The sequence below is a fragment of the Pseudarthrobacter sp. TRD_SC_9 genome, assembly GCF_055361265.1.
In genome coordinates this window covers 1421254-1476569 of the sequence record NZ_CM143956.1, presented here as the reverse complement: position 1 = coordinate 1476569, position 55316 = coordinate 1421254, and the positions used below count along the sequence as shown (strand labels likewise).

Annotated in this window: 54 protein-coding genes, 3 tRNA genes and 2 riboswitches (2 of these 59 only partly in view); of the genes, 15 read left to right on the top strand and 42 right to left on the bottom strand. The window is 64.3% G+C overall.

Going from position 1 to position 55316, the window contains the following annotated elements; genetic code table 11:
• The 3 genes in view from ACWA13_RS06930 to ACWA13_RS06920 are tightly spaced (at most 4 nt apart) and all read right to left on the bottom strand, a layout consistent with a single transcriptional unit that may run on beyond the window.
• Positions 1–1067 carry the 5' portion of an acyl-CoA dehydrogenase family protein gene (locus ACWA13_RS06930; protein WP_463937411.1) on the bottom strand. It extends 97 nt beyond the left edge of the window, so the window shows 1067 of its 1164 coding nt (coding positions 1–1067); its start codon is at positions 1065–1067; the stop codon falls past the left edge of the window.
• Positions 1064–3334 (bottom strand): acetyl/propionyl/methylcrotonyl-CoA carboxylase subunit alpha, encoded by a 2271-nt coding sequence (locus ACWA13_RS06925; protein WP_463937410.1) that lies wholly within the window; start codon positions 3332–3334, stop codon positions 1064–1066. Before ACWA13_RS06925 ends, ACWA13_RS06930 begins: the two co-directional genes overlap by 4 nt.
• A 4-nt stretch (positions 3335–3338) precedes the next feature.
• Entirely contained in the window at positions 3339–4946 is a 1608-nt protein-coding gene (locus tag ACWA13_RS06920) for a carboxyl transferase domain-containing protein (RefSeq protein ID WP_463937409.1), read from the bottom strand.
• A gap of 151 nt (positions 4947–5097) precedes the next feature.
• On the opposite strand from ACWA13_RS06920, the gene ACWA13_RS06915 reads away from it, so the two are divergent.
• Entirely contained in the window at positions 5098–5724 is a 627-nt protein-coding gene (locus tag ACWA13_RS06915; RefSeq protein ID WP_463937408.1) for an SACE_7040 family transcriptional regulator, read from the top strand.
• Positions 5725–5744: 20 nt separating this feature from the next.
• Here ACWA13_RS06915 and ACWA13_RS06910 read toward each other — a convergent pair whose 3' ends face one another.
• Genes ACWA13_RS06910 through pdhA form a run of 3 tightly spaced genes read right to left on the bottom strand, consistent with a single transcriptional unit; the run spans position 5745 to position 9210 of the window.
• Positions 5745–7121: a dihydrolipoamide acetyltransferase family protein gene (locus ACWA13_RS06910; RefSeq protein ID WP_463937407.1), complete on the bottom strand. Its 1377-nt coding sequence runs from the start codon at positions 7119–7121 to the stop codon at positions 5745–5747.
• Positions 7118–8128 (bottom strand): alpha-ketoacid dehydrogenase subunit beta, encoded by a 1011-nt coding sequence (locus tag ACWA13_RS06905; protein ID WP_463937406.1) that lies wholly within the window; start codon positions 8126–8128, stop codon positions 7118–7120. Before ACWA13_RS06905 ends, ACWA13_RS06910 begins: the two co-directional genes overlap by 4 nt.
• A complete protein-coding gene (gene pdhA / locus ACWA13_RS06900) occupies positions 8125–9210 on the bottom strand; it encodes a pyruvate dehydrogenase (acetyl-transferring) E1 component subunit alpha (protein ID WP_463937858.1) in 1086 nt (361 codons plus the stop codon). The genes ACWA13_RS06905 and pdhA overlap by 4 nt, the downstream gene beginning before the upstream one ends.
• Before the next feature lie 237 nt (positions 9211–9447).
• On the opposite strand from pdhA, the gene ACWA13_RS06895 reads away from it, so the two are divergent.
• Both ACWA13_RS06895 and ACWA13_RS06890 read left to right on the top strand, forming a co-directional pair.
• Complete coding sequence (locus ACWA13_RS06895) at positions 9448–9915, top strand: Lrp/AsnC family transcriptional regulator (protein WP_463937405.1); 468 nt, start codon at positions 9448–9450, stop codon at positions 9913–9915.
• A 113-nt stretch (positions 9916–10028) separates the two neighbouring features.
• Complete coding sequence (locus ACWA13_RS06890; protein WP_463937404.1) at positions 10029–10634, top strand: hypothetical protein; 606 nt, start codon at positions 10029–10031, stop codon at positions 10632–10634.
• A gap of 115 nt (positions 10635–10749) precedes the next feature.
• Here the strand turns inward: ACWA13_RS06890 and ACWA13_RS06885 are convergent, their stop codons facing one another.
• Both ACWA13_RS06885 and ACWA13_RS06880 read right to left on the bottom strand, forming a co-directional pair.
• Entirely contained in the window at positions 10750–12366 is a 1617-nt protein-coding gene (locus tag ACWA13_RS06885; RefSeq protein WP_463937403.1) for a solute symporter family protein, read from the bottom strand.
• The gene (locus tag ACWA13_RS06880; protein WP_463937402.1) at positions 12363–12743 is read right to left on the bottom strand and encodes a DUF485 domain-containing protein; all 381 of its coding nucleotides are present in this window, start codon (positions 12741–12743) and stop codon (positions 12363–12365) included. Before ACWA13_RS06880 ends, ACWA13_RS06885 begins: the two co-directional genes overlap by 4 nt.
• Positions 12744–12975: 232 nt before the next feature.
• Between ACWA13_RS06880 and ACWA13_RS06875 the strand changes: the two genes are divergently transcribed.
• From ACWA13_RS06875 to ACWA13_RS06855, 5 genes are all read left to right on the top strand, one after another.
• Positions 12976–14166 carry a sensor histidine kinase gene (locus ACWA13_RS06875; RefSeq protein ID WP_463937401.1) on the top strand — a complete coding sequence of 397 codons (1191 nt, stop codon included), beginning with the start codon at positions 12976–12978 and terminating at the stop codon, positions 14164–14166.
• Between the two features lie 31 nt (positions 14167–14197).
• Positions 14198–14920: a LytR/AlgR family response regulator transcription factor gene (locus ACWA13_RS06870; protein WP_463937400.1), complete on the top strand. Its 723-nt coding sequence runs from the start codon at positions 14198–14200 to the stop codon at positions 14918–14920.
• Positions 14917–15267, top strand: coding sequence for a DUF485 domain-containing protein (locus ACWA13_RS06865; protein WP_463937399.1), 351 nt, complete (start codon positions 14917–14919; stop codon positions 15265–15267). Before ACWA13_RS06870 ends, ACWA13_RS06865 begins: the two co-directional genes overlap by 4 nt.
• 10 nt (positions 15268–15277) lie before the next feature.
• Entirely contained in the window at positions 15278–16744 is a 1467-nt protein-coding gene (locus ACWA13_RS06860; protein WP_463937857.1) for a sodium/solute symporter, read from the top strand.
• A 65-nt stretch (positions 16745–16809) separates the two neighbouring features.
• A complete protein-coding gene (locus tag ACWA13_RS06855) occupies positions 16810–17490 on the top strand; it encodes a hypothetical protein (RefSeq protein WP_463937398.1) in 681 nt (226 codons plus the stop codon).
• A gap of 9 nt (positions 17491–17499) precedes the next feature.
• Here ACWA13_RS06855 and ACWA13_RS06850 read toward each other — a convergent pair whose 3' ends face one another.
• The 6 genes from ACWA13_RS06850 to rpsB form a co-directional block, all read right to left on the bottom strand.
• Entirely contained in the window at positions 17500–18090 is a 591-nt protein-coding gene (locus ACWA13_RS06850) for a DivIVA domain-containing protein (protein ID WP_463937397.1), read from the bottom strand.
• 61 nt (positions 18091–18151) lie between these two features.
• A complete protein-coding gene (locus ACWA13_RS06845; RefSeq protein WP_463937396.1) occupies positions 18152–19072 on the bottom strand; it encodes a phosphatidate cytidylyltransferase in 921 nt (306 codons plus the stop codon).
• Positions 19072–19629, bottom strand: a complete 558-nt coding sequence (gene frr / locus ACWA13_RS06840; protein WP_463937395.1) for a ribosome recycling factor — start codon at positions 19627–19629, stop codon at positions 19072–19074. Before frr ends, ACWA13_RS06845 begins: the two co-directional genes overlap by 1 nt.
• A 51-nt stretch (positions 19630–19680) precedes the next feature.
• The gene (gene pyrH, locus ACWA13_RS06835) at positions 19681–20418 is read right to left on the bottom strand and encodes a UMP kinase (protein ID WP_463937394.1); all 738 of its coding nucleotides are present in this window, start codon (positions 20416–20418) and stop codon (positions 19681–19683) included.
• Between the two features lie 135 nt (positions 20419–20553).
• Positions 20554–21390: a translation elongation factor Ts gene (tsf, locus tag ACWA13_RS06830; protein WP_463937393.1), complete on the bottom strand. Its 837-nt coding sequence runs from the start codon at positions 21388–21390 to the stop codon at positions 20554–20556.
• 126 nt (positions 21391–21516) lie between these two features.
• A complete protein-coding gene (gene rpsB, locus ACWA13_RS06825; RefSeq protein WP_463937392.1) occupies positions 21517–22386 on the bottom strand; it encodes a 30S ribosomal protein S2 in 870 nt (289 codons plus the stop codon).
• Positions 22387–22865: 479 nt separating this feature from the next.
• Here rpsB and ACWA13_RS06820 point away from each other — a divergent pair, with 479 nt between their 5' ends.
• On the top strand, positions 22866–23402 hold the full coding sequence (locus ACWA13_RS06820) for a M23 family metallopeptidase (protein ID WP_463937391.1): 537 nt from the start codon (positions 22866–22868) through the stop codon (positions 23400–23402).
• A gap of 27 nt (positions 23403–23429) precedes the next feature.
• On the opposite strand, the gene ACWA13_RS06815 is transcribed toward ACWA13_RS06820, so the two are convergent.
• From ACWA13_RS06815 to ACWA13_RS06790, 6 genes are all read right to left on the bottom strand, one after another.
• A complete protein-coding gene (locus ACWA13_RS06815) occupies positions 23430–24620 on the bottom strand; it encodes an acyl-CoA dehydrogenase family protein (protein ID WP_463937390.1) in 1191 nt (396 codons plus the stop codon).
• Positions 24621–24788: 168 nt separating this feature from the next.
• Positions 24789–24862 (bottom strand) — tRNA-Ile (locus tag ACWA13_RS06810).
• Between the two features lie 76 nt (positions 24863–24938).
• Complete coding sequence (locus ACWA13_RS06805; RefSeq protein ID WP_463937389.1) at positions 24939–26135, bottom strand: glycosyltransferase; 1197 nt, start codon at positions 26133–26135, stop codon at positions 24939–24941.
• 94 nt (positions 26136–26229) lie between these two features.
• On the bottom strand, positions 26230–27138 hold the full coding sequence (locus ACWA13_RS06800; protein WP_463937388.1) for a DMT family transporter: 909 nt from the start codon (positions 27136–27138) through the stop codon (positions 26230–26232).
• On the bottom strand, positions 27138–27779 hold the full coding sequence (locus tag ACWA13_RS06795; RefSeq protein WP_463937856.1) for a CDP-alcohol phosphatidyltransferase family protein: 642 nt from the start codon (positions 27777–27779) through the stop codon (positions 27138–27140). The genes ACWA13_RS06800 and ACWA13_RS06795 overlap by 1 nt, the downstream gene beginning before the upstream one ends.
• 73 nt (positions 27780–27852) lie before the next feature.
• Positions 27853–28704, bottom strand: a complete 852-nt coding sequence (locus ACWA13_RS06790) for a phage holin family protein (protein ID WP_463937387.1) — start codon at positions 28702–28704, stop codon at positions 27853–27855.
• Positions 28705–28928: 224 nt separating this feature from the next.
• On the opposite strand from ACWA13_RS06790, the gene ACWA13_RS06785 reads away from it, so the two are divergent.
• Both ACWA13_RS06785 and ACWA13_RS06780 read left to right on the top strand, forming a co-directional pair.
• Entirely contained in the window at positions 28929–29156 is a 228-nt protein-coding gene (locus ACWA13_RS06785; RefSeq protein ID WP_463937386.1) for a hypothetical protein, read from the top strand.
• A 75-nt stretch (positions 29157–29231) separates the two neighbouring features.
• Positions 29232–29639 carry a hypothetical protein gene (locus ACWA13_RS06780; RefSeq protein WP_463937385.1) on the top strand — a complete coding sequence of 136 codons (408 nt, stop codon included), beginning with the start codon at positions 29232–29234 and terminating at the stop codon, positions 29637–29639.
• 85 nt (positions 29640–29724) lie between these two features.
• On the opposite strand, the gene ACWA13_RS06775 is transcribed toward ACWA13_RS06780, so the two are convergent.
• The 9 genes from ACWA13_RS06775 to ACWA13_RS06735 form a co-directional block, all read right to left on the bottom strand.
• Positions 29725–29800, bottom strand: a tRNA-Asn gene (locus tag ACWA13_RS06775).
• Positions 29801–29923: 123 nt separating this feature from the next.
• Positions 29924–29996: transfer RNA gene (locus tag ACWA13_RS06770), tRNA-Asn, on the bottom strand.
• Between the two features lie 97 nt (positions 29997–30093).
• Positions 30094–32037 (bottom strand): DNA primase, encoded by a 1944-nt coding sequence (gene dnaG / locus ACWA13_RS06765; RefSeq protein ID WP_463937384.1) that lies wholly within the window; start codon positions 32035–32037, stop codon positions 30094–30096.
• A 37-nt stretch (positions 32038–32074) separates the two neighbouring features.
• A complete protein-coding gene (locus tag ACWA13_RS06760) occupies positions 32075–33376 on the bottom strand; it encodes a deoxyguanosinetriphosphate triphosphohydrolase (RefSeq protein ID WP_463937383.1) in 1302 nt (433 codons plus the stop codon).
• On the bottom strand, positions 33369–34547 hold the full coding sequence (gene dusB / locus ACWA13_RS06755; RefSeq protein WP_463937382.1) for a tRNA dihydrouridine synthase DusB: 1179 nt from the start codon (positions 34545–34547) through the stop codon (positions 33369–33371). The genes ACWA13_RS06760 and dusB overlap by 8 nt, the downstream gene beginning before the upstream one ends.
• Before the next feature lie 39 nt (positions 34548–34586).
• Entirely contained in the window at positions 34587–36029 is a 1443-nt protein-coding gene (locus ACWA13_RS06750; protein ID WP_463937381.1) for a YibE/F family protein, read from the bottom strand.
• 43 nt (positions 36030–36072) lie between these two features.
• A complete protein-coding gene (locus ACWA13_RS06745) occupies positions 36073–37095 on the bottom strand; it encodes a GNAT family N-acetyltransferase (protein WP_463937380.1) in 1023 nt (340 codons plus the stop codon).
• Between the two features lie 3 nt (positions 37096–37098).
• Positions 37099–38484, bottom strand: a complete 1386-nt coding sequence (locus tag ACWA13_RS06740; protein WP_463937379.1) for a glycine--tRNA ligase — start codon at positions 38482–38484, stop codon at positions 37099–37101.
• A gap of 114 nt (positions 38485–38598) precedes the next feature.
• Positions 38599–39621 (bottom strand): DMT family transporter, encoded by a 1023-nt coding sequence (locus ACWA13_RS06735; protein ID WP_463937378.1) that lies wholly within the window; start codon positions 39619–39621, stop codon positions 38599–38601.
• 33 nt (positions 39622–39654) lie between these two features.
• Between ACWA13_RS06735 and ACWA13_RS06730 the strand changes: the two genes are divergently transcribed.
• Positions 39655–39912 carry an RNA-binding S4 domain-containing protein gene (locus tag ACWA13_RS06730; RefSeq protein WP_463937377.1) on the top strand — a complete coding sequence of 86 codons (258 nt, stop codon included), beginning with the start codon at positions 39655–39657 and terminating at the stop codon, positions 39910–39912.
• A gap of 50 nt (positions 39913–39962) precedes the next feature.
• Here ACWA13_RS06730 and ACWA13_RS06725 read toward each other — a convergent pair whose 3' ends face one another.
• Complete coding sequence (locus tag ACWA13_RS06725) at positions 39963–40613, bottom strand: alpha/beta hydrolase (RefSeq protein WP_463937376.1); 651 nt, start codon at positions 40611–40613, stop codon at positions 39963–39965.
• Positions 40614–40690: 77 nt separating this feature from the next.
• Between ACWA13_RS06725 and ACWA13_RS06720 the strand changes: the two genes are divergently transcribed.
• Both ACWA13_RS06720 and ACWA13_RS06715 read left to right on the top strand, forming a co-directional pair.
• Entirely contained in the window at positions 40691–41539 is an 849-nt protein-coding gene (locus ACWA13_RS06720; protein WP_463937375.1) for an SGNH/GDSL hydrolase family protein, read from the top strand.
• Positions 41540–41600: 61 nt separating this feature from the next.
• On the top strand, positions 41601–42080 hold the full coding sequence (locus ACWA13_RS06715; protein ID WP_463937374.1) for a hypothetical protein: 480 nt from the start codon (positions 41601–41603) through the stop codon (positions 42078–42080).
• A gap of 34 nt (positions 42081–42114) precedes the next feature.
• Here ACWA13_RS06715 and metX read toward each other — a convergent pair whose 3' ends face one another.
• Both metX and ACWA13_RS06705 read right to left on the bottom strand, forming a co-directional pair.
• Positions 42115–43254 (bottom strand): homoserine O-acetyltransferase MetX, encoded by a 1140-nt coding sequence (gene metX / locus ACWA13_RS06710; protein WP_463937373.1) that lies wholly within the window; start codon positions 43252–43254, stop codon positions 42115–42117.
• Positions 43255–43267: 13 nt separating this feature from the next.
• Positions 43268–43381, bottom strand: a riboswitch (SAM riboswitch).
• Between the two features lie 84 nt (positions 43382–43465).
• The gene (locus ACWA13_RS06705; protein WP_463937372.1) at positions 43466–44782 is read right to left on the bottom strand and encodes a bifunctional o-acetylhomoserine/o-acetylserine sulfhydrylase; all 1317 of its coding nucleotides are present in this window, start codon (positions 44780–44782) and stop codon (positions 43466–43468) included.
• Between the two features lie 37 nt (positions 44783–44819).
• A riboswitch (SAM riboswitch) is annotated at positions 44820–44935 on the bottom strand.
• A 136-nt stretch (positions 44936–45071) separates the two neighbouring features.
• Between ACWA13_RS06705 and ACWA13_RS06700 the strand changes: the two genes are divergently transcribed.
• Complete coding sequence (locus tag ACWA13_RS06700; protein ID WP_463937371.1) at positions 45072–45710, top strand: VOC family protein; 639 nt, start codon at positions 45072–45074, stop codon at positions 45708–45710.
• A gap of 90 nt (positions 45711–45800) precedes the next feature.
• Here the strand turns inward: ACWA13_RS06700 and ACWA13_RS06695 are convergent, their stop codons facing one another.
• From ACWA13_RS06695 to tdh, 10 genes are all read right to left on the bottom strand, one after another.
• Positions 45801–46646, bottom strand: coding sequence for a CPBP family intramembrane glutamic endopeptidase (locus ACWA13_RS06695; protein WP_463937370.1), 846 nt, complete (start codon positions 46644–46646; stop codon positions 45801–45803).
• Positions 46647–46726: 80 nt separating this feature from the next.
• Positions 46727–47530, bottom strand: coding sequence for a DeoR/GlpR family DNA-binding transcription regulator (locus ACWA13_RS06690; protein WP_463937369.1), 804 nt, complete (start codon positions 47528–47530; stop codon positions 46727–46729).
• A gap of 19 nt (positions 47531–47549) precedes the next feature.
• Positions 47550–48389, bottom strand: a complete 840-nt coding sequence (locus ACWA13_RS06685; protein WP_463937368.1) for a class II fructose-bisphosphate aldolase — start codon at positions 48387–48389, stop codon at positions 47550–47552.
• On the bottom strand, positions 48386–49339 hold the full coding sequence (locus ACWA13_RS06680; protein WP_463937367.1) for a 1-phosphofructokinase family hexose kinase: 954 nt from the start codon (positions 49337–49339) through the stop codon (positions 48386–48388). The genes ACWA13_RS06685 and ACWA13_RS06680 overlap by 4 nt, the downstream gene beginning before the upstream one ends.
• Positions 49336–50286, bottom strand: coding sequence for an ROK family protein (locus ACWA13_RS06675; protein ID WP_463937366.1), 951 nt, complete (start codon positions 50284–50286; stop codon positions 49336–49338). The genes ACWA13_RS06680 and ACWA13_RS06675 overlap by 4 nt, the downstream gene beginning before the upstream one ends.
• A gap of 8 nt (positions 50287–50294) precedes the next feature.
• Positions 50295–51212: an SIS domain-containing protein gene (locus ACWA13_RS06670; RefSeq protein ID WP_463937365.1), complete on the bottom strand. Its 918-nt coding sequence runs from the start codon at positions 51210–51212 to the stop codon at positions 50295–50297.
• 202 nt (positions 51213–51414) lie between these two features.
• Complete coding sequence (gene hutI / locus ACWA13_RS06665) at positions 51415–52629, bottom strand: imidazolonepropionase (RefSeq protein ID WP_463937364.1); 1215 nt, start codon at positions 52627–52629, stop codon at positions 51415–51417.
• Between the two features lie 11 nt (positions 52630–52640).
• The gene (locus tag ACWA13_RS06660; protein ID WP_463937363.1) at positions 52641–53747 is read right to left on the bottom strand and encodes an NAD(P)/FAD-dependent oxidoreductase; all 1107 of its coding nucleotides are present in this window, start codon (positions 53745–53747) and stop codon (positions 52641–52643) included.
• Between the two features lie 45 nt (positions 53748–53792).
• Positions 53793–55010 carry a glycine C-acetyltransferase gene (locus tag ACWA13_RS06655; protein WP_463937362.1) on the bottom strand — a complete coding sequence of 406 codons (1218 nt, stop codon included), beginning with the start codon at positions 55008–55010 and terminating at the stop codon, positions 53793–53795.
• Positions 55011–55018: 8 nt separating this feature from the next.
• Positions 55019–55316, bottom strand: partial view of an L-threonine 3-dehydrogenase gene (gene tdh, locus ACWA13_RS06650; protein WP_463937361.1) — the end only. Its footprint extends 749 nt past the window's final position; the window shows 298 of its 1047 coding nt (coding positions 750–1047); its start codon lies beyond the right edge, outside the window — the gene reads right to left on this strand; the stop codon is at positions 55019–55021.

Here is a 55316-nt window from a genome sequence, read left to right as displayed (position 1 = left end):
GTGAACTCGTTGATGAAGCCATAGCCGCCAAACACCTGGGTGGCGTCCCGCGCGTTGTCCATGGCTGCCTCACCTGCGACCATCTTAGCGATGGCGGCTTCGGTCTTGAACGGCTTGCCCGCCAGCATCCGGGCGGCCGCGTCGTAGTAGGCAAGCCGGGCGGTGTGAGCCCTGGCCTGCATCCTGGCGATCTTGAAGGCCACAGCCTGGTGCTTTCCGATGTTCTGGCCGAAAGCAGTGCGTTCCTTGGCATACTTCACCGACAAATCGACGCAGCCCTGGGCGGCCCCGGTAGCCAGGGCTGCGATGGCGATCCGTCCCTCATCAAGGATGGACAGGAAATTGGCGTACCCCCGTCCGCGTTCGCCCAGCAGGTTGGCTTCAGGGACCTTGACGTCCTTGAGGGTCAGTGGGTGGGTGTCTGAGGCGTTCCAGCCCACCTTGTTGTAGGCCTTTTCCGCTGTGAAGCCCGGAGTGCCGGTGGGGACCAGGATGGTGGAGATTTCCTTCTTCACCGTCCCGTCCGGGCGTTCTTCCCGTCCGGTGACAGCTGTCACCGTGACCAGCCGGGTGATGTCCGTTCCCGAGTTGGTGATGAACTCTTTAGTGCCGTCGATGGTCCAGGTGCCGTCGTCCAGCCTGGCGGCTGTCTTGGTACCGCCTGCATCGGAACCGGCCTCGGATTCGGTGAGCCCGAAGCCTGCGAGCGCCTTTCCGGAGGCCAGCAGCGGAAGCCATTCCTGCTTCTGCACTTCAGTGCCGAAGCGGTGGATGGGCATGGCGCCCAGGGACACCCCCGCTTCCAGGGTGATGGCGACTGATTGATCCACCCGGCCCAGTTGTTCCAGCGCCAGCGATAGCGCGAAATAGTCTCCGCCCATGCCGCCGTACTCCTCCGGGAACGGCAGGCCGAACAGTCCCATGTCCGCCATCTGCGAGATCACTTCGTAGGGGAAGGTGTGCGTTTCGTCGTGGTGGGCTGACACGGGGGCAACTACTTCGTCCGCAAAGGCCCGCACAGTGTCGCTGAGGTCCTGGTATTCCTCACTGAGCTGAAAATCTGTCATGGCTGGTCTCCCTTGGCATTGGTGGCTTCTGGAATGAGCGGACGCCCGTTTGCTTTCTGCGTGTCACTGGGTTCCGTTGCTGTATCCGGATGGATCCTGGCCAGCACCTCGCCGGCCCTGACCAAATCTCCGGGTTTGACGTTGAGGTGGACCATTCCTGTCAGCTCCGCAGCGAGTTGGTGTTCCATCTTCATGGCCTCGACGGACAACAGCGTCTGGCCAGCGGTCACATGTTGGCCATCCTGGGCCGCAAGCGACACCACCGTCCCCGTCATGGGCGAGCGGACTTCCGGATCAGCGGCACCGGCCCCACGCTCAATGGCGGCCAGCAGCCGCGTGAGCCGGGCCTCCCTGTCCAGGATCTCAAGGCGGCAGGACCAGCCGCCGCTGCCCAGGAACAATTCGCGCGTTCCCGTTCCACGGGTTCCTGCACCGGTTGCGGAAGTTGCGGCGACTGCATAACCGAGAGGTTCGCCGTCGACAGTCAGTACTGCATGTCCCGGCCGGGTGAGCCGCAGGGACGCGCGGCGTTCGTTGCCCGAACCCACCCGGACGGTACCGGAACCCGGTTCAGCGGGATCCGCGATGACGGTGACCGTCACAACCTCCCCTTCTGAAGCGTCGAGGCTGACCCGCCAGGGCGCCCGTCCGCCGATCCGCCAGCCATCGGCGTGATGCCAGGGACCCGCTGCGGCAGGGCGCATCTGTGCCCGTGCCGCTTGTTCCTCGCCGTGAAGATACAGCGCGGCTGCGATGAATTCGGATTCGGAGACTTCGCGGAATGCGAGTTCCGGCAGTCTGCGTTCGATCAGCCCGGTATCCAGCCTGCCGGCGCGGACGTCGGCATCATTAATCAGGAGCCGCAGGTATTCACCGTTGGTTTCAATGCCCAGTGCCGTGTAGCCGGCGAGCGCCGTGTCCAGGGCGTCCAGCGCCGCCTGCCTGTTCCCGGACCAGGCGATCACTTTGGCCAGCATGGGGTCATAGCTGGATGACACCTCCAGTCCTGGCAGGAGGGACGAGTCCACCCGGACCACGGGCGCTCCCGACCTCCCGTGCGCTACCGCAAATGCGGCGCCCTCCCGTGCAGCGCCTTCCCCTGCAGGACCGTCTGGTTCCTCCAGCAGAAGCACCGTACCGGCTGAGGGGAGGAAGTTGCGGTCCGGCCGTTCGGCGTAGATCCGTGCCTCGACGGCATGGCCGTGGAGTTCGACGTCCGCCTGCCGCACCGTCAGTTCCTCCCCGGCGGCAATCCGCACCTGCCATTCCACGAGGTCGTGGCCGGTGACCATTTCCGTGACCGGATGTTCCACCTGGAGCCTGGTGTTCATCTCCATAAAGAAAAACTCCTCGGGCGCCTGGTCCGACACCAGGAATTCGACGGTTCCGGCCCCTGTGTAGTGGACGCTGCGCGCCGCCTGGCACGCCGCGTCCCCGATCCTGGCGCGAATGGCTTCGCCGTGGGGCAGCGACTCCAGCAGCGGCGAGGGGGCTTCCTCGATCACCTTCTGGTGCCGGCGCTGCAGCGAGCATTCCCGCTCGCCCAGGTGGATGACATTTCCGTGGGCGTCCGCCAGGACCTGGACCTCAATGTGGCGCGGCGTTGCCACCAGCCGTTCCAGGAACAGCGTGTCGTCCCCGAAAGCTGCCGCGGCGACCCTGCGCGCCGTCAGCAACGCAGCACCAAGGTCCTCCGGCTGCAGCACCACATGCATGCCCTTGCCGCCACCGCCGGCGGAGGGCTTAATCAGCAACGGATAGCCCACTTCGTCAGCCGCCGCAGCCAGTTCCGCATCACTGAGCGCCGGCTTGGCGATTCCGGGAACCACCGGCACGCCGTAGCCGGCCACATGGTTCTTGGAACGGATCTTGTCCCCCATCACGGTGAGGGCATGCACCGGCGGACCAATGAAGGTCACTCCGGCAGCCTGGAGAGCTTCGGCGAAAAGGGCATTCTCACTCAGAAAGCCATAGCCGGGGTGGACGGCCTCGGCGCCGGCCGCCTTGCAGGCCCGCACCAGGGCGTCAATGTTGAGGTAGCTCTCTGCGGCCGCGGCAGGGCCGATCCTGACGGCGGTGTCGGCCTCGAGAACGTGGCGCGCACCGGCGTCGGCATCGCTGTAGACGGCGACGGACCGGATACCCATCCTGCGCAGTGTCCTGATGATCCGGCAGGCGATCTCGCCGCGGTTCGCCACCAGAACGGCGTGGAACGGAGGGTCCGAAAGGGCATCGGTCTGGCTGGTTGCACGTGATGTGTGGCTCATCCGGTCACATCCTGAACAGGCCGAAGGAAGTCTCCGGCAGCGGGCTGCGGGATACGACGTCCAGCGCGAGTCCCAGGACGGTCCGCGTGTCTGCTGGGTCGATCACGGCGTCATCCCAGAGCCGGGCCGTTGAGTAATAAGGGCTGCCCTGGTCCTCGTACTGCTGCCTGATGGGGGCCTTGAAGGCTTCCTCCTCATCGGCGGACCACTCCTTACCGTTGGCGTCGTATTGATCCCTCTTGACGGTGGCCAGAACACTGGAAGCCTGGTTGCCACCCATGACGGAGATCCGCGCTGCCGGCCACATCCATAGGAACCGAGGCGAGTACGCGCGGCCACACATGGAGTAGTTTCCTGCGCCGAACGAGCCGCCGATCACCACTGTGAGCTTGGGGACCCTGGCGGTGGCCACCGCGGTGACCATCTTGGCGCCGTTGCGGGCGATGCCACCCTGCTCGGCGTCCTTGCCCACCATAAATCCGGAGATGTTCTGCAGGAACAGCAACGGGATACCGCGCTGGTCACAGAGTTCGATGAAATGCGCCCCCTTGAGCGAAGACTCGCTGAACAGCACGCCGTTGTTGGCCACAATGCCCACCGGGTGCCCGTGCAGCCGGCCGAAGCCCGTCACCAAAGTGGTGCCGTACTCTTTTTTGAACTCGTGGAACCTGCTGCCGTCCATCAGCCGGGCAATCACCTCGTGGACGTCGTACTGCGCGTTCACGTCCACGGGCACCGCGCCGTAGAGCTCAGCCGGGTCCGCGGCAGGTTCGACGGCGGGCACCACGTCCCAGGCCGGAGCTGCCGGTCTGGGCAGGGTGGCCACGATGTCCCTGATGATCTGCAGGGCGTGCTCGTCATTTTCCGCAAGGTGGTCGGTGACGCCGGAGATTTTCGAATGCACTTCGCCGCCGCCCAGTTCCTCTGCAGTGACGATTTCTCCGATCGCGGCCTTCACCAGCGGCGGCCCACCGAGGAAAATGGTGCCCTGGTTTCGGACAATAACAGTTTCATCGCTCATGGCGGGCACGTAGGCTCCCCCTGCGGTACAGGAGCCCAGCACCGCTGCCAGCTGCGGGATTTTGGCGGCGGACATCCGGGCCTGGTTGTAGAAGATCCTGCCGAAGTGGTCGCGGTCCGGAAAAACCTCGTCCTGTTTAGGCAGGAAGGCGCCTCCCGAGTCCACAAGGTAGATGCAGGGCAGCCGGTTCTCGAAGGCTATTTCCTGGGCACGGAGGTGCTTCTTGACGGTCAGCGGGTAGTAGGTTCCGCCTTTGACGGTGGCGTCATTGGAAATGACCAGGACATGTCGGCCATGCACCATGCCAATCCCGGCGATGACGCCGGCTCCAGGAGATTCGTCGTTGTACATGCCGTTGGCCGCCAGCGGGGCAATTTCGAGGAAAGGGCTGCCGGTGTCCAGCAACTGCTCGATCCGTTCCCTGGGCAGCAGCTTTCCCCTTGCCAGGTGCCGCTCCCGGGACGCCGCCGGACCGCCCTGTGCGGTTACCTGCAGCCGGCCGCGCAACTCTTCGGCCAGCGCCGCCTGAGCCTTGGAGTTTGCTGCGAAGTCCGGGCTGCCGGTGTCCACCCGGCTGGCGATTGTCTCCATTGACGAACGTCCTCCCTGCCTGGCCGCCCCGGCGGGCCGCCCCTGCAGCAATTTCGGTTAATGACGAGTAACTGTAATTCAGGTTAGTCTCTATTAACTGTGAAGTCCACCACAATAGGAAACGTGGGCTGTGCAGCTCCCAGGAGGAAAGATGCCCGCACCACTTCCCCACTCCGAGCCCGGCGCTCCTTTGACCCAGCGCGGGCAAGCGAAGGAGAACCGGAGGCAGGCGTTGCTCTCCGCGGCCGCCGCGCTCTTTGCCCGGGAAGGCTTCAACCGCGTCTCCATCGAGGACCTGGGCGCTGCCGCAGGCGTCAGCGGTCCGGCTGTCTACAGGCATTTCCCTGGCAAGCAGGCAGTCCTGGGTGCGCTGCTCCTGACCGTCAGCCAGGACCTGTTGGCCGGCGGGCAGGCCGTGGTGTCCGCCGCCCGTGACGGCGCCAGCGCCATCGAAGGTCTCGTTGCCTTCCAGGTGGATTTCGCGCTCAACCAGCCGGAGGTGATCCGGGTACAGGACCGGGACTTAAGCAACCTTTCAACCGAAGACCAGGCCCGGGTCCGCCAGCTGCAGCGCCAGTATGTGGAGCTGTGGGTGCAGGTCCTCGCCGTCATCCACCCGGCCCTGGACGCTGCGGAGCTGCGGATGCGCGCCCACGCTGCCTTCGGCCTGATCAACTCCACGCCGCATTCAGTCCGGGCCCATGGGCGGCGGATTGGTGCGAAGTCCGCCGCCCCGGTGCTGGCACGGATGGCACTGGCTGCGTTGACTGTGTCCTGAACGCCAGGGCCGTCCCGCTGCTACGCCATGGTCAGGGCGAGCGCGGGATCGGCCAGGAGATTCCCGACGTCGGCGAGGAAGCGTGAGCCCTGCTCGCCGTCCACCAGGCGGTGGTCAAACGAGAGGCTCAGCGTTAGGACCTGCCGCAACCTGATCTTGCCCCGGTATTCCCAGGGCATCCGGCGTACCGCGCCGACAGCAAGGATGGCCGCCTCACCAGGGTTCAGGATGGGCGTACCGGCGTCGATTCCAAAGACTCCGATATTGGTGATGGAGATGGTGCCGCCAGTGAGTTGCGCAGGACTGGTCTTGCCCGCCCTGGCAGTCTCTGCCAGTTCGCCAAGGGCGGCGGCCAGGTCCTGGAAGGACAACGCATCCGCATCCTTGATGTTCGGCACCAGCAGGCCCCGCGGAGTCGCGGCGGCGATGCCGAGATTAACGTAATTGAACTGGACAATCTCCTGGCTGGCTTCGTCCCAGGCAGAGTGCAGCGCCGGGTTCCGTTTGAGTGCAATCAGCACGGCCCTGGCCACCAGGGTGAGGGGGGTCAGTTTCACACCGGCGAATTCCCTGCCGGACTTCAGCCTGTCCAGAAGTTCCATCGCCGGGCTGACGTCCAGCGTAAGGAATTCGGTGACGTGCGGGGCGGTGAAGGCACTTGCCACCATGGCGGACGCCGTGGCTTTACGGACCCCCTTGATGGGTGTGCGCGTCTCGCGCTGCCCGCCTGCCGCGGCAGCCTGACCCTCGTTGGCCGCCACCCCGGAGGCCTTCAGCACGTCTTCCCGGATGATTAACCCGCGTTCACCGGTGCCGGTGACCGCGGTAAGGTCCACACCGAGGTCCCGGGCCAGCTTCCTGACGGGCGGTGTGGACCGTGGCCTTTCGGGGGACTCGACTGCCTGGGGAGCTGTGACTGGTCCTGCCGGAGCCGCAGCCGCAGCCGCAACCGGAGCAATACCGGCACGACGGCGGCGTACCGGCCGACCGGATTGCTCCAGGACGGCGCCGTACCCCACCAGGTTCGGCTCCCGTTTGGCCACACCTTCCGAGCCGTTGCTTCCTGTTTTGCCTTCCCTATCGTCTTCTCGGGCATTTCCGGTGCCGTTGGCGCCTCCTGCGGCTTGGCCGGTTGTCCCGCCGTCGTCCGCTACCTCAAACGAGACAATAGGCTTTCCAACTTCCACCACTGTTCCGGGGGCCTCGTGCAGCGCGGTGACGACGCCTGCGAAAGGCGATGGCAGTTCGACCACGGCTTTTGCGGTCTCCACCTCGGCGATCACCTGATTCAGCGTTACGGTGTCGCCCACGTTCACACGCCAGTTGAGGATTTCGGATTCGGTGAGGCCCTCGCCCAGGTCCGGGAGCCGGAATTCCTTGATCATGGTGGCACTCATCCTTCCAGGCCGCTCAACGAGTTAGGCCTGTTCATTGCCCGGTCCACACCGTCCAGGATGCGGTCCAGATCAGGCAGGTGGTGCATCTCCAGCTTGGAGTAGGGGTAGGGAATGTCGAAGCCGGTGACCCGGACAGGCGGCGATTCCAGGTAGTGGAAGCAGCGCTCGGTGATGCTGGCGGCGATCTCCGCGCCGACACCGCCGGACTGGCCTGCTTCGTGCGTGATCACCAGTCGGCCTGTTTTCCGCACCGAGGACTCAACGGTGGGGTAATCCACCGGGGAGAGCGAGCGCAGGTCAATTACTTCAATGGAAATTCCGTCGTCAGCGGCAGCCAGGGCGGCATCCCTAGCGGTTTTCACCAGCGGTCCGTAGCACACCAGGGTGATGTCCCTTCCGGTGGCAACTACTGCCGCCGATCCCATATCGGGCGCAGTGGCCGGGTCGACGCCCAGATCCACCTCGCCTTTGTCGTGATAGCGCCGCTTGGGCTCGAAGAAGAGGACAGGGTCGTCACAGCGGATGGCCTGCTGAACCATGGTGTAGGCATCCTGCGGGTTGGACACACTGACCACGCGCAAGCCGGAAGTATGCGTGAAATAGGCCTCGGGCGATTCGGAATGGTGCTCGGGTGAGCCGATCCCGCCTCCGAAGGGAACGCGGATGGTGATGGGCAGGGTGACTGCACCGCGGGTCCGGTAGTGCATCTTGGCTACCTGGCACACAATCTGGTCAAAGGCCGGGTAGATGAAGCCGTCAAACTGAATTTCAACCACCGGCCGGTAGCCACGGTAGGCAAGCCCCACAGCGGTGCCCATGATTCCCGATTCGGCCAGTGGAGTATCGATGACGCGATGCCGGCCGAAGTCTTTCTGCAGGCCGTCAGTGATCCTGAAGACTCCGCCAAGGGTCCCGATATCCTCCCCCATCAGGACAACTTTGGGATCGTTTTCCAGGGACTTGCGGAGTCCGGCGTTAATAGCAGCACCGAAGGTCATGGTGGTCATCGCGTGGCTCCTTCAGCCGGAGTGGCCGCCGCGGGATCGCCGAGGGAGGCCAGGTAGCGGGAGTAATGCTCTTCCTGGCGGTCCAACCAGGAGTTCGGGGTGCTGTACACGTGCCGGAAGACATCCGACGATGCGGGATCCGGCATCTCTACACAGGCCTTGCGCAGCTGTTGGGCCACGGCAGAGGCTTTGCTTTCCACCTCTTCCAGCAGCTGGTCGGTGAGCACGCCCTTCCTGTCCAGCAGTGCCTTGACGCGTTTTAACGGATCCTTGGCAGCCCAGTCCTCAAGTTCGTTGGCGTCGCGGTAACGGGTGGGATCGTCAGCGGTGGTATGCGGCCCCATCCTGTAGGTCACGGCTTCGATGAAGGTGGGCCCCCCGCCGTGCCAGGCGCGGTCCATCGCTATCCGGGTGGCCGCCATTACCGCCAGGACATCGTTACCGTCCACCTGCATTGACGGGATACCGAAGCCCGGAGCCCGATCAGCAATGCGGGTATGGGACTGCAGCGCCACAGGCTCGGAAATGGCCCAGTGGTTGTTCTGGCAGAAGAACACGACGGGAACCTGGAAGCTAGCGGCAAAGACCATCGCCTCGTTAACATCGCCCTGGCTCGTGGCACCATCACCGAAGTAGGTAATGGCGGCGGTGTCGGCACCATCGAACTGGATACCCATGGCGTAGCCGGTGGCATGCAACGTCTGGGCTCCGATGATGATCTGGGGTGCCGCCATATTTACCGTGTAGGGATCCCAGCCGGAGGCCGCGTTACCCCGCCACATCCTGATAATGTCCGCCAGCTCCACTCCGCGGCACCACGCCACTCCGTTCTCCCGGTAGCTGGAGAAGATGAAGTCCTGTGGACGAACCACCCGTGCCGAACCTACCTGCGCGGCCTCCTGCCCGAGCAGGGGCGGCCAAAGGGCAAGCTCACCTTGACGTTGGAGTGCCGTTGCTTCGGTGTCGATCCGCCGGACGATCGCCATGTCCGTATATAGCGCGAGCAGCTGCTCGTCGCCAACGTCCTGGACCCATGGATCGTACTCGGGATGGCTGACGCGCTCCCCGTCCGGAGTTATCATCTGGACCAGCCCCGGGTGTGGGGCTCCCTTGCGTTCTGCGATCACGTTCGTCAACCTCCGACGTCCTTTGTGACCAGCCGCGAAGGGACTTGTGATCCCACCGCCGGCAGGTCTGCCGGGCACCTTTACCCGCTATTTGTGACCCTACTCACAATGAACAAGAGGTACAACCGATCCTGCCGCGACTGAGCAATGTGCCCTATTTCGTGGCGATTGACCGTGCTAGCCTTGCGCATTATGCAAGCTTTGGATGGCACAGACACGCGCCTGCTTTCGGCACTGGCCAAGGACCCCGCCAGGACAGTGGTGGCCCTGGCGCAAAAACTCGGCCTGTCCCGCAATACTGTCCAGGCGCGGATGGCGCAGCTGGAGAAGAAACGAGTCTTTCTTTCCTTTGAACGCCGCATCAATCCGGCATCGCTGGGGTACCCGCTGATGGCATTTATCTCCGTCCACGTCCAGCAGCAGAAGCTGGGCGGATTGGCGAAGGACCTTGCCGGCATCCCCGAAATTCTCGAAGGGTACGGGCTGACCGGTTCGGCAGATCTGCTGCTACGGGTGGTGGCCGTTGATGCCGAGGATCTTTTCCGCATCAACGGAAAAATCCTGGCGTGCGACGGCGTGGACCGTACGGACACAGCCTTGGCCATGAGGGAAATGATTCCGTTCAGGGTCCAGCCGCTGCTGGACCGCGGCCAAGGCTAGCAAGTGCAGTACCACCGGGGGCTATAGGCTGTTACACGTTGAAACAAGTGCGGCGGGCCTGGCGGTCCCAGCAATCAGGCGGATACCCCCGATCTCGCCGGAAAGGCTCCATCTTGAGCAGTCCCCAGGAACCGTACCAGCCCGGCGCCCCTGACTCCGGCCCGACTCCACCTCCCGCACACCCCTCCCCCCAGGATCCTGCGTACGACACACAGGGAGGCTACACTCCGCCGCTATACAGGCAGTCTGCGCCACCGCCGCCCTTCGGACTTCCCGGACAGGAGCCTCCACGCAAAAGCCGCAAGGGCCTCTATGTTGTCCTCGGCATTGTGGGTGCCGGCATTGTCCTGGTGACAGTAGGGGTGGTGGTCCTGCTCAACTTTGCCGGCGGTGCCACGGGCCAGGCGAAGGGACTCGCGGAAGACTTCACCGAGCTGGTCATCGACGGCAAGTCGGACGAAGCCTACGACTACCTCGATCCTGCCCTGCAGGAGCAACTCCCCCAGGAGGAATTCGTGGCGGGCATTGCAAGCCTGGAGATGGACGGCAGCTGTCGGCCGGAGTACAACCACGTCAGCGCCGCTACAGAGAACGGCACCAAGTCCGCGGACATTGCCGGGGTCATCACCTGCGGCAACACCACGATTGACCTTGAGTACCGGTTCGAAGGCGTTGACGAGCTGAAGATGATCAACATCAAGCTCTTGCCGCCCCAGTAGCCATCCCGCAAACTGGCTACGCAGACTGACCCGCACCACGTACCGGACGAAAGCGGCCCCGCACCAGTTGGTGCGGGGCCGTTTTCGCTTAGCTACCTGCGCTCTTCCGGGGTTCTTAGTGGTCCACGGCCTTCTCTGCGCCGATTCCCGTCAGGGAGCGGACTTCCATCTCAGCCTGCTTGGTAGTGTCTTCGAGCTTCTTGTCCAGGACGGTTCCCAGCCAGCCGAGCGCGAACGCGAGCGGGATGGAAACAATGCCAGGGTTACTGAGCGGGAAGAAGGCAAAGTTGGCGTCCTTGATCATGGAGGTCGCCGAACCGGAGACCACCGGGGAGAAGGTGATCAGGACAATTGCCGAGATCAGCCCGCCGTACATGCTCCAGAGTGCGCCCTGCGTGGTAAAGCGGCGCCAGAACAGCGAGTAGACAATGGTGGGCAGGTTGGCCGATGCCGCTACGGCGAAGGCGAGCGCCACCAGGAAGGCGACGTTTTGCCCGTTGGCGAAGATACCGCCGACGATGGCGAGCACGCCGATCACCACAACGGTGCGCCTGGCAACCTTGACCTCAGTGTCGGCGTCGGCCTTGTCCTTGGCAATGACGTTGGCGTAGATGTCGTGGGCAAACGATGCGGCGGCGGTGATGGTCAGCCCGGCCACCACGGCCAGGATGGTAGCGAATGCCACAGCCGAGATAAAGCCCAACAACAGCGGACCGCCCAGGAAGAACGCCAGCAGCGGAGCAGCGGAGTTGACGCCGCCCGGCGCCGCCTTGATGGTGTCTGCGCCTACCAATGCGGCGGCTCCGTAGCCCAGGACCAGGGTGAACAGGTAGAACAGGCCAATCAGCCAGATTGCCCAGACCACTGACTTGCGGGCTTCCTTGGCCGTGGGGACGGTGTAGAAGCGCATCAGCACGTGCGGCAGGGCTGCGGTACCAAGCACCAATGCCAGGGCAAGGGACATGAAATCAAGCTTGGAGGCGTCCGACTTGCCGTACTGCAGGCCGGGGTTCAGGACGGCAGGATTATTCGCCGTCTCCACAGCGCCGCCCAGCAGGGCGGAGAGGTTGAAGCCGTAGATTGCGAGCACCCAGAACGTCATGACGGCGGCTCCCGCGATCAGCAGGATGGCCTTGATGATCTGGACCCAGGTGGTGCCTTTCATGCCGCCGATGAGGACGTACATGATCATGAGGCCACCAACAACCGTGATGACCAGTGCCTGGCCTCCCCAGTCACTGATGCCAAGGAGCAGCGAAACGAGGCTGCCTGCACCGGCCATCTGGGCCAGGAGGTAAAAGAAGCAGACGGCCAGCGTCGAGATGGCCGCAGCGATGCGGACGGGGCGCTGCCGGAGCCGGAAGGAGAGCACGTCGGCCATGGTGAACTTGCCCGTGTTGCGCAGCAACTCAGCTACCAGCAGCAGGGCTACCAGCCAGGCCACCAGGAAGCCGATGGAGTACATGAAGCCGTCGTAACCGTTGATGGCGATGGCGCCGGTGATTCCCAGGAACGATGCTGCGGACAGATAGTCGCCGGCAATGGCGGTGCCGTTCTGCGATCCGGTAAAGGAGCGGCCTGCGGCGTAGTAGTCCGCTGCAGTTTTATTGTTGCGGCTGGCCCGGAACACGATGACCATGGTGACGGCCACGAACAGGCCGAAAATGCCCATGTTCAGCAGCGTCGTCTCCTGGAGGGCAGCGACGTCGATCTTAGCTGGGATGGCGATCATTTGTTTCCTCCACTCAGGCGGACGCCGTTTTTATCAAACTGGTGGCCCTCTATTCCCTGCCGGATCTCAGTTGCAATCGGATCGAGGCGGCGGTTCGAGTAACTGACATACCAGCTGGTGATAGCGAAGGTGGAGACAAATTGCAGCAGCCCCAGGATCAGGCCGATGTTGACGTTGCCCCACACCTTGATGGACATGAAGTCCACCGCGTAGTCAGCCAGCAGGACATACGCGAAATACCACAGCAGGAACACTATTGCCATGGGGAAAACAAAGCTGCGGTGACGTTTGCGCAGTTTCTGGAACTGCTCCGTCGACTGGACTTGCACGAAGTCCACGGACGCCGCAGCGTCCGGAGTAGGGGCATCGCTACCCATCGTTCCTCCTCATTGAGTGTTGCGTGAGTCGAAGCGGCGGGGGCTCCACGCCCATGGACCGCCAATGTGACTGCAATCACTGTGCCGTGTGAGGGAGGCAATATTCAGCAGGCTGCGGCTGGCCGTCGCCAAGCGGTCCCGGCGCTGCGGCGAGCGGCATGGCACCTGCTGATACCGGCGAACCAGGGCGGAAGCGCTGCGGCCATCACAGCATGCCGACTACGCTGTCCCCATGGCCGACTCCCCGCTGTTCACCGCCGCCGCCATCGCCCTGATCACCTTGGCGATTGCCGCCGTCGCCGGCATTGGGTTGAAAGTGCTGCGCTCGTTCCGTGACCTGGGCAGCGATGCCGAGCGGGCCACCTACAACACGCTGCACGCTGCGTCACGGGCAGGGCAACACCTCCGCACTGGCCTGCATCCGGCCGGCGCCGCGAAGGCCAGCCGGCAACTGCGGGCCCTGCTGGGCTGCGAGGCGCTGGCCATCACCGACGCCACCGGAGTGCTGGCATGGGACGGAGCGCACGACGAACTGCGGCCGCACCTCATGGAGTTGGCAGAAGAAGTGCTCCGTGAGGGCCGGTCCGCCGTCCTGCAGCCCGGCGCCTGGGGGGATACAGCCGCGGCACCGGCACCCGCTGCGGTTGTCGCCCCGATCCGCGCCGGCTCCCGGGTGGTGGGGTGCGTGGCCGCATTCGCACCACAGGCCGGCGCGGGCCTGGCCCGGGCCACTGGAGAGGTGGCCGACTGGGTGGCCACCCAGGTGGAACTGGCCGAACTGGACGCGTCAAGGACCATGCTCATGGAAGCTGAAGTGCGGGCCCTCCGCGCCCAGATCAGCCCGCATTTCATTTACAACTCGCTGAACGCCATCGCCTCCTTCATCAATACGGATCCTGCCCGCGCCCGCGAACTGGTAGTGGAGTTTGCCGACTTCACCCGCTACTCGTTCCGCCGCCACGGCGACTTCACCACCCTCGCCGAAGAACTGCGCTGCATCGACCGCTACCTCCTCCTGGAGCGTGCCCGGTTTGGTGAGCGGGTCCAGGTGAGCCTGCAGGTGGCACCGGAGGTGCTCAGTACCGTGATTCCGTTCCTGAGCCTGCAGCCGCTGGTGGAGAATGCCGTACGGCATGGACTGGAGGCGAAGGAAGGGCCGGGCCACATCAGCATCAGCGCCCACGATTCGGGTGCTTTCGCGGAAGTCAGGATCGAGGACGACGGCGTGGGAATGGACCCGGAATACCTGCGGTCCCTGCTCGCCGGGCACAGCGACGGCGAGCATGTGGGGCTGCGCAACGTCGATGTGCGGCTCCGCCAGGTCTACGGCGATAACAACGGCCTGGTGATCGAGACGGCTCCCGGCGAAGGAACCCTTATCACCTTGCGCGTACCGAAGTCCCAGCCTGGTCATGACGCCTGATGCCGGCCCCTGATCCGGTTACTGTAGAGGGATGATCAATGTCCTCGTCGCAGATGACGAGTTGCCCGCCGTCGAAGACCTTGCCTTCCTGCTGGGAAGGGATGACCGGGTGGGCACCATCCACCGCGCGTCCTCCGGAAGCGAGGCCCTGCGCCTCCTCGCCACCCACTCCCCCGATGCGGTGTTCCTGGACATCCACATGCCAGCTGTCTCCGGCCTGGACATCGCCCGCGCCATTTCCCGCCGTGCCAGGCCGCCCCTGGTGGTTTTTGTCACCGCCGACGAGGACTGCGCCCTGGAGGCGTTTGAACTGGCCGCCATCGACTACCTGCTCAAGCCGCTCCGAGCGGAACGGCTCACCCGGACCATTGGCAGGATCGCTGAACTGCTGCGCGAAGGCGGCACTCCCGCCGTCGAAATGATCACCGTGGACCAGGGCGGCACCACCCGGATGATCCGGCGTGATGACATCATGTATGTCCAGGCGCAGGGAGATTACGCCCGGTTGCACACGGCCGAATCAAGCTACCTGGTCCGTGTTCCGCTGGCTGACCTGGAACAGCAATGGGCCGACGCCGGGTTCATTCGGACGCACCGCTCCTATCTGGTGTCCCTCAAGCACGTCAGCCAGATCCGGCTTTCCGCGGACGGCCCGCACGTCACGGTGGCCGGCGCCGGGGTGCCCATCAGCCGCCGGCACCTGCCCATCGTGCGCGAAAAACTGGAAACCACCCGTGTCCGGCCCCAGCCATGACCCGCGTCAGGGTGGTCGCCCCGCAATCAGCGGCACGGACGACGCCGGAACTCCATGACGGAGCCGAGCAAAGCGAGGTAGGGCAACTGTTCGTCCGCTCGCTCATCCGTTCGCAGCTCCGGCTGGCCATGGTAGTGGCCATCGGCTTCCTGGTGATCCTGGGCGGCTTCCCGGCACTGCTTGCCTTTGTGCCGGGGCTTGCCGGAACCACCATTGCAGGCATCCCGTTCGACTGGCTGCTGCTGGGGATGGGCCTGTACCCCGTTATAGCGCTCAGCGCCTGGCTGTTTATCCGGGCAGCCAACCGGAATGAATCCCGGTACCGCGACCTCGCTGAGAACCGTTGATGGTGCCTCCATGAACCCGGCCGTTGCCATTGCCGCCTTCGCCGCGGTTTCCCTCGCTACAGCAGTCATTGGCTTCTACGGGCTCCGCATCTCCAGGACCACCGGCGACTTCTATGTTGCGTCCAGGACCGTGCGGCCCTGGTGGAACGCTTCAGCCATCGGTGGCGAGTACCTTTCCGCTGCCAGCTTTCTGGGCGTGGCCGGGCTGATCCTGCTCTCCGGGACTGACGCCCTGTGGTTCCCTATTGGCTATACCGCGGGATACCTGATGCTGCTGCTCTTCGTGGCCGCCCCGCTGCGCCGCTCCGGCGCCTACACCATCCCGGACTTCACCGAAGCCAGGCTGGACTCCCGGCTGGTGCGGCGGGTGACGAGTGCCGTCGTCGTGGTGGTTGGCTGGCTCTACATCGTGCCGCAACTGCACGGCGCCGCCCTGACCATCCGGGCCACCACGGGGCTTCCGTCATGGGTGGGCCCAGTGGCCGTCGTCGTGGTGGTCTGCCTGACGGTGGTGGCAGGCGGGATGCGCTCCATCACCTTCGTCCAGGCCTTCCAGTACTGGCTGAAGCTGACCGCTCTTGCCGTTCCTGTTATTTTTATTCTCCTGGTCCTGGCCGGCAACGGGACCGAGCCGGTAGCGCCTGCTACGGTCAACCCCACAGGGCAGCCACCGGGCGGGCTGTACCAGAATGTCTCGCTGCTGGTGGCCCTGCTCTTCGGGACGCTCGGCCTGCCTCACGTCCTGGTGCGCTTTTACACCAACCCTGACGGCCAGTCAGCACGCAGGACCACCTTGATCGTGCTGGGCCTGCTGTCCTTCTTCTACCTTTTCCCGACGGCACTGGGCCTGGCGGCCCGCATGTTCGCGCCCGAGCTTGCCCGCACGGGCCGCGCGGACGCCGTCGTCCTCCTGATGCCGGGCCACCTGGTGGGCGGTGTCGCCGGGGAGGTGCTGTCCGCCCTGGTGGTGGCCGGCGCCTTCGCCGCGTTCCTGTCCACCACCTCAGGGCTGGTGGTGTCGTTGGCCGGGGTGATCAGCCAGGACGTACTGGGCGGCAGCGTCCGCGGCTTCCGACTGGCCGCGGTGCTCTCTGCCCTGGTGCCGCTCGGTTTTGCCTTCCTCACCGATTCCCTGGCACTGGCCGGCAGCGTGGGGATGGTGTTCGCGTTTACGGCGTCAACCGTCTGTCCTGTCCTGCTGTTGGGGATTTGGTGGCGGGGGCTCACCGACACGGGGGCCATCAGCGGAATGCTGACAGGTGGCCTGCTGTGCGGCGGGGCGATGGTGGCCGGCGCCCTCCTGGAGGCGTCTTCAACGCCGGTGTGGCTGGCGCAGCCGGCCGCCTGGACGGTACCCGCGGCCTTTGCGGTGATGGTGTTGGTCTCCCGTGCCACCAAAAGCCGGGTACCGCGGACCCTTACCCGGGTGATGACCCGGCTGCACACTCCGGAACGCCCGCTGGCCACTAAGCGCTGAATCGCGGTAAGCCCACGGCCGATGTGACACTGGTACACCGAGGGTTGTGGGTGCACAATGGCGGCATGTCCATCTCCGGTGCAAGCCCTCCCGACGGCGTCCCGAACCATCCGTCCCCTGCCCGGGCACAGCTGTTGGCAACCGAGCACTGGGGCCTCCTCGCCTCGCGGAGCACAGCACAGGCCGAGGTACTGACGCGGATCAGCATGTTCCTGATGTTTACCTCCGCGAGTCTGGTCAGCCTTGCCCTGGTGGGGCAGGCAACAGGCTTCACCGGACCGTTTCTGGTGCTGGCAGTCATTGTGCTGGTGGTGGACGCCGCTATGGGCCTGCTGACCCAGCTGCGTGTGGTCAATGTGGCGCTGGAGGACCTGATGTACGTCCTGGCCATGAACCGTTTGCGGGCAGCGTACGTGGACCTGGACCCGGGCGTGGCACAGTACTTGATGGCATCATCGCATGATGACCAGGCCGGGGCGGGGCAGACCTATGATTTCCTGGAAAGCCGGAGCAGCTTCAGCCATGTGGCGGGCAGCAGCATGATCTTCATGGCTGGCGCCAACTCGGCATTGCTTGCCATCCTGACCGGTGTCCTGATCACTGCAACCCGCGCCCCGATGGTCTTGGCCGTTGCTGTCGGGACAGTCTGCGGGGCGGCCTTCCTGGCGTTTTCCATTTACAAGGGTTACCGCCGCTATGCCGACGTGTGGGCACGGCATACACCTGTCTCGCCAAGCCCTGCATAAGCGGGCCTGTCAGTCGATGGCAGCCATCAGTTCAACGACCCGGTCCAGGAATGCATCGACCTGGGTTTCCTCATATCCGTCGGCGCCAGTGGCCGGGCGGAACACGGCCCGCCGGATACTGTCTACACTTAAAGGCTTGTCCTCTTCGAGGTAGCCGATAAGTTCGCGGCACAGGTTGTCGACGTCGGTGGTGTTGTAGCTGCGTGCCTTGGAATTTGAGGGCCTGCGGAAACGCTCCCCGTCCGGGCGGTGCAGCCGGCCACGGAGAATTCCGGAGAGCTCGCCAATGTTTCGCAGCCAGGCTTCCTCGCCGCTGGCGGCAATCAGTTCGTCCCGTTCGCGCCTGGCAAAGGCATCCTCGAGGCGGTCCAGGGCCGCATCAACCACTGCCGCCGAATACCCGCCTTTGACGGGATCGAAGGCCACAGAACGCACCTCGGTGCTGGTCACAGCGTTCTCGGCCGCATCAGGGGTTTCGAGCGAAACCCGGGCACGCTGCAGGAACTGATCCACTTGGCTGGCGTTGTAGCCATATTCAGTACGTGGCACACGCTGAAAGGACGCGGAAACCTGCCGTTGACTACTCACTGTTGATTTCATTCCTTCTTCGCTTCCCGGCCCAAACCGGTGGGAATCATTCTAGATGGTTGGCCGGTGATCATCAGGCACCGGTCAGAACAAAGAGGACATAGGCTACCGGCGAGGCGAAAACTATTGAATCCAACCGGTCCATCACGCCACCATGGCCCGGCAGGATGCTGCTCATGTCCTTAACGCCCAGTTCGCGTTTAACCATTGATTCGGCAAGGTCGCCTGCCGTGGCCGCCGCCACCATGCCCACCGCCAGGATGATGCCCATCCACCAAGGCCGGTCGAGCAGGAAGATGGTTGCCAGGATGCCCACCCCCACGGCTCCGGCGACTGAGCCGGCAAATCCTTCCCAGGATTTCTTGGGACTGATCTTCGGCGCCATGGGATGTTTGCCGAAAGAGGCGCCCAGGAGGTAGCCGAAGGTATCGTTGGCCACCACCAACAGCAGGAGCACCACAATCTGCCAGGCACCGTGCGGGATCTCGCCGCCGGGCCAGAACCCCATAGCTGCCGGGCCGTCCGTGGAGTGGAGCGGCAGCGAGGCAAAGCCGATCAGGAAAGGAATCCAGCCAAGGGCAAAAACCCCGGCGAAAATGCTCTTGGCCGATCCCACAGGGCTTTCGATGGACCGCCACAGCAAAAGGGCTACGCAGCTCAGCAGCATGGCAAAGAGCAGACTTTCCAACCCACCGAAGTAGGCAGCAAAAGGCATGGCCACGGTACCGGTCATTACCGGAACGATCGGCATGCGGGTGCCATTGGCTTCCAGGGCACGGAACACTTCCCAGACTCCCAGGATGGCAAACCCGGCAGTTACCGCCACAAAACCCAGCGGCAGGAACAGCAGCCCACCCAGAACCCCAAAGAGCATCAGGAGCCCGACGCCGATCGCCGCCGGAAGGTCCCGACCGGCCTTGGGAGTCGGGTTGACGCGGGGTGGCCTCGTTCGTAGCCGCGAGGGCTGCCCCGGCCCCTGATCTGGCTGATTCATCAGACCTCGAGCAGCTCGGCTTCTTTGCGCTTGAGGAGCTCGTCAATTCCGTCGACGTGGGACTTGGTCAAGGCATCCAGCTCCTTTTCCGCACGCGTGCCCTCATCCTCGCCGGCCTCGCCGTCCTTGACCAGGCGGTCGAGGGTTTCCTTCGCCTTGCGGCGGACGCTGCGGATGGAAATCTTGGCGTCCTCACCCTTGGACTTGACGATCTTGACGTACTCCTTGCGGCGTTCCTGGGTCAGTTCAGGGATGGTCACCCGGATGACGTTGCCGTCGTTGGACGGGTTGGCGCCCACCTCGGAGTCGCTCAGGGCACGCTCGATGTCCCGCAGTGCGGTCTTATCGAAGGGCGTGATCAGGATGGTCCGGGCGTCAGGGATGGCGAAGGAGGCCAGCTGCTGCAGCGGCGTCGGCGAGCCGTAATAGTCCACCAGCACCTTGTTGTACAGGCCCGGGTTGGCGCGGCCGGTGCGGATCGAGGCGAAGTCTTCCTTGGCTACCTCAACGGCCTTGTCCATTTTGTCCTCGGCTTCGAGCAAGGTTTCTTCGATCACGGTTTCTCCTCTAGAAATGGGCGGAACTTCCTGAATTTATCCTAGCCGGTGCTAAGGGGTCACCAAGGTGCCCAGCTCTTCGCCCAGGATGGCGCGGGTGACGTTTCCTTCGCCTTCCATGCCAAAGACCACCATGGAGAGGTTGTTGTCCTTGCACATGGTCATCGCCGTCTGGTCCATCACCCGGATGTCCCGGCGCAGCGCCTCGTCGTAGCTGAGGACGTCCAGCTTCTGGGCGCTGGGGTCCTTTTTGGGGTCGGCGGTGTAGACGCCGTCCACTCCGCTCTTGGCCATCAGCACGACGTCGGCATGAACCTCGAGCGCGCGCTGCGCGGCCACGGTGTCGGTGGAGAAGTAGGGAAGCCCAGCGCCTGCGCCGAAGATCACGACGCGGCCCTTTTCCATGTGGCGGATGGCGCGGCGGGGGATGTAGGCCTCGGCCACCTGGCCCATGGTGATGGCGCTCTGGACACGGGTTTCAACGCCGGCCTGCTCCAGGAAGTCCTGCAGCGCCAGGCAGTTCATTACCGTTCCCAGCATGCCCATGTAGTCGGCTCGCGAGCGGTCCATGCCGCTTTGGGACAGTTCGGCACCGCGGAAGAAGTTTCCGCCGCCCACCACGATGGCAACTTCCACATCCGGCACGGCGGCCGCAATCTGCTTGGCGGTGGCCCGGACGGTTTCGGGATCGACACCGAGCTTTCCCCCGCCGAAGACCTCGCCAGACAGCTTGAGCAGGACGCGGCGCCTGCTCTTCTCAGGTTGGGTTGCAGTGTTGTCGGCTTCCATGATGCCTTCCGGTTGATGAACTCTGAAAAGATTATCCTGAGCGCGGCCTAAAGGTCCCACCGGGAGTCCGGACCGGAGGCCGCCGCGCATGCAAAAGGGGCAGCCACCGAAGTGGCCGCCCCCCTGCGGAGAGAACTAGGAGCCTACGCGGAACCGTGCGAAGGCGGTGGCCTTCACGCCGGCCTCGGAGAGGACCTGTGCTACTGACTTCTTGGCATCCTTGGCGAATGCCTGGTCAAGGAGAACCTCGCCCTTGTAGAAGCCCGTCACGCGGCCTTCAACGATCTTGGTGAGGGCAGCCTCGGGCTTGCCTTCAGCCTTGGCGGTCTCCTCGGCGATGCGGCGCTCGGACTCAACCAGTTCGGCCGGAACATCTTCGCGGCTGAGGTAGTTGGGCGCCATGGCTGCGACGTGGACGGCGACGTCGTGTGCTGCGGTGGCCGCGGCTTCGCCTTCTCCGTCTACGGCGAGCAGAACGCCGACCTGGGCCGGGAGGTCCTTGGACGTCTTGTGCAGGTACGCGTCAACCGTTGCACCCTCGATGCGGGCGATGCGGCGGACAACAACCTTTTCGCCGAGGACTGCACCTTCTTCGATGACGACCTCGGAAAGCGGCTTGCCGTCAACGTCGGTGGCCAGCAGCGCCTCGAGATCGGCAGCGCCGGACTCGATGGCAACGGCCAGGACCTTGTCGGCCAGCTGGATGAACTTGTCGGCCTTGGCAACGAAGTCGGTCTCGCAGTTGACCTCTACCATTACGCCAACACCGGCTTCAACCTTGGCAGCAACCAGGCCTTCAGCCGTGGAACGGCCTTCGCGCTTGGTGGCACCCTTGAGGCCCTTGATGCGAATGATCTCGATGGCCTTCTCAGCGTCGCCGTTGGCTTCGTCGAGAGCCTTCTTGACATCCATCATGCCAGCGCCGGTGCGCTCGCGCAGTGCCTTGATGTCTGCGGCAGTGTAGTTCGCCATGTGAACCCCTCTGTCTAGAAATTTATGGTGTGTACGGACTGACAGGACGGCAGCTCACCAGGTGAGCGGCCATCCTGTCAGTGACCCGGGGACTGCGGACAGGCCCGGGAAAACCCGATTGAGTTGTTACTTGGCGCTTTCGGCGGGAGCCTCGGCAGCAGCCGGTGCTTCAGCTTCAGCTTCTGCGGCCGGTGCTGCAGCCTCTTCTGCCGGGGCAGCCTCTTCAGTCTTGGTGCCTTCGAGGAGTTCGCGCTCCCACTCGGCCAACGGCTCTTCCGGAGCCTCGGTGGTGCCGGTGGCGCGCTGGTTGCGGGCGATAAGGCCTTCGGCAACGGCGTCGGCAACAACGCGGGTGAGGAGGTTTACGGAGCGGATGGCGTCGTCGTTGCCCGGGATCGGGAAATCGACTTCGTCCGGATCGCAGTTGGTGTCCAGGATGGCAACAACGGGGATGTTCAGCTTCTTGGCCTCGTCAACTGCAAGGTGTTCCTTCTTGGTGTCCACGATCCAGAGCACGGAGGGTGCCTTGGTCAGGTTGCGGATACCGCCGAGGTTGCTCTCGAGCTTGGTGAGTTCGCGGCGAAGGAGCAGCAGTTCCTTCTTGGTGTAAGCCGAACCTGCGACGTCATCGAAGTCGATCTCTTCGAGTTCCTTCATGCGCTGGATACGCTTGGAAACCGTGGAGAAGTTGGTCAGCATGCCGCCGAGCCAACGCTGGTTGACGTAGGGCTGGCCGACGCGGGTGGCCTGCTCGGCGATGGATTCCTGGGCCTGCTTCTTGGTACCGACGAAGAGGACGGTGCCGCCGTGTGCAACGGTGGCCTTCACGAACTCGTAGGCACGGTCGATGTAGGACAGCGACTGCTGCAGGTCAATGATGTAGATGCCGTTGCGTTCCGTGAAGATGAATCGCTTCATCTTCGGGTTCCAACGACGGGTCTGGTGTCCAAAGTGGACGCCGCTGTCAAGCAGCTGGCGCATAGTTACGACGGGCATGCCGGCGCTCCTTCCGGCAGGTCATTCATGAGAGGGCCGATGGCCGCTCTTACCCTGCCAATAGTTGACGGTTATTTAGCCTTGCCCGGTTTGGGCGCAGCTCCTGGCATCCGTTGTGCTTCCCCTCAACACCGCAAGGCATTGACCGTAGGAGGCACAACCCTCCCCTGCCTGAACCCGGGGGCTTCATAGGAGGAGGTGTGGATACGCGTAGTCAGTTGCTGTTCCCCCACACCTCTGAATGAGACGTGCCGACACTTTTCAATGGAAGCTCCTGAAAACAGGACTTCATGAAAAACGTTGAGGGCACAGCAAACTGCTCCACCCAGTGTACTACAGCAGCCGCAGCCCGGAGGCCATGAGCCAGGCCGTGAACGGCGGCATGAACGGGCCGCGCCCATCGTCCTGAACCGGCAGGATATCCACATACGGGCAGGTCGGGGGTGACCGGGCCTTGCCAACCATCCAATGCTGGAACCATGATGTCCAGCCCGAAGGTCCTGCTCGCGGTATTGTCCGTCCTGGTACTGCCGGCGCTTGCCGCTTCGGCGCAGGCGGCCGTCCCGGCACCCAAGCCAGGTTGGGAATGGCCGCTCGGACCCAGGCCCACGGATCTCCGGAGCACCGTGCTCCGGGACTTTGATCCGCCGGCTAAGCCATGGCTCAGCGGCCACCGCGGAGTGGACCTCAAAACAGCGTCCGACGGCGCCACAATCACCTCCCCCGCGGCAGGCACGGTGAGCTTTGCGGGCACCGTGGTGGACCGTCCCGTTATTACCGTGGATCACGGGGGCGGGCTGAAGAGCAGTTTTGAACCGGTCTCCAGTTCCCTCGCCGTAGGCACCTCGGTAGCGGCAGGGGACACGATTGGCACCGTAGATTCCGGCCACTGCGCAGGCATTCCCTGCGTGCACTGGGGCGTCAGGCAGGCAGACGAATACATCAATCCTTTGGGATTCTTCGTTGACCTCCGGCCGTCCGTCCTGCTGCCGCCACTCAGAACCAGAACCGGATAGGGCCGATGCAGGAGCAGGCGTGACCGATCAGACGATGGCGGAGATACCCGTGATGGCCCGGCCTGTCACCAGGGTGTTGACCTCGTGCGTGCCCTCATACGAGTAGATGGCCTCGGCGTCCGAGAAGATCTTGGCCATCTCGAAGTCCGTCACAATGCCGTTTCCACCCAGCAGGCTCCTGCCGATTGCCACGCTCTCCCGCATGCGCGCAGTGGTGAAAGCCTTGGCCAGGGCGGACTGTTCATCCTTGGCCTGCCCTGCATCTTCAAGCTGGGACAGCCGCACCATCATGCCCATGGAGCTGACCGCGTTGCCCAGGATCTGGACAAGCTGGCTTTGGACCAGCTGGAAGGAGGCAAGGGGCCGGCCGAACTGGTGGCGCTCAACGGCGTAGCGGCGGGCTACGTCGAAAGCAGCCAGCTGCTGACCCACCGCCTGCCAGGCTACGGCCAGGCGGGTGACCTTGAGCACCTTGTTGGTGTCCCGGAAGCTGTTGGCGTGGGCCAGTTTGAAGAAGTCCGGCACCACCACGTTTTCGAGCGTGATGTCCGCATTCTGGACGGTGCGCAGGGAGATCTTGTTCTCGATCTTTGTGGCGGAGTAGCCGGGGAGCCTGGTGTCCACCAGGAAGCCCTTGACCTGGTTGTCGGCAATGTCGCGGGCGTAAATCACCACCCAGTCGGAGAAGGTGGCATTGCCGATCCAGCGCTTGGCGCCATTGAGCACCCAGTTGTCACCGTCCCGACGGGCGGTAGTGCGGGTACCGCCCGCCACGTCCGATCCGCCCAGGGGTTCGGTCAACCCAAAGGCACCGATTTTCTTCAGCGAGTAAATGTCCGGGAGCCAGGCTTCCTGCTGCTCCTGCGATGCCAATGCCTCGATGGAGCCGGTGAAGAGGCCATCATGAACGCCCAAAAAAGTCGCGATCGAGGTATCTGCTCGGGTGGTCTCCGCGTGCACCAGCCCGGCAAAAAGGTTCGAATGGCCCTGGCGCCGGACGGGGCTGACCAGGTCGATGTCGGCCAGCTTCGGGATCAGCTCGAACGGGAACTCCGCACGGTTCCAGTAATCCACGGCAATGGGCTTGACCTCACGGGCCAGGAATTCACGGATTTCGGCAAGCCTGTCGCGTTCCTTCTCGCTGAGCAGCTGCTCGAAGGCGAAAAAATCGCCGTCCGCGTAGGGAAGGTTGTTGATGTCGGGAGCGGACTTGGACATGGCGTTCCTCCACAGGGATCAGCACTGACCGGAAAAACCCGGAACGGCAAGAGGTATGTTACTGACCAGTAACATACCTCACGCCGGAGAAAAAGGAAAGGAACCCGGGCAGATGGTGCTCTGCCCGGATTCCCTGTAGGTACTGGAATATTCCTCGGTTTACTGCTGTAGGGCTACTCGGACTTGAACCGAGGACCTTAGGATTATGAGTCCCGCGCTCTAACCAGCTGAGCTATAGCCCCTCCGCCCCATCCGGACCGCACCTCGCGGCCCGCCTGCGTCAGGGGCAAAAACACTCTAGCAAACGGGACGGCCACCTCAGACCACCTTGTCTTCGAAGCCGGCTCCGCGGTAGAGGTCTTCGAACGTCTGCAGCGTGGAGTCGATACTGTGCGGTTCCACCATGGCCCGGCTCGCCTTGCCCATTGCTGCCCTTTCCGCATCCGGCAGCTTAAGGATGCTGGTGATCCTGGCGGCAAGATCGACGCTGTCCATCGGTGTAAAGAGGTAGCCGTTCTCGCCGTCCCTGACCAGGTGCGGCAAGGCCATGGCGTTGGCCAGCACAACAGGGGTGGAAGCGGACATGGCCTCCAAGGTGACCAGGGACTGGAGCTCCGCGGTACCAGGCATGCAGAACAGATCGGCCTTGATGTAGGCCTCCCTGAGCTCTTCGTCACTGGCCAGTCCCAGGAACTTCACCCGGTCCTGAAGGTTCAGTCGCGTCACCAGGCTTTCGAGGGCAGGCCGGACCTCCCCGCCGCCGACGATCTCGAGGTGGACGTTGAGCTCCGCCGGCGTTGCCGCCACTGCCTTGATCAGCACATCCACGTGCTTCTCCTCGGCGAGCCGGCCGGCAAAGAGCACAGTGGGGTGCGGGTGGGGCTCGATCTCTTCGCCTGGGCGCAGCTCATACGCAGCGGAGTCTATGCCGTTGGACAGGGGCAGGACCTTAGCCAGGAAAGCGTGGTCGTGCATTGCCTTGGCTGCGAGCGGCGTGGGCGTGGTGATGACGTCCGCCTGCCCCATGACCCGTCCCATGTCCCGCCAGGAAACTTTGCCCACAATGTTCTTGAACCACTGCGGAAACGGCAGGAACGGGTTCAGGTTCTCCGGCATGAAGTGGTTGGTGGCCACCACGCGGACGCCACGCCTCACGGCTTCGTAGAGGACCTGTTCGCCGATCATGTAGTGGCTCTGGATGTGCACCACGTCAGGATTGATGCGGTCGAACAGCAGGCTGATGTCCTTCTTGATCTCCCAGGGCAGGCAGAGCCGGAAGTACTCGTGGGTGAAGGCTTTGTGTGAGCGGAGCCGATGGACGGTGGCCTCGGAGCGGAACTCGCTGAAGGCCTTACCCCGGTCTGCACGGCCGGCCAGGACGTGGACATCGTGGCCCCGGGATGTCATTCCCTTGGCCAGGCGGTAGCCGAACTGGGCGGCGCCATTGACGTGGGGCGGGTAGGTGTCCGCTGCGATCAGGATGGTCAGGGGGCGTTGGTTAGCGGGCGTCGTCACGTGAAGTGCTCCTGGTGGTCAGGGCGCCGGGGCTGATGCGCCCGCCGCCCATTGGCCGTTGGCGTGGTTCGCCGGGCCGCTGATGAAGTATCGGCTAATGGCTCGGACTGCCGGCGGTTTTCCGCGCTTCTTTCTTGCGCTTGGTAACCTCGGGATGGTGCCTTGACAGTGCGATCACCCCAACGATAGCAATGAAGGCCGCTGTGGCCATGGCAATCGCCAGCACGGCGTGGACATCCGGGCGCAGCTCGCCCAGGATAGTAATGCCGATGGCGATGCCCACAATCGGGTCAATGACTGTAAGCCCAGCGATCACCAGGTCCGGCGGCCCGCCCGAATAGGCACTTTGGACAAACCACGAACCCAGGATGCCGGCAGCAATAATGGCCACCACGCTGTACCACTGCACGTTCGCCAGGAACAGTCCGTTGGGGTCCAGCAGGTGTTTGCCGATGATCCTGGTCAGCACGGCTACAAATCCGAAAAGCACACCCGCCCCCAGAATGTAAATGAAGGCGCTCATCCGCTGCTTGAAAACCACGGCGAGCGAACCGAAGACGCCAACAGCCAGGACCAGCAGCAGCACGATCGTCAGCTCGTTCTCGGCGTTGACATGGTGGTTTTCCTGCGTCGCGTTCACGGCCAGCAACACAAAGAGTGCCGAGCCGGTAACGCAGGCCGAGATGGCGACCACCGTGGCCCGGTTGATCGTGATGCCCTGGTCCTTGGCGTTCACCACGGTGGTGATCACCAGGGCGATCGCACCGATGGGCTGTACCACGGTCAGCGGCGCCGAGACGAGGGCGACGGCGTTCAAGGCCATGCCGACGGCCAACAACAGGAGACCGAAGACCCACCGCGGGTTACGAAGGAGCCGCAGGAATCCAGCGGAATTAAGTGCCAGGCCTCCCGTATCCGCTTTGACGGCACTCCCCTGGCGCTGGGCACCGAACGCGAGGCAGAACGCACCCAGGACGGCAAGTACGACGGCGAGCCACACCATCAGTTGGTACCGGCCCCGGGGTGCCGCGCGGGACGGGCGGCACGGAGCTGCCGTCCCTTCCGCAGGATTGCCCAGAAGTAGTTGTAGGCCGCAATCCAGTGGCCCACCAGGCCAAGCCCCAGGACGATCCAGGCGGCGATGTACAGGCCGCCGGCCGCCGCTGTATCCAGATTGGACAACAGCAGCAGGGGCGTCCCTACGAGCAGGAGCGCGGTACGGACTTTCCCCACCGCGCTGACCGGAAGATCGGGATGGCCGTGGAAGTAGGAAAGCGTCATGACCAGCAGGACGGCGTCCGGGACAAGGAGCGCCAGAAGGTAGAGCCAGTGGACCACACCTGCGGCCACCAGGGTGCCTGCCACCGTGATCATGGCAAGCCGGTCCGCCAGGGGGTCCAACACACGGCCCAGCTTGGAGGCCTGGTCGAAGCGCCGTGCAATGTAGCCGTCCACCCAATCGGTCCCGGCCATGATCACCAGCACAATCATCCCCAGTCCATAGTCCTGCCGTGCCAGAATCAGCCACATAAAGAGCGGGACGCCCATGAAACGAAGGACTGTGAGGAAATTGGGCACGGTGAAGACCAGGTCATGATCAACCTGGTCGTAGCCCGGACGAGCGCCGGCACCGATGAATCTCATCACTCCCCCATTATTCATAGCTGTTGCCGCACGTTGTTACAGGCGGTTGTTGGTGCGTTGTTGCCCGTACCGGTTACTGGCCCCTGACAAGCCTGCGGAGCAGGACGACCAGCACTGTGCCCGAGGCCGCCAGGGCCAGCAGTGGCTTCCAGCGGCGGTTCACGGTTTCGGAGCCGCCCAGGTTCCGGACGCTCCCGGCAAGGAGTTCCTTACTGTCCTGCAGCCGCTGCTGCCCGGATTTGAGCTGCAGGCTGGCGGCGTCCTTGACAACACCGACCTGGGTCTTGACGTCAAGTTCCTCGCCGAGATCGTCGCGGAGGTCGCTGAGGTGGTTACGGCGCAGCGAGAGCCTGCGATGCAATTCGGCCTCGCTTGCCGGGGGAGGCTCCTTCTCCTGGGCGGCTGCCGTGGCTTCCTTTTCGGCTTTTTCCTTGGCTGCGGCCTCTTTCTTGGCGGCCTTGGCGGCTTTTGCCGCGGGGCTCTTGGGATCCAGGACGGCGGCGTTGAACGCCGAACCCTCCTTGGCTACGCCGAGGTCGTGTTTGATGCCCCGGATGGTCTCCTCCGGCATCAGCGGCATCGCCTTCTTGAACTTGGCCACCCCCACGAGGCCCGCGATTCCGGCCACGACCAGGAAGAACGCTGAAACCAGCAGTGCGGCGAGCCAGGCCGGCATGAGGACGGCGAGCCCCATGATGGCAGCCACCACCAGCGCAATAACCAGCAGTCCGACGAAAACCAGCGCCCCGCCAAGGAAGGCCCCGGCAGTTCCGAGCTGAACGCCCTTTCGCTTTAGTTCTACTTTGGCGAAGGCAATTTCATCATTGAGCTGGCGGGGTGCCAGCCTGAAGATCAGCCGCAGGGTCGCGGGCAGCGCAGTAAAACGCAGTCCCTGGCCTGTGCGCCCGGTGTGACGTCCGCTCATCGGTACCGCCTAACTGGATCCATCGTTGTTTCAGCCTCCGCAGGTGCCGGGCTCGTGCCGGTGCACAGTCCCGCCCACAAAACTATCATTCAGCGTCCGCTGGCTTTTCGCGAGGGTTGTCAACGGCGCGCCTGCCACCTGCCGGATCGTGCGGCCCCGCCACCAGGAGCAACTCATCTAGGATGGGTCCGGCATACCCCCTTCGACGCGGCAGCAGGCGATCCATGATGAACATCTTCAAGCGCAGGCAGCCTGCGACGGCCCGGCAAACCCCTTCCAGGAAGCCGCACCGCAACCCGCGCGGCCTGTTCCTCGGCGCAGTCCTGGGTGGCATCGCCGGTTTCTTCGTCGGAAGGCTTGCAGGCAGCCCAGGCTACGGGATCATCCTTGGCGCCCTGGTCGGCTCGGCCTTGCTGTACCGGCTCAACCCCGGACCGTGGAGCAGGGACTGACGCCGCAGTCCGCACACTCTCGCTGTGAGGTGTGGGTCTTGCTGGGGGTATGGGCTGCGACGGTAAAATAGAAGGGTGCCCAACCGGCAGGAACATCCGCCGCATCCGGCCGCGTGGCAGCGCTGTGATGACCATATTCTGCCTCTGTGGTGGGATCGGCTTTGCGCCCAAACCAGCCCGCAGTCAGCGGCCCTGTTCGCCGGCGGGCTTTTCACGGAGGACCGGCGCCGTCCCATCGCACAATGGTATAACCCGGCTTTCAAAGCGGCCCTGCTGGTTGCCCCCGAAACCACACCCGAATGGCCTGTGCAGCGCTTCGCCATCTTCTACGCGCCGCCGGATTCCGGGTTCGTCCGGGTGCATTCCGAACTCCACGAGTGGTATCCCCGGGAGCCACGGAAGCCGCCCACCGAATACGGGGCCTTCGCTGCCGCCGTCATCGAGGCGGAATGCTTCCTCCAGGTGGAAATGGACTTTGTGTAGCGGAACAGCGACAGGCTATGAGAGAACACGACTAACTGGTCAATAAAAAACCCCGCTTCCAGGAACGGAAGCGGGGTTTTTGCGCTGGCTCCTCCTGCTGGACTTGAACCAGCAACCCTTCGATTAACAGTCGAATGCTCTGCCAATTGAGCTAAGGAGGAATGAAGCAGGTATGACATTAGCAAAGGTTCTGCGGCTATGGGAAATCGGCGCAAACAAAGGCGGGTAGTACTCCCAGGCTACAAAAAAGTCCCCGTTCCGGAACCCGGAACGGGGACTGCACGCTCCTCCTGCTGGACTTGAACCAGCAACCCTTCGATTAACAGTCGAATGCTCTGCCAATTGAGCTAAGGAGGAATGAAGCGGATATAAGCCTAGCAAACACCCGACCAGGTACGAAATTGAACCAACATCCCAGGGGCGCGGCCCCTCCCGGGCATGCCGCTCCGGGCGCTCAGGCGTCCGAGCGGAGGGTCCGGCGCTCCATCTCAAGGATCATCAGCTCGCGGTTCAGCCGCTGGAACTCTTCAGGATGTGCCGCCGCATCAAGCCGCTGCAACTGCCCCATCTTGTCCGCTTTGACGCGGGTGATCTGCAGCTCGAACAGCCGCGCCAGGATATCGCGGCAGTACCGTTGCACGGCATCGGCATTGCTGGCGGGCAGAGGCACCACCGACAGCTCGGACACCAGCGGGCGCAGCGGCTCCGGGACTTCGTGCATCACCTGTTCCACCCACCGGGCGGGATCATGGATGATGCCTATCCCCGTGGCGCGCATGGCGTCATGGATGGCCTGGAAGACGGGGGTGGCGAACCGGGCAGCACTGAACCGTTCCCAGTTGCCGCCGCCCAGGACTGAGGGTTCCTGGAGGGCTACCTCAATGGCCTGCCGTTCCATGGACGCCACTGGGTCCCGTGGGTCAGGCCGGTGGAGGGAGGGAACGGCTCCCGACGGCGGCGCGTCGGCAACGCCGGGTGCGGTTCTCATTGGGCGCTGGCTGTGCTGGCCCGGGCCGTTGGTTGCTGCAGCGCCGGGCGACGCTGGAGTACCGGACGGTACCGGGGTGCCGGACCGTTTGATGGCAACTCCCACTGCACGGTTAACATCTTCCACCGCCATTCCCAGCCAGCCCGCCAGCTCGCGGGCGTAGGCGGGCCGCATACTGGCATCGCGGATCTGAGCCACCACCGGCGCTGCCTCCCGGAGGGCTGCCACCCTGCCTTCCACGGTGTCCAGGTTGTGCCGGCGAAGCGATGCCTTGATGGCAAACTCGAACAGCGGACGGCGGCTGTTGATGAGTTCCCGGACGGCCTCGTCCCCGCGGCTCAGCCTCAGGTCGCACGGATCGGCTCCGGAGGGTTCCACGGCCACGTACGTCTGGGCGACAAACCGCTGGTCCTCCTCGAAGGCGCGCAGCGCCGCCTTCTGGCCCGCGGCATCGCCGTCGAAGGTGAAGACCACCTCGCCGCCCGATCCATCATCTGAGAGCAGGCGGCGGGCTATCTTGATGTGTTCGGTGCCGAACGCGGTTCCACAGGTGGCTACCGCCGTCGTGATTCCCGCAAGGTGGCAGGCCATCACGTCCGTGTAGCCTTCCACCACCACCAGCTGGCGGTCCTTGGCAATGGTCCGCTTGGCGAGGTCGATCCCGTAAAGCACCTGGGATTTTTTGTAGAGGGCAGTTTCGGGGGTGTTCAGGTACTTGGGGCCCTGATCATCCTCGTAAAGCTTTCGCGCGCCGAAGCCGATAGTGTCCCCCGCGATATCCCTGATGGGCCAGATGAGGCGCCCCCGGAAGCGGTCGTAGATGCCCCTATTACCTTCGGAAAACATGCCGGTCAGCTTCAATTCCGCATCCGTGAACCCGCGCCCGCGAAGGTGTTTGAGCAGCGCGTCCCAGCCTTGCGGAGCATAGCCGACCCCGAACTGCTCGGCCGCAGCCCGGTCGAAACCACGGCCCTGCAGGAAATTGCGGCCCTCAGCGGCGCCGGCAGTGAGCAGCTGCGCGGAAAAAAACTCGGCAGCAATTTTATGGGCGTCCAGAAGCCGCTGGCGCCGGCCCACTTCCTCCCGGCTGGGGCCGCTGCCGCCATCCTCGTAGCGCAGCTCGTAACCGATCCGGGCGGCCAGCTTTTCCACCGCTTCGGAGAAGGACGAGTGGTCCTGCTTTTGGACGAAGGAGATGACGTCGCCGTCCTCGCCGCAGCCGAAGCAGTGGTAGCGGCCCACCTGGGGTCGCACGGTGAACGACGGCGAGCGTTCGTCGTGGAAGGGGCACAGGCCCTTGTACGTGCCCAGCCCGGCGCCCTTCAGCGTCACGTAGCCGTCAATGACTTCCTTGATGTCCGTCCGCTGGCGTACTTCTTCGATATCTTCGCGTTTGATCAGGCCGGCCACGTAGCCATCCTAGCTCTGCCTACAGGCACAAAAGCGCTCACCACAGGGAGGGCAGGCTGCCTACCAGGCGTTCGTACAGGGCCAGCGCAGAAGCGTCCGTGAGCGATGCCACCTGGTCGATGACAACGCGCAGGCGCGCGGAATCGTCCGGCGCGTCCCGCCAGTCTGCGGCAAACATCGGTTCCAGGTGCCTGTCCCCTGTTGCGCTCAAGGCAGTCACCAGCGCGTGCAGCACTTCACGCTGGCGCTCATAGATGGGCTGGCGGTGTTCGGTGGTCATCACGAAGGTGGTGGCCAGGCCCTTCATTACCGCGATCTCCATCACGGTCTCGTCCGGAACCATCAGTTCCGCGTTGTAACGCGTGAGGTTTTCCGGACCATACGCGGCGCGGGTGGTTTCCAGGGCGCTTTGACAGAACCTGCCGATCAGCTGGCTGGTCATGTTCTTGAGGGCGGCCATGGACTTGCGGCTGCCATCCGCCTCCGGAACCCAGACATCGGTTGCTTCCAATCGGGCCAGGGCGGCGTCAATGGCGTCTGGATCGTTGTGGGGCAGGTACCACTGCCGGGTGTAGCCCACTACCCGGGCGCGATGGTCCGGGTTGTCCATCCAGCGGAGCTGGAAATGCCCGGCCACGATCGCATCCTCGACGTCGTGCACTGAATAGGAGATGTCGTCCGCCAGGTCCATGACCTGGGCTTCCAGGCAGGTACGGCGCTCCGGGGCTCCCTCACGGATCCAGTTGAAAATCGGGAGGTCGTCCTCGTAGGCACCGAATTTGCTGGTGCGCTGGCCGTGAATCACCGGCGCTTCCAGGGCCGACCACGGGTACTTTGATGCCGCATCCAGGCTTGCCCGCGTGAGGTTAAGTCCGGCAGGCAGGCCCTGGGAGTCCAGCACCTTGGGTTCCAGGCGGGTCAGCAGCCGCAGCGTCTGGGCATTGCCTTCGAAGCCGCCGATTGCCTGCGCCATCTCATTCAGCGCCGACTCACCGTTGTGGCCGAAGGGCGGGTGCCCCAGGTCGTGGCTGAGGCAGGCGGTATCCACAACGTCCGGGTCGCAGCCGAGGGTCCGGCCCAGTTCCCGGCCTACCTGGGCAACTTCGAGGCTGTGCGTCAGCCGTGTCCGGACGAAGTCGTCCGTATCCGGCGCAACCACCTGGGTTTTGGCGCCGAGCCGGCGCAGGGCAGAGGAGTGCAGCACCCTGGCCCGGTCACGTTCGAAGTCGGAGCGGTAAGTGGTTTTGGCCGGTTCCTTGACCCAGCGTTCCGAATCGCGCGGTTCGTAGCCGGGCACTGCAGAACCCAGCAGCTGGCTGGACGTCCCCGCATCAGCCACCGGAAACGTCCAGTTCCGCGGCGGAGATGTCCCGTGACTGCTCGGAGTTCAGGGCGCGTGATTCCAGCCAGTCCTTGGGCAGAGCGGGCTTCTTGGGAGAGCCTGCCCGGCCACGGGGGCCTTCGGCGTCAACCCCCGGATAGGGCGATTCGAGGTCCAGTTGATCCAGTGTTCCGCGGAGCACCTCGAGGCTGCTCACCAGGGCCAGCTTTGTGCGGAGCTCGCTGCCCACCACATAGCCTTTGAAATACCAGGCCATATGTTTGCGGATTTCACGCAGTGCCTTGCCCTCGTCACCGAAGGTTTCCACCATGAGTTCCGCATGCCGGTAGACACTCTCCGCCACCTTCGCGAGATCGGGCTTGTAGCGGGTATCGCTGCCTTCGAACGCCGCCTGGAGATCGCCAAAGAGCCACGGGCGTCCCTGGCAGCCGCGGCCCACCACCACACCGTCAACTCCGGTCTCGCGGACCATCCGGACGGCGTCTTCAGCGGACCAGATATCGCCGTTGCCGAGTACCGGAATGTCCGGCAGGGCTTCGCGGAGGCGCGCAATCGCGGACCAGTCGGCCTGCCCTGAATAGAACTGTGCGGCTGTGCGGCCATGCAGGGCGACGGCGGCCACACCGGCATCGCGGGCAATCCGGCCGGCGTCGAGGTAGGTGAGGTGGTCGTCGTCGATGCCCTTGCGCATCTTGACGGTGAGCGGAACGTTCCCCTTGCCGGCTTCCTTCACGGCGGTCTGCACGATCGATGTGAAGAGGTCTATCTTCCAGGGCAGCGCCGAGCCGCCGCCGCGCCGGGTCACCTTGGGTACGGGGCAGCCGAAGTTGAGGTCGATGTGGTCTGCACGGTCTTCCTCCACCAGCATGCGCACCGCGGCTCCTACTGTCACCGGGTCCACGCCGTAAAGCTGGACGGAGCGGACCGCCTCATCCTCGTCATGGGAAATGATCCGCAGTGATTCCGGGGTCCGCTCCACCAGGGCGCGAGAGGTCACCATCTCGGCAACGTACATGCCGCCGCCGTATTCACGGCACAAACGACGAAAGGCTGAGTTGGTAATGCCGGCCATGGGCGCCAGGATCACCGGGGTGTCCACGGTGATGGGGCCGAGCTTAAGGGGCGGGAGTTCCAGCTTGGGGGCGGGAGGGGTTGCTACAACAGTCACCTGTCCATTGTTGCAAAGCCGGGCAAATCGGGCAGCCCGTCACTCCCGGCGGTCGGCCCGGCGGCCTCGGCGCGGTGACTGTTCCGTCTCCTGACCGGAGCCGGCAGCGGCGGCCAACGATCCGGCGTCGTTAATTCCCGGGGGAAGTGGCCTTTCCGTTACCGACGCCGTTCCCGCTGACGTTCCCGATGGGGACGACGGGCTGGAGGACGGGGCGGAAAGTCCGGTGCCGGCGCCGGTGGCCTTGACCACCAGGACGGCAATCAGCGTGGTGACCGGAATGGCCAGCACCAGCCCGACCGAACCCACCAGGGTCCGGATCACTTCTTCGGAAAGCTCGGCACTGGTGAGGGTCTCCCCCAACGGGCGGTCGTACAGCATCACGATGATCAGTACCGGCAAAGCGGCACCGGCGTAGGCAAAAGCGATGGTATAGACCGTGGACGCGATGTGGTCCCTGCCGATCCGCATGGCGGAAGTGAAGAGCTTGCGGGCGCTGGTGTCCGGGGCCAGCTCATACAGCTCCCAGACGGCCGAGGACTGGGTGATGGTGACGTCATTGAGCACGCCCAATCCTGAAATGATCAGTCCGCACAGGATGATGCCAGAAATGGAGATATTGCCGGAAATGTTGATCAGCGTGGTGGCATCATGACTGCCGACGCCGACCAGGTTGGCGGCATCGGTGGCCCAGGCGGCCAGTAATGCCGTGATCAGCAGGCCGAAGATGGTTCCCAGCAGCGCCGTGGACGTTCTGGCGGAGAACCCGTGCGCAAAGTACAGAACCCCGATCATGATCACCGTGGATCCGACGAGAGCCAACAACAGCGGCGGTTTCCCTTCTGCCAGGCCGGGGAGCATGAAACTCACCAGCACAAAGTAGGCACCCACCAGCCCCACCAGGGCCCTGAAGCCCCGCCACCGGGCCACCGCTATCACCACCACGGCGTAGAGGATGGCCAGGAAGACAATTGGCAGTGTCCTGACGAAGTCAACGAAGATATACGCCGGCGACCCCTGGGATTCGTTGACCCCGTGGGCGTTGGAAAGGTTCAGGTAGCGGATGTCGTCCCCGCCAGAAACCCCGCCTGATTTGGCCACGTCCGGGTTGATCACCACCTTGACCGGGCTGCCGCCGACGTCCGGCTGGGTGTAGGCGAACAGGCAGTCCGAGCCCTGTGGCCTGGGGGCAGCATTGGGGTCGGTGTTGGGCATCGTCTCGACGCACGGCTCGGTGGCCACGCGCTGAACCCTGCCGGTGTCGAAGGTCACCCCTGGCGCAGCCGAGTACGGGCTGGACAACGTCATACCCTCTTTGCTCCCGGACGGCCACAACATGGCCATCCCGGCCAGCGTCAGCAGGGCCAGCGGAATGAGGATCACGGCCAGGACAACGTTCGCCTTCCGCCGCACGGCCAGCGACCGGACAGTCGGTTCAAGGCCTTCGGCGTGGCCATGGCCGTGCGAGTGTCCTGCACCCATCAGTTGTTTGACCCCTTAACGCTTGACATTGGATGGTGACGGGTCAATCGGAGACGATCAGCGTTTCAGGCACCGCGAGCCGGGCCTTTCCACCTGCAAGCAAAGGTTCGACGGCGGCACGCGAGGCAGTCATCGAATCATCCAGTTCCAGCATCACCGGATGCTGGTAGGCGATCAGCGACAACAGGTCACGCACAGCTTCCGCAGCGTCCTCGGGATCAAGATCAGGCTCATGGCCGATGAAGACGTCCGTGGGCTGCCCGGTCCCTGGGGCTTCTTCCACGTGGCCGGCCTCTGCGTAGCTCACGGCAAAGGCACGGATCCGGCCCTTTTGGCTGGGGGCGACGGAACTTCCGAAGGCTGACTCGGGCCGCGCGCGCAGCACGATCGCGCCATGTGCTCCGGTGAGCTCGTCCAGGAACAGCTTCTGGACCTGCCCGATGCTCAACGCACCGGGAGAATCCCAGCCGTGGATGGAGCTGTAATACCGGCCCACTACATCAGTGAGTTCCACCGAACCGGTGGCCAGATCCATCACGACGTCGGAGCCGGCGTCTTCGTCGTTGGACAACCCTCCTGCGGCGTCACCGGAGGAGGGGAAGACCGGCAGGCGCAGGGCCGCCGCATCCACCACGACGAGGCGGGAACGCTGGATCGGCGTCAGCCCGAAAGCTTCAGCGAAGGCGGCGCCCGGCGTTCCCGGCTGCACCTTGGCCCGGAGCCGCGAAACACCCGACGGCGACTCCTGCGCTTCGCGGCGCAGCATGGTCAGCAGCGTGGCACCGATGCCGGCGCGGCGGTGGTCCCGCGCCACCTCGATGTAGGCCCACAGGCGCTCGGGGTGCAGGGATGCCTCATAGACGACGCCGGCCGCCACCGGGATACCGATACCGTCCACCACGTCCTCGGCCACGATGCAGCGGCGCCACGGGGAACCTGCCGAGCCGGACGAGGAGTCGGTGAGTGCCCCGCGAAACTGGCCCGCCTGGTGCGTTTCCGGGTCGCCCCAGATTTCCAGCAGCGCGAGATCATCGCCGTCGCGCCATTCACGGTATTCAATGGCCATTGCTCAGGCGCCGATCAGTCGTGCGGCCAGGTAGCCTTCCACCTTGTCCAGGGACACGCGTTCCTGCGCCATGGTGTCCCGTTCACGGATGGTGACGGCCTGGTCTTCGAGGGTGTCGAAGTCGACGGTGATGCAGAACGGCGTGCCGATCTCATCCTGACGGCGGTAGCGGCGACCGATGGCACCGGCGTCATCGAAGTCGATGTTCCAGTTTTTGCGTAGCTGGGCGCCCAAGGCCTTGGCCTTCGGAGAAAGGTCCTCGTTGCGGCTCAGCGGCAGGACAGCAGCCTTGACCGGAGCCAGCCGCGGGTCCAGCTTCAGGACGGTGCGGACGTCAACGCCGCCCTTGGCGTTGGGGGCCTCGTCCTCGGTGTACGCGTCAATGAGGAAGGCCATAAAGGAACGGGTCAGGCCGGCGGCCGGCTCGATCACGTACGGAACGTAGCGTTCATTGGTGGCTTGGTTGAAGTAGCTCAGGTCCGTGCCGGAGGCCTTCGCATGCGTGGAGAGGTCGAAGTCCGTGCGGTTGGCGATGCCTTCCAGCTCGCCCCACTCCGAGCCCTGGAAACCAAAACGGTATTCGATGTCCGTGGTGCCCTTGGAGTAGTGGCTCAGCTTCTCCAGCGGGTGCTCGAAGAAGCGGAGGTTTTCCTCCCGCAGGCCCAGCCCGGTGTACCAGGACATCCGCTCGTTCATCCAGTACTTGTGCCATTCTTCGTCCGTGCCGGGCTCGACGAAGAATTCCATTTCCATCTGCTCGAACTCGCGGGTGCGGAAAATGAAATTTCCGGGCGTGATCTCGTTGCGGAAGGACTTGCCGATCTGGCCGATGCCGAACGGCGGCTTCTTCCGGGCCGTGGTGAGGACGTTGTTGAAGTTTACGAAGATGCCCTGCGCGGTTTCCGGGCGCAGGTAGTGCATGCCTTCTTCGTTGGCGACCGGGCCAAGGAAGGTCTTGAGCAGTCCGGAGAACTCCTGGGGCTCGGTCCATTCACCGCGGGTACCGCAGTTGGCGCAGGCGATGTCCTTGAGCCCGTTCTCCGCGGGGCGGCCCTTCTTTTCCTCGTACTCTTCTTCGAGGTGGTCCGCGCGGTAGCGCTTGTGGCAGGAAAGGCATTCGACCAGCGGGTCGGAGAAGACCTCCACGTGGCCGGAGGCTTCCCAGACCTGACGGGGCAGGATCACCGAAGAATCCAGGCCGACTACGTCTTCGCGGCCACGGACCATGGACTGCCACCACTGGCGCTTGATGTTTTCCTTGAGCTCGGCACCAAGGGGCCCGTAATCCCAGGCAGAACGCGAGCCTCCGTAGATCTCACCGGCCTGGAACACAAAGCCCCTCCGCTTGGAGAGGGAAATGACCTGGTCGAGGACGGATTTTGCTGCCATGAGGAGACTCCGATTTCTACAGGGCCGCTGGGTGCGGTCCGTGGTTCTGGCCCCGGATCCGGCGAAATGCAGGCGGGGAGGTGCGTGGGACAAACTGCAGAAAACCTGCGTGTCTTAGCCTACCGGCCCACGGCGCCCGAAAGCTCCCCGTGGCCAGGGCAGTGTGGCGAGGATAATAGCGGCCAGCGTCAACAGGGTGCCGGCCACTGTGGCCGGTGCCACCACTGTTCCGGCAGTGGGAATGACCAGGTCAAGGGCCAGTGAACCGACCAGCTGACCGGCGATCATGCCCAGCCCGGTGAGCAGGACGCCCAGGCTGCGGACCAGCAGGGCACCCACCCCAATGAAGATGCATCCCATGGGACCGCCAAGGTAGTACCACCACTCCCCCGGCAGTGGATTGCCGGGGCCTGCGGTTGCGAGCTTTACCAGCCATGCGATCCAGAGCACCGCGGCTCCGGTGATGAAGTTGACCAGGGTGGCCGCCAGTGGGCTGCCGTAGTGCATGGTGGCCGTACCGTTCATCGCCTGCTGGAAACTCATCATGAAGCCGGCCAGCACCGGCAAAAGCAGCACCAGCAGAAGGGCAGCCAGCCCGCCTGCCTCCGGACCGCCGTCGGAAGTCGCTGCAGGACCTCCGGCGCCTACCGTCCCTAACCGCGGCGACACGGCCAGCAGCACGGCCGCAACCGTCAGGAAGCAGCCCAGGAGCCGGATCCGCGTGAGGCGTCTTCGGCCGGCCGGGCCGATCCCCATGCTGTCCACCAGGAGTCCGCTGACCGTTTGGCCGGTGACTGTCGCCACCGTGAACAGTGCCACTCCGATGATCCCGACCGTGAAGGACTGAGCAAAGACGAACAGCGCACCAATGGTGCCGGCCAGGACGTAGATGCGGGGAAAGGCCCGGTTCCGGATGGCCGGCAGGACGCGGGCCAGGCTTGCCCGGCCGGCCGGCAACGCGAAGGAAACCACCAGCATCAGCAACAGCCCCGTGCTGAAACTGACGACGGCGGCACCCATGCCATCGTTGAGCCGCACGCCCAACGCCCCGTTGATCCTGCCCTGGACAGGGATGGCGAGTCCGGCTGCAACTGCGAGCGGCAGACCGGCCAAGGCAGGGAGTGCACGCGCGGTCACGGGCGGGACCAGGTCTCGGGCATGATGGTTTGTATGGGCATGGATGAAGACACCAACGAAGTAAACACGACTGAAGAAATTCCTCTGCGGGACAATATGATCCGGCTTGGCCAACTGCTGAAGCTGGCTGACCTGGTGGAAGACGGCGTGGAAGCGGCCGAGCTGATAAAAAACGGGCTGGTGAAGGTCAACGGCGAGATCGATGAGCGGCGCGGCCGTCAGCTGCACGACGGCGATACCGTCACTGTCAACGGCCGGACGGTGCGTGTCACCGCTCCCGCCGCGGACTGACCCGTCATCCCGGCGGAGAAGGCACTGCCTCCCCTGCCGGGCCGCCGTCGTCAGGGTTTCAGGACCTCGTGTGTGAGGAACTCCGACACGTGGCCGATTTCCTGCTGGTTGATGCCGTGCCACATGCCGGTGTACAGCACTTTGGTGAGCTTTACGTGGTTCCGGACCCAGCCCATGGTGTATTCGATCTTGTCCGGCGTGATCACCGGATCCTGCTGGTCCCGGCCCCAGAATAATGGCACCCTTCCGTCCAGTTGGTCGTCGTGGAAGTCAGTATCCCCGCCTGCATTCACCACGAACCCGGAAAGTCCGACGACGGCGGCATAGTTTGTGGGCCGGAAGCGCAGCAGCGTGGTGGCCATGGCCATGCCCATCGAGAATCCGAGCAGGGTCACTGAGGGGTGGTTGCCCCTGACAGTATCCAGCCAGTCCTGCACGTGCTCTGTTGCCTTTTTCACTGCGTCTAACGAGTAGTCCACGTTGCCTGTCAACGGGAACCAGGTAAATCCTGCGCCCATGGCTATGGGCGCCCGCACTGAGGCGACGGCGAACCCGGCGGGAAGCATGTCCACGAGGCTCAGCAAGTCGTGTTCATTGGCACCATAACCGTGCAGCAGCACCAGCAGGGGCTTCCCTGCGCGGTCCGCCTCCGGCTGGGACCACACAACAACTGGATCAGGAAATACGTGGGCGTTTGTCATGGTTCCCATTCTTACAGTTACCCGCCGGTAACAACCTACGGTGGCGTAGCTTGAAGTGTAGAAGGCAGGATAGGGGCGTGAGTGATTTGGAAGCCATCCCAACCCATCCCTGGGGCCGCTACGTTGCCCTCGGGGATTCCTTTACGGAAGGGATCGGCGATCCCGACCCTTCCCGGCCCGGAGCGTATCGCGGCTGGGCCGATCGTGTGGCAGAGGAACTCAGCAGGGGCCATGAAGACTTCGCCTACGCAAACCTGGCTGTCCGCGGGCGCCTGCTGCAGCAGATTGTGGACCAGCAGCTGGCGCCCTGTCTCGCGCTGAAGCCGGATCTGGTGACGGTTTCTGCCGGCGGGAACGACCTCATCCGGCCCGGCGGCGATCCTGACGCCCTGGCCGCGAAGCTGGACTCGGTGGTGCAAATCCTGGCCACGACCGGCGCCACCGTGGTCCTGTTCAATGGCCCCGACACCGGATCATCGGTGTTGAGCCGGGTCCGCAGCAAGGTGGCGATTTATAACGAGAACCTGCGCACCGTCGCCGCGCGCCACGACGCAGTCATTGCCGATATGTGGTCACTGCGCCAGTTGGCCGATCCGCAGATGTGGGACGCCGACCGGCTGCACTTCTCCCCCTTGGGCCACCACACTATTGCGGCCATGGTGCTGGATTCGCTGAACGTCCAGCACTCGCTGGAGCCGCTGGCACCGAAGCCGCTGCCACCGCGCAGCTGGCGGGAAGCCCGTTCCAATGACCTCGTCTGGGCCAGGGAGTACTTTGTCCCATGGGTGGTCCGGAGGCTACGGAACCGTTCCTCCGGTGACGGCATCAGCGCAAAACGCCCGACGCCGGGCCCGGTCTTTGGTCCGGGTGTTCCCCTGGGTTCGGGGGAAGGCCCGAAGGGAACCGACGAGGTGGCTCACCGCTGAAAGGCTCCGGAATAGTTCTGCGGGACTAAACTGGGAGTACACCGATGAGAGGTCAGGCACCGTGAGTTCCCTGTTTTTCTGGATTATTATCCTGTCCATCCTGATCCCGTTCCTGATGCGCTGGTACCGGCGCTCCACCAAGGGCCGGAACGAGCGGTACTTCGGCGGGCCCGGCGCTCCCAGCGAATTCGGCGGCCCGGGCACCGGCACCGGCGCCCCCGGGCAGCCCCAGCACCGGGACGGCTACACGCAGCAGGACTACTTCGCAGGTCCCTACCGGCAGATCCAGCCCCGGCAGGACCTGCCGCCCATCATTCCCGCGTGGCAGGATGCGCCGGCGGCTGAACAGCTTCCCCCACAGCAGGCCACGCCCAATCCACGGGACTCCCAGCCGCCCGTTGCGCCGCCGACTCCCGCTGTTCCGTCCGCTCCACAGGGCTACCGCGCCCGGAAGCTGGCGGAGCTGGATGCGAAGTTCAGTGCCGGTGAACTGGCCATGGAGGACTACATGGCCCAGCGTGACGAAATCATGAAGGGCTAGCGGACCGTTCCTGCCGCCTTGGGCCTGGGCCGGCTTAGGCCGAGAGATGCTTCCGGAGCTCCCGGTCCAGCTGGCCAATCTCCGTCAGGAAGCCGTCATGCCCAATGGGCGCTGAAATGACATGCACCGGAACATCGCCAGGCAGCGCCCCGGCGAGTTCCTGGGACTGCGCCGGGAAATACAGCCGGTCGGAATCCACGGTGGCAATGAAGAATTTGGCAGTCACCCGCCGCAGGACATCCGGCAGGGCGCCCCTTCCCCGGCAGATATCGTGGCTCATCAAGGATTCGGTGATGACGATGTAGCTGTTAGCGTCGAACCGCTTAACCAGCTTCGTTCCCTGGTGGTCAAGGTAGCTTTCCACCTGGTAGCGGCCCCGCTCCCCCAACGCCTGCTGTTGCAGGGGAGATTCCGACTCCTGCGCCTCCCGCCCGAACCTGGTGTCAAGTTCCAGTGCCGAACGGTAAGTGATGTGGGCGATCCTGCGTGCCAGAGCCAACCCGGCTTCGGGCTGCGCACCGTTGTAGTAATCGCCGCCCCTGAAGTGCGGATCCTGGCGGATGGCAAGCGTCTGCGCCTGGGCAAAAGCGATCTGTTCGGCCGTGCTGGCCGCTCCGATGGAAATGACGCCGCAGCGCTGTACCCGCTGCGGGTACGTCACTGCCCATTCCAGGGCGCGGGCGCCTCCCATGGATCCGCCAATCACGGCGTACCAGGAATCGATCCCCAACTGGTCCGCCAACCGGGCTTCCGCCTCGGTGCTGTCACGCAGGGTTATCAACGGAAAGCGGGAACCCCAGGGTTTACCGTCCGGAGCAGGCGATGCGGGGCCCGTAGATCCGTAGCAACCGCCCACAATGTTGACCGACACAACGAAGAAACGGTCCGTATCAACCGGCGCCCCGGGACCGGCAAGCTGCTCCCACCAGCCTTCTTCGTCGCTGCCGCCCCGGGTGACGTGGGTGCTGCCGGTCAGGGCATGCTCGATGAGGACGGCGTTGCTTCGGTCCTCATTGAGCCGGCCCCAGGTTTCGTAAGCCAGGATGACGTCCGGGAGGTGGCCTCCGCCTTCGAGGTCCAGCCCGCCGATGGAGTGGTAACGGAGGGTCCCGTCAAGCTGCCCGGCGGCGGGTGCTGCGCCGGCAGCGGCAGTGCGGGAGACGGTAATCGTCATGAGTGGAGCCTTTTCTTCGCGATTGCCTGGCGTCGGCTGACGTCAGGCCAGGTCTTCACCCGGGGCACCCCGCCGCGAAGGAGGGTTGCCGGCCAGCAAGCCGGGGCTGTTGCTGGCACTCATGACCTGCCACGATTGTACGAAACGCGGCAGCAAAAAGGCGAAGCGTATGACGTTTTTGACGTACGCTCCGCCTTTCCGCTGCGGGAACTCAGGCTTCCTTGGCTGCCCTGAAGCCGGACTCAAGGTCCGCGAGGATGTCGTCGATGTGCTCCAGGCCCACCGAAAGCCTGACCAGTCCAGGGGTCACCCCGGCTACGGCCTGCTGCTCCGGGGAAAGCTGGCTGTGGGTTGTCGATGCCGGATGGATCACCAGGGAGCGTACGTCGCCGATGTTTGCCACGTGGGAGTGCAGCTCCAGCGCATCAACAAAGGCCTTGCCTGCCTCGGCCCCACCGGCAAGGTTGAAGGCGACGATTGCGCCGGTTCCGCGCGGACCGTATTTCTGCCCGCGCTCGAACCACGGGCTGGACGGCAGCCCGGCATAGGCGACCGATTCGACGTCGGACCTCGCCTCCAGCCAGTTCGCCACGGCGGTGGCGTTGGCGACATGGCGTTCCACGCGCAGGCTCAGCGTCTCCAGCCCCTGGGCAATGAGGAAGGCGTTGAACGGAGCCACAGCGGAACCGAGGTCGCGGAGTAATTGGACGCGGGCCTTGAGGATGTAGGAGAGGTTGGCGCCGAGGATGCCGTTGACGCCGAGATCACGGGCGTACACCAGGCCGTTGTAGCTGGGGTCCGGGGTGTTGAATCCGGGGAAGCGTTCAGGATCCTTGCTGAAGTCGAAGTTCCCGGAATCGACGATGACGCCGGCGATTGCTGTGCCGTGCCCGCCGAGGTATTTGGTGGCGGAATGCACCACGATGTCGGCGCCCCATTCGATGGGACGGATCAGGTAGGGCGTGGAGAGGGTGTTGTCCACGATGAGCGGAACCCCGGCGGCATGCGCCACTGCAGCGACACCTTCGATGTCCAACACGTCCTGGCGGGGATTGGACACAACCTCACCGAAGAAGAGCTTGGTGTTGTCCTGGACGGCGTCGCGCCACTGGTCCAGGTTGTCCGGATCCTCTACGAACGTCACGGAGATGCCGAAGCGCTTGAGCGTGTGCGCCAGGAGGTTGTAAGTGCCGCCGTAGAGGCTGGGACTGGCCACGACGTGATCGCCGGCCTCGGCGACGTTGAGGATGGCAAAGGTTTCCGCCGCCTGGCCGGAACTCAGCAGCAAGGCGCCAAGACCGCCTTCCAGGCTGGCGATACGCTGTTCGACCGCGTCCTGGGTGGGGTTTCCGATCCGGGTGTAAATGGGTGCAAGCTCGCTGAGGGCAAAGCGGTTGGCCGCGCTCTCGGCGGACGGGAAGACGAACGAGGTGGTCTGGTAGATGGGCAGTGCCCTGGCGCCGGTTGCGGCGTCCGGCTCCTGGCCTGCGTGGATCTGGCGGGTTTCGAAGGACCATGCATTGGACATTGAAGCTCCTGGAGAATGCCCGGTCCCCTCATGGGCCGGGGCGCGCTTGCCGCCCGGCGGTTGCCGGACAGCCCGGTCTTCACCCGGGGCACCCCACCGCGGATGGAGGGTTGCCGGCCAGCAAGCCGGGGCAAAACGCTGGCACTCATGACCTGGACCCAGTGTAGGAAGCAGGCAGTGGGATGACCAGAATTGTGACGAACTTTCTCCCAATGCCAGATTCAGGAGGAGCAAGCAGCTAAGGCTACCCTTAGCTGAGAGGCGGATCACAAAGTGCCAAGATGAAGGCATGCGCATGGATCACGTCTCTTACGCCTGTGAACACGATGGCCTCGCTGCCACCACCGAACGCATCTCCGCTGCACTGGGGGTCGACGCTGTGAAGGGCGGAGTCCACCCCCGCTTTGGCACCCGGAACATGATTTTTCCGCTGGCCGGCCACAAGTACCTTGAAGTAGTGGAAGTGCTTGACCACCCTGCGTCAGACAAGGCCCCCTTTGGCCAGGCGGTCCGCGCCCGCTCCGCCGCCGGCGGCGGCTGGATGGGCTGGTGCGTCGAAGTGGAGGATCTGACTCCTTTTGAGGCCAGGCTCGGCCGCTCGGCCGTAAACGGCAACCGCAAGTTTCCGGATGGCCGCGAACTCGTGTGGAAGCAGATCGGAATCCTGGGGCTCATTGCCGATCCTCAGGTGCCGTACCTGCTCAAGTGGGAGGGTGATCCCGGCCTGCACCCGTCCAACGCGTACGAGAGCGGCGTCAAGATGTCCAGCCTCACCATCGCCGGTTCCGCCGAACGCGTCACCGAGTGGCTGGGCGAACCGGTGGAGAAGCCCCTTGAGGACGTTTCCGTCGACTGGATGGCACCGCACGGTACCCCCGGTATCCTGTCTGTCACGTTCGAAACAGCATCCGGCGCCGTGACCATCTGATCATTTCCAATGCTTCGGCCGCCTGTTGCGGGTGCCAATGATGCCACCCGCAACCGGCGGCCGAATTCGTTTAACGGCAGAGTCAATAACTCAGCCGAGCCCGATCGCGCTCCCCATCAGACTGAACCCGACGAACGCCACGATGTCCAGCAGGGCATGGGCGACAATCAGCGGCATCACCCGCCCGGTCCTGGTGTATAGCCAGGCGAATATCATGCCCATCACCACATTGCCAATGAACGGCCCGAAGCCCTGGTAGAGATGGTAGCTGCCGCGCAGCACGGAGCTCAGCAGGATGGCCACCGGCACGCTCCAGCCGAACCGGCCGAACCGCTCCAGGAGGTACGCCACCACAATGACCTCTTCAACAAGCGCGTGCCTGAGAGCAGACAGGATCAGAACGGGAACGGTCCACCAGTAGGCGTCCAGCGCGCTGGGGATGATGGCCGTGGTGATTCCCAGCGCCCTGCCCGCGGCATACAGGCCCAGCGAAGGGATCCCGATCAGCGCAGCGAGGCCGGCGCCCTGCAGGAGATCCCGCCACGGCCTGGTGGCGTCCATGCCGAGCCGGCGGAATACCGACGGCGGATTGCCTTTCTCCAGCCCCGGAATCGGCTGGGCAGACATGCCCGGGGCAGTTCTTGAGACAGCGCCCGGGGCCAGGCCCGCAACAGATCCCTGCCGCTCGGAGCTCAGGAAGAACAGCACCAGCGCCACCGGCACCAGCGCGAAGATGATGTCCAGCAGCTGGTAGGTCAGGTCAAAGTATTCCCGGCTGCTTTGCGAACGGTTCAGGGTGGAGGTTCCCTCCGCCAAGGGAGCCCGGCTCACCTTGTCCATTAACTGGACCACTGAATACACGGCTGACTGGCCCAGCGAGAGGCCAAGGACAATCCAGACTTCAAACCGCAACCGACGGCGGGACGTAACCAGCATGTTCCCATCTTGCCTGTTCTTTCCGGCAGTTCGCTGAAGGAGCTTTATGCCGGGGGCGTGGGTGCGCCAGGAGAGGCGGGTCAGTCCTCCTCCGAGTCGGTGGGAGCCAGGATCACCTCGGTGCCCCCGGCCTCAAAGGCTTCCTTGTCCCTGGCGGATATCCCGGCATCGGTGATCAATCGTCGGAATTCGTAGCCGGCCATGGTAGCGAACGCCCTCTTCCTCACCTTCGAGGAATCGGCCAGGACGTAGGAAACTGACGCACGCCTGGCCATCAGGGCATTGACGGAGGCTTCGCCCTCGTCAGTGATGGTGGGCCCGAACTCCGGATCGATGCCGTTGACTCCAACGAAGGCAATATCCAGCGCTACCTTCTCCATGATGATGTCCGTGTATGGCCCCACCAGCTCGTAGGAGCGGGGGTTGAGGATGCCGCCGGTGACCATGATCTTGATGTTGGGCCGGACGGCCAGCTGCGAGGCGATGTTGATGGCATTGGTGACCACTGTCAGCGTTGCCCGCTGGGAGGTGGTATTTAAGTCCGGCCGGGTGGCAAGTACCTGCGCCAGGGCAGTACTGGTGGTTCCGCCGCTCAGTCCGATCACTGCGCCGGGCTTGATCAGTGCGGAAGCTGCAAGGGCGATCTGGTGTTTGGCTTGGGCGTGGTCGTCCCTGTTGTACCGGCCAGGAAGGTCATAGGACACCACTCCCGTGGTTGCCCCACCCCTGGTGCGACTGAGGAGCCGCTGCTTGGCCAGGCTGTCCAGGTCGCGGCGCGCTGTTGCCGGCGAGACCCCGAGGCGCGTGACAATGTCCTCTACGTCCACCTGGCCTGATTCGGCCAGGAGATCCAGGATTGCGGTGAGTCTTTCGGTGCGTGTCATCACTACCTCCGGGTGTGGACTATGTGGTTTTCGCAAAGAGTGTTAACAAGCGTGCGGCCTCCGGCACCAATGCTTCCCGGCCTGCTTTTAAGTACGTCCGCGAGTCCACCACGTCCGGATGGCCGTCAAGGTAGTTCCGCACGGCGCGCGTGAAGAACCCGTTGAGGTGAGTGGATACATTAATTTTAGTCATGCCGGCCCGAATTGCTGCCACGAGCACGTCATCTGGCACTCCGGACGAGCCATGAAGCACCAGCGGAACCGCCGATGCGTCCCGCAGCCTGGCGATCAGGGCAAGGTCCAGTGTGGCGTTGCGGCGGGTCATTGCGTGCGAAGAGCCAACTGCTACGGCGAGCGCGTCCACACCGGTAGCTGCCACGAACTGTGCCGCTTCGGCCGGATCCGTCCGCACCCCGGGCGCGTGGGCGCCGTCCTTTCCGCCGATCGCGCCCAGCTCCGCCTCCACATAGACACCCCTGGCGTGGGCGTATTCCACGATGCGCCGGGTAGCGGCGACGTTTGCCGCATATGCCAGCCTGGCGCCGTCGTACATCACCGATCCGAACCCCAGCTCCACCGCCTGCACCGCCAGTTCTTCGGACTCTGCGTGATCCAGATGCACGGCCACGGGAACGGCCGCATCCCTGGCGACTGCCAGTGCTGCTGCAGCGAGAGGTTCAAGCCCGCCGTGATAAGCAACGCAGTTCTCCGAGACCTGCAGGATCAGCGGCAGGCCGGCCGCCTCTGCACCGGCTACCAAACCCTCCAGCGTTTCGAGGTGGATAATGTTGAACGCGCCTTGTCCGGTGCCACGGGCCGCAGCATCCTGGACCAGCTCACGGGTATTAACCAGTGTCATACGGTGTCCTTCCGGGACAGAATGAGCTGACTTTCAAAGTCCCGGTACGACGGCGATATCTCACCGGCGGCAGGCATCAGAACGGCGGCTGCGGACCAGGCCGTCGCTGCCCGGAGAAGTGCTTCAGCGTCGGTATTGCCGCCGGCCAGCAGGACGGCGGCAGCGGCCACGGCCGCGTCTCCGGCTCCTGTGGGGTTGCCGGTCAGGGGCTTGGGAAGCCGTGCCGTGAGGTACTGGCCAGGCATGGCTGCATCAAACAGGAGCATCCCCTGTTCCCCGGCGCTTGCCAGCACGCGCCGGGCGCCGAGGGCAAGGAGCCTCCGGGCGGCAGGGACGGGGTTTGTTTCTCCCGTAGCTTCAAGCAGTTCGTCGATGTTGGGCTTGAGGAGGTCCGCACCGGCTGCCGCAGCTGAGAGGATACCTGGCCCTGAGGTGTCGATGATGGCCGGAATCCCGGCCATTGCGGCCAGTGCCACGAGCGAAGCGTAGAAATCGGCAGGCGCCCCTGGTGGGAGGCTTCCGGAGCCCACCAGCACGCCGGGCGGATAACCGTCCTCACCGCTGAGGCCGGCCACGACGGCCTCTGCCAGCTTTCGCCAGTCCTCCGGCCGGAGCGGCCGGCCGGCTTCGTTGAAGATGGTGGTTTGCCCGCCCTCGGTGTCCACCAAGGCAACGCTGCGGCGCATTGGAACCTGCACCTGGACCAGACGGTGCGCAACTCCTGAACCGGCAATGTCCGCAGAGAATTCCGTGCCCGTGCTGCCACCGCAAGGCGCAATGGCCAGGACGTCGTTGCCCAGTTGGTGGGCCACCCTGGCGACGTTGATGCCTTTGCCTCCGGCGCGGCTCTGCGGCGCCTCCACACGGTGGCTTCCGCCGGGGACGATTCCCGCCGCGTGATAGGTAACGTCCACCGCGGGGTTCGGCGTCACGGTAATAATCCGATTCACTGACAGCCCCCTTTACGGCGCGCGCGCCCCGGGTCCGCCAGCAGCTTGCGGGCCTTCAGGGCGGCGCCGAGAAGCCCGGCGTCCTGGCCCAACCTGGCACGGAGGATCACCGGACGGCGATGGAAGTCCAACAACTCGTCCACGCGCTTCCGGACGGGTTCCAGGAGTTCCTCGCCGGCTTCAGCCAGACCGCCCCCGATCACCACTGCCTCGGTGCCGATGATGCTGACGCACTGGCAGATGGTGAACGCCAGCGCGTCCACGGCATCCGCCCAGATCCGGGCCGCCACAGCATCTCCGGAGCGTCCCCGCTCCAGCACGTCCCTGGCCCCGGGGACCGCTTCACCTGTTGCCGCCCGGTAGCGTCCGGCAATGCCGCCGGCGGAACCTACGGCTTCAAGGATGGTGCTGCCGGCACCGTCCGGATCCGGTACCAGGGCATGTCCCAGTTCCCCCGCGAAGCCGGCTGCAGTCACCAGGTGGCCAGCTGAGAAAACGGCCGCCGCGATACCGGTGCCCACCACCATGACCACAACGTCACCAAATTCCCGCGAGCCGCCGTAGCGGTGTTCCACGGCAGCGGCCGAACGGACATCATGATCAAAGGCCACCGGGACTCCCAGCCTGCGCCCCGCTTCTGCGGCGAACGGGTAGTTCCGCCAGCCCAGGTTGGCCGAATAGCTGCCAATGCCGGCCACTTCATCTACGATCCCCGGCACAACAACGCCCGCTGCCGCAATCGTGGTCGCCGGAAATTCGGCTGCCAAGTCCCCGGCCAGTTCCGCCAGCCGGTCCAGGATGGCGTCGGCCGGGCGGGCCGGATCGCGCGGGGTGGGAACCCGGCGCATCCCAAGGACGCTGCCGTCAGTATCGATAATGCCCGCTTTGAGATCCGTGCCGCCGACGTCGAACGCAAGCACCGCGGACTCTGCGGCTCCAAGGACCATGCCGCTTCCTAGGCTGAGGCGCCGAGGATGACAGAACGCGTCAGGTTGCGGGGCAGGTCCGGGTTCAGTCCACGGGCCCGGGCCCGGTCCAGGGTCACCTTATGGACACGGGCAAGCTCGGCCAGAGGGTGCTTGCCGGTGTTGATATACAGCGCTCCGGTGGCCGCCATGTCCTGGTCCAGGCCCTCCGGCTGTTCTCCGAAGAGCCAGGTAACCCGGCCCGGGCACGCTATGGATATGGGGCCATGGCGGTATTCCATGGCCGGGTAAGCTTCCGTCCAGTCCTGCACTGCTTCACGCATCTTCAGGCCAGCCTCATGGGCCAGGCCAACCGTCCAGCCACGGCCAAGGAAGGTGAACTGCCCGGCTTCCAGGAGCTCTGGCGGGGTGGGTTCAACGACGGCGGCACGGGCCTCGACCACCGCCTGGTCCAGATCCTCCCCCAGGCTGGCCAACAGGTAGGCAAGCGCCGAGGTGGCGAAGCGGGTCTGGACCACGGACTGCTCGTCCGCGTAAGGCAGTCCAATCACCGCGTCGGCGAGGCCGACGATGGGCGAGTGGAGGTCACCGATCAGGGCAATGGTGCGGACTTTCCCCTTGAGCGCGCCGAGGAGCTCAAGTACTTCCGTGGTGGTGCCGGAACGCGTAATGGCGATAACGGCGTCGTAAGTACGTGCCGGACTGTTGTTGTTCAGGAAGGCTTCAGAGGCAGCAAAGGCATCGGTCAGGCCCTTGCCGCTGGATTCACGCGCCCGGGCGTAGCTCTGGGCCATGAACCATGACGTGCCGCATCCCAGCACTGCCACGCGCTCGCCGTCCGCGGGCAGGAGCTCCTCGCGTGCCGCCTGGGCAATGGCACGCTGCCACATCTCGGGCTGGGAGGTGAGTTCCTCCTCCATGAATGCTCCTGGCGTGCCTTGCGTCATGAGAATGCTCCTTTAACGGCCGTAAGTGACGTCAGAATGAAACGTCAGTGACGTATTCTGACTGATACAAACAGTAAACGAGCAAGAACTATCTAACAAGAATCATGGCGAACATTTCCGAAAAGGGCAGCAGGCAGCTGCGGACGCCGAAGTGACGGCAACCCGGGGAACGAAAATGGCACCGGGTAGGCCCGGCAGCGGCTCAGCGCCTGGACTGGCTGCCGTGCAAGGGCGTACGGGCGCCGGCGCGCCATACCGCGCGGGTCAGTGGCATCCCCGGCCGGTAGGCAAGATGCGTGGCTGACGGCGCATTCAGCATCTGCAGGTCCGCCCGATGTCCCACGGCCAGCGAACCCACCGCGCGTACGCCATCAACGTCCTCACCCGTTTCCCGGTGCAGGGCCAGCGCGCCACCGTACGTGGCAGCGCGCACTGCTTCCGCTACCGACAGGCCCATCTGCAGCACCGCTGTGGTAACGCAGTAGGCCATGGAACTGGTGTAGGAAGTGCCCGGGTTGCAGTTGGAGGCCAGTGCCACCGGAACACCGGAATCGAGGAGACGCCGGGCGGGAGCCAAGGGCTGGCGGGTGGACAGGTCGCAGGCCGGGAGGCAGGTTGCTACCGTCCCGCGGCTGCCCCCTGACCAGCTGCCGGCGAGGGCATCGAAATCGGCGTCTGCCAGGTAGTTGACGTGATCCACGCTGGCAGCGGCGAACTCGACGGCCAACTGGACACCAGGCCCCTCGCCCAGCTGGTTGCCATGCACACGCAGGCCAAGTCCGGCAGACTTGCAGGCCTCAAGGACCCGCCGGGACTGCTCGGCGTCGAAGGCTCCGGTTTCGCAGAAGACATCAGCCCAGGAAACGTAGGGCCGGACGGCCTGCAGCATGGGACCGCAGACCAGGTCAACATAGTCCGCGGCGGAAATACCCTTGGGAACAAGGTGGGCGCCCAGGAACGTCACCTCGTCAACCACGGTGGACGCGATTCGGGCACTTCTGGCCTCGTGCTCGACATCCAGCCCATAGCCGGTCTTGGTTTCGATGTAGGTTGTGCCCAGCGAGGCTGCTTCCGCCACGCGGCCCAGCAGCAGGCGGGTCAGATCGAAGTCGGAAGTGGCCCTGGTGGCGCCCGTGGTCACCGCAATGCCGCCTGCGGTGTACTCCTCGCCGGCCATCCTGGCGGTAAATTCGGCGGTGCGGTCGCCGGCGAACACCAGGTGCGTGTGGGAGTCCACCCAGCCCGGAAGGACGGCGCGGCCGCCGGCGTCCACGGCCTCGTCTGCCGGCGGGGCAGTGGCTGCGGAACCGATCCAGGAAATGCGTTCGCCCTCAAACACCACCGCTGCGTCGTGGAGGATGCGGCCGTCGGCATCCTGGGTCATCAGTTCGCCGATGTTGGTGATCAGAGTGCTCATAGGGACATTCTTCAGCGTCGGATGGACAACCGGGCCGGATCCAGCAGTTGTGCCGTCCGGGATTCCGGACGCGCTTCCCTGCTGGAATCGCGGCCGAGGATCAGATCTGCCGCAAGTTCGGCGATTGCCGACGACGTCTGGAAGCCATAGCCCCCTTGGCCGGCCAACCAGAAAAAGCCGCGCGCCTCGGCGTCGAAGCCCACCACCGGTATCCCATCTGCAGGCGAGGTGCGCAGACCGGTCCAGGCGCGGCGAACAGTCCTGATCCCCAATGTGGTTGCCTGGTTAAGCCTGTTCACCACGCCGTCGACGTCCGCCGTCCGCGGCTGGGCATCCTCCGGACCGCTGGGCCGGGACTCCGCCGGGGAGATCAGCACACCGCCATCCTCCGGCCGGAAGTAGAAGGTGTCATCCGCCGCGGCAACCATTGGTGAGGCTGGAGCCAGGGGATTTTCGACGTCGACGATGGCCGCGGTGCGCCGGTACGGCTGCAGGCCCACCCGCTCCACACCACTGATAACGGCCAGTTCGTCAGCCCACGCTCCGGCAGCATTGACCATCACTGCGCCATGAAGTGCTTCCTGGCCGGCCCCGATCTGCCAACCGCTGCCGAGAGGCTGTGCAGAATGCACCGGGGCACCGGTGATGATCTCGGCTCCGGCGGCGATGGCGCGCTGCCGATGATCCTCGATGAGGAGGGGTGCATTACAGGCAAACGAACCCGAGTCGAAGCCGGCGGCCTCGAACCACTCCGGACGCAGGACCGGGCAGAGCGCCATGGCAGCCGGGTGGCTTATGGCTTCCATCTGGCCGCTGGCCCGGGCCGCTACGTCTGCCAGAGAACCGATCAGCATAAATCCACGCGGCGACAACACTTGGCCGGATTCCAGCTCGGTGTCCCGAGCTGCCATCAGTTCCAGGGTCCGGAGGGTTAGCTCCTGCACGACGTGCGGACCATAGCTGGGGATGAGCTGGCGGGCGGAGCGGGAGGACGAATGGTAAGCCAGCTCCTGTTCGGCCTCCACCACGGCAACAGAACACTCCCCCGCCAGGGCCGAAGCAAGAGAGAGTCCGGCAACGCCGCCGCCAACGATTACCACGTCATAGTTCGCCGCCATGGCACCATCCTTGCAGACCCAGGTGCGTGCCGCCGTCGAACTTTTTTAGGAGTCCTGCCCCGCGATCGCCGCACGGCTGGCAACAAAGGCCTGGACGCAGCGCTCCACGTCTTCCGCGCTGTGGGCTGCGGACAACTGGACACGGATGCGGGCGGCATCCTTCGGGACCACCGGATAGCTGAAGGCGGTGACGAAGACGCCGTCGCCCAGCATGTGGTCAGCAACCCTGGCCGCCATCACGGCATCGCCGAACATCACCGGGATGATGGCGTGCTCGCCATCAAGCAGCTCAAAACCTTCCTCAACCATCCTGCTGCGGAAGAGGGCCGCATTCTCGAAGAGGCGGCTGCGCAACTCCCCTGAGTTCTCCACCATGTCCAGGGCCGTCAGGGTCGCCGCGACGATCGAGGGCGCCAACGAGTTGGAGAACAGGTACGGCCGGGCCTTTTGGCGCAGCATGGCGACGATGGCGCTGCGGCCCGAGACGTAGCCGCCCGACGCTCCGCCCAGGGCCTTACCGAACGTGCCGGTGTAGATGTCCACCCGATCGGAGACTCCCGCGTGTTCCGGAGTGCCGGCGCCGGTGGAGCCCATGAAGCCTACGGCGTGCGAGTCGTCCACCATGACCAGGGCGCCGTACTTGTCAGCGAGGTCACAGATCGCTTCCAGCGGGGCCAGGTAGCCGTCCATGGAGAAAACGCCGTCCGTGACAATGATCGTGCGGCGGGCCGGGTTGGCCCCGCCGGTTGCCTCGATTAACCGTGCCTCAAGCTCGGCCATGTCCCGGTTGGCGTAGCGGTAGCGGCTGGCCTTGCATAGCCGGATGCCGTCGATAATCGACGCATGGTTCAGGGCATCGGAAATGATGGCGTCCTCCGGGCCGAAGAGTGATTCGAAGACTCCCCCGTTGGCGTCGAAGCAGCTTGAAAAAAGGATGGTGTCCTCGGTGCCCAGGAATCGGGAGACCCTTGCTTCCAGTGCCAGGTGCAGGTCCTGGGTCCCGCAGATGAAGCGGACCGAGGCCATCCCGAAGCCTCGCGAGTCCAGGGCTTCCTTGGCCGCCGCGATGATCTCCGGGTGGTCGGCCAGGCCCAGATAGTTGTTGGCACAGAAGTTAAGTACCGGGCGGGCCGGGGCGCCGAGCTGTCCGGCGCTGATGTGGCCGGCCTGGGGTGAATCAATGTGGCGCTCGGTCTTGAACAGGCCGGCAGTGCGCAGGCCAGCCAGCTCTTCCTCGAGCTCATCCTTCAGTGACGTGTACATGGTGCTCCTTAGAGTTCGGTCCAGTCGAGGACAACTTTGCCGCCGGTGCCGGCCCGGGCGATGTCAAAGCCCCGTTCCCATTCCGTGGCGGAAAGCTTGTCCGTCACCACTGCCGAGATCGTGGCGTGCAGGGCGGGGTTGGAGGACAGCATGGCGCTCATGGCATACCAGGTCTCGAACATTTCCCGGCCGTAGATGCCCTTGAGGGTCAGCATGTGGGTGACCACCTTGCCCCAGTCGATGTCTATGGACTGGCTGGGCAGGCCCAGCATGGCGATGCGTCCCCCGTGGTTCATATTGTCGATC

Excerpts from the sequence above, each read along its gene's own strand:
- ACWA13_RS06725 (WP_463937376.1), bottom strand. The coding sequence starts at position 40,613 with ATGACAAACGCCCACGTATTTCCTGATCCAGTTGTTGTGTGGTCCCAG.
- ACWA13_RS06685 (WP_463937368.1), bottom strand. The coding sequence starts at position 48,389 with ATGACACTGGTTAATACCCGTGAGCTGGTCCAGGATGCTGCGGCCCGT.
- metX (WP_463937373.1), bottom strand. The coding sequence starts at position 43,254 with ATGACGATTACCGTCTCCCGCACTGCCGCTGCCGGCGCAGCACCCGCC.
- ACWA13_RS06870 (WP_463937400.1), top strand. The coding sequence starts at position 14,198 with ATGATCAATGTCCTCGTCGCAGATGACGAGTTGCCCGCCGTCGAAGAC.
- ACWA13_RS06705 (WP_463937372.1), bottom strand. The coding sequence starts at position 44,782 with ATGTCCAATGCATGGTCCTTCGAAACCCGCCAGATCCACGCAGGCCAG.
- ACWA13_RS06905 (WP_463937406.1), bottom strand. The coding sequence starts at position 8,128 with ATGACCACCATGACCTTCGGTGCTGCTATTAACGCCGGACTCCGCAAG.
- ACWA13_RS06845 (WP_463937396.1), bottom strand. The coding sequence starts at position 19,072 with ATGAATCAGCCAGATCAGGGGCCGGGGCAGCCCTCGCGGCTACGAACG.
- ACWA13_RS06785 (WP_463937386.1), top strand. The coding sequence starts at position 28,929 with ATGATGAACATCTTCAAGCGCAGGCAGCCTGCGACGGCCCGGCAAACC.
- ACWA13_RS06790 (WP_463937387.1), bottom strand. The coding sequence starts at position 28,704 with ATGAGCGGACGTCACACCGGGCGCACAGGCCAGGGACTGCGTTTTACT.
- ACWA13_RS06690 (WP_463937369.1), bottom strand. The coding sequence starts at position 47,530 with ATGACACGCACCGAAAGACTCACCGCAATCCTGGATCTCCTGGCCGAA.
- ACWA13_RS06875 (WP_463937401.1), top strand. The coding sequence starts at position 12,976 with ATGGCCGACTCCCCGCTGTTCACCGCCGCCGCCATCGCCCTGATCACC.
- ACWA13_RS06820 (WP_463937391.1), top strand. The coding sequence starts at position 22,866 with ATGATGTCCAGCCCGAAGGTCCTGCTCGCGGTATTGTCCGTCCTGGTA.
- ACWA13_RS06880 (WP_463937402.1), bottom strand. The coding sequence starts at position 12,743 with ATGGGTAGCGATGCCCCTACTCCGGACGCTGCGGCGTCCGTGGACTTC.
- ACWA13_RS06750 (WP_463937381.1), bottom strand. The coding sequence starts at position 36,029 with ATGGGTGCAGGACACTCGCACGGCCATGGCCACGCCGAAGGCCTTGAA.
- ACWA13_RS06655 (WP_463937362.1), bottom strand. The coding sequence starts at position 55,010 with ATGTACACGTCACTGAAGGATGAGCTCGAGGAAGAGCTGGCTGGCCTG.
- ACWA13_RS06855 (WP_463937398.1), top strand. The coding sequence starts at position 16,810 with ATGTCCATCTCCGGTGCAAGCCCTCCCGACGGCGTCCCGAACCATCCG.
- ACWA13_RS06700 (WP_463937371.1), top strand. The coding sequence starts at position 45,072 with ATGCGCATGGATCACGTCTCTTACGCCTGTGAACACGATGGCCTCGCT.
- ACWA13_RS06740 (WP_463937379.1), bottom strand. The coding sequence starts at position 38,484 with ATGGCAGCAAAATCCGTCCTCGACCAGGTCATTTCCCTCTCCAAGCGG.
- pyrH (WP_463937394.1), bottom strand. The coding sequence starts at position 20,418 with ATGGAAGCCGACAACACTGCAACCCAACCTGAGAAGAGCAGGCGCCGC.
- ACWA13_RS06925 (WP_463937410.1), bottom strand. The coding sequence starts at position 3,334 with ATGAGCCACACATCACGTGCAACCAGCCAGACCGATGCCCTTTCGGAC.
- ACWA13_RS06730 (WP_463937377.1), top strand. The coding sequence starts at position 39,655 with ATGGGCATGGATGAAGACACCAACGAAGTAAACACGACTGAAGAAATT.
- ACWA13_RS06910 (WP_463937407.1), bottom strand. The coding sequence starts at position 7,121 with ATGAGTGCCACCATGATCAAGGAATTCCGGCTCCCGGACCTGGGCGAG.
- tsf (WP_463937393.1), bottom strand. The coding sequence starts at position 21,390 with ATGGCGAACTACACTGCCGCAGACATCAAGGCACTGCGCGAGCGCACC.
- ACWA13_RS06850 (WP_463937397.1), bottom strand. The coding sequence starts at position 18,090 with ATGAAATCAACAGTGAGTAGTCAACGGCAGGTTTCCGCGTCCTTTCAG.
- ACWA13_RS06745 (WP_463937380.1), bottom strand. The coding sequence starts at position 37,095 with ATGGCCATTGAATACCGTGAATGGCGCGACGGCGATGATCTCGCGCTG.
- ACWA13_RS06800 (WP_463937388.1), bottom strand. The coding sequence starts at position 27,138 with ATGGTGTGGCTCGCCGTCGTACTTGCCGTCCTGGGTGCGTTCTGCCTC.
- ACWA13_RS06920 (WP_463937409.1), bottom strand. The coding sequence starts at position 4,946 with ATGGAGACAATCGCCAGCCGGGTGGACACCGGCAGCCCGGACTTCGCA.
- ACWA13_RS06895 (WP_463937405.1), top strand. The coding sequence starts at position 9,448 with ATGCAAGCTTTGGATGGCACAGACACGCGCCTGCTTTCGGCACTGGCC.
- ACWA13_RS06695 (WP_463937370.1), bottom strand. The coding sequence starts at position 46,646 with ATGCTGGTTACGTCCCGCCGTCGGTTGCGGTTTGAAGTCTGGATTGTC.
- pdhA (WP_463937858.1), bottom strand. The coding sequence starts at position 9,210 with ATGATAACTCCGGACGGGGAGCGCGTCAGCCATCCCGAGTACGATCCA.
- rpsB (WP_463937392.1), bottom strand. The coding sequence starts at position 22,386 with ATGCCCGTCGTAACTATGCGCCAGCTGCTTGACAGCGGCGTCCACTTT.
- ACWA13_RS06795 (WP_463937856.1), bottom strand. The coding sequence starts at position 27,779 with ATGAGATTCATCGGTGCCGGCGCTCGTCCGGGCTACGACCAGGTTGAT.
- ACWA13_RS06860 (WP_463937857.1), top strand. The coding sequence starts at position 15,278 with ATGAACCCGGCCGTTGCCATTGCCGCCTTCGCCGCGGTTTCCCTCGCT.
- ACWA13_RS06675 (WP_463937366.1), bottom strand. The coding sequence starts at position 50,286 with ATGGTCCTTGGAGCCGCAGAGTCCGCGGTGCTTGCGTTCGACGTCGGC.
- ACWA13_RS06885 (WP_463937403.1), bottom strand. The coding sequence starts at position 12,366 with ATGATCGCCATCCCAGCTAAGATCGACGTCGCTGCCCTCCAGGAGACG.
- ACWA13_RS06815 (WP_463937390.1), bottom strand. The coding sequence starts at position 24,620 with ATGTCCAAGTCCGCTCCCGACATCAACAACCTTCCCTACGCGGACGGC.
- hutI (WP_463937364.1), bottom strand. The coding sequence starts at position 52,629 with ATGAGCACTCTGATCACCAACATCGGCGAACTGATGACCCAGGATGCC.
- ACWA13_RS06865 (WP_463937399.1), top strand. The coding sequence starts at position 14,917 with ATGACCCGCGTCAGGGTGGTCGCCCCGCAATCAGCGGCACGGACGACG.
- ACWA13_RS06670 (WP_463937365.1), bottom strand. The coding sequence starts at position 51,212 with ATGACGCAAGGCACGCCAGGAGCATTCATGGAGGAGGAACTCACCTCC.
- ACWA13_RS06660 (WP_463937363.1), bottom strand. The coding sequence starts at position 53,747 with ATGGCGGCGAACTATGACGTGGTAATCGTTGGCGGCGGCGTTGCCGGA.
- ACWA13_RS06915 (WP_463937408.1), top strand. The coding sequence starts at position 5,098 with ATGCCCGCACCACTTCCCCACTCCGAGCCCGGCGCTCCTTTGACCCAG.